This is a genomic window from Niveispirillum sp. GW835-FHT14G11 (assembly GCF_058793615.1).
On sequence record NZ_JBXAFZ010000004.1, the window covers coordinates 1 to 55,966 of the forward strand.

Sequence of the window (55,966 nt, forward strand, 5' to 3'; positions counted from 1 at the left end):
TCCTTGCGTCGTGCCATCGTGAAGCTCCTTTCGCATCTCACTATGGCCCAGCCGAGCACGGAATTCCCGATAGTCCCATGTGCTGGTGGCTTCCCTGTCCCTTTCCTTCAGCACCTGGACATTCGTCTCATCCCCATGAATGAGCGGCTGCGATCTGAGCCGTTGCTTCAACGCGTGATAAAGGCGGGACAGATGCCGTTCGCTGGAGCCGATCACCCAATGCCCCAGCGCGCCACGGCTGACCGGAACGCCTGCACGCTCAAAACTTTGCGCTAACCGGTAGAGCGGCGTGCCATCGACATATTTATGAACCAGGGCGAATGCCAGCGTCGAGGCCGTGGCAATACTGCCCGGCAACGGCTGTGCGGGCATCGGTGCCATCACCACCGGCGTGCTGATCCCGGTGCGCTCGCAATGGCGGCAGGCATATTTGAACCGGACATTTTCCAGGACCTTGGCCTTCACCTCGATATGGAGCTGTTCGGTGATAGTCTCGCCCAGCGGCGCATCGCAGGTCTCCTCTTAGGGTCGAAACCGACACAGAGCGTTGAAATTGCGTTAGAAATGTGATTCCAAGGCGTCGCTGATGTGTTGGAGGCTTGATTGCGGGACGTTTTCTGGCTGTCGGATGAGGCATGGGCGGCGATTGAGCCGCACCTCCCCGAGCACAAGTATGGTGCGCCGCGTGTTGACGACCGGCGCATCATCAGCGGGATTATTCATGTACTCAAGAGTGGCTGCCGCTGGAAGGACTGTCCGCCCGAATATGGCCCGCCGACCACGGTTTACAATCGTTTCAACCGCTGGTCTGGCCGCAAGCACTGGCACCGGATATTGCAGGCGCTTGCCGCCGGGCAATGGATTACGACCAGCGTGGCCATGGATGGCAGCTACGTGAAGGCCCATCGCTGTGCCCACGGCGGAAAAGGGGGGCCAAAGCGCAAGCCATTGGTATTTCCAGAGGCGGTCAGACCACAAAAGTCCACGCCCTGACGGATACACTGGGCCGCCCGGTGGCCCTGCATGTGACGGCGGGCAACGTTTCCGACATCACCATGGCTGAAACCTTGTTGGCCGAGGTCGAAGATTGCCGCTATGTCCTGGCCGATAAAGGCTATGACAGCGACAAACTGCGCGCCAAAATCCGGGAAAAGGGTGCAAAGCCGGTCATTCCCGGCAGAAAATCACGAAAGAAACCGATCCGTTTCGACAAGGTCCGGTACAAATTCCGATGGATGGTCGAGGCCGTCTTCTGCCGCCTCAAAGACTTCCGCCGCGTCGCAACCCGATACGACAAGCTCGCCAGAAATTTCCTATCAACCCTCGCCATCGCAACCATCGTGGCATACTGGACCTGATTGAGTCTGGACCCTAGGGCAAGCGCCAAGGGCTATCGTTTCTTTGATGACGGTTCAACCTCAGCAGCATGACGCGTTTGGGGCTGGTGATTGTTCCCTTTATGTTCCATCGTTGTGGCATATTGAAGGATCCCATGGAACCAGTGGACGCTCTTGCGCCGCCGCCTCACATTCCAACAGCGGACGAGTTCGTCGGCAGCCCGTTCAGATTGATCGGGCTGCCGCGCGGTCAAACCTCTCGCCAAGGACCAAACCTAGAGGCGATCGCCGAGCTTGGGGAGGAACAACGCCCGACAATTTGGGATTTGGGATGAGCCGGCAGGCGCGTGCCTCCCTGTCGATTTTCGTCGATCCGCGCCCCAGAATGCAGCATAGAAGGGGTAGCCCCGGCCCAAATCAGAGGTTCAGCCCGATGACCGATATCAGGGCCAAGTCCGAAGATGCCCTGCGCATCGAGCGCATAATTGCCGAAACCGGCAAGCTCAACGAAGAAACCCGTAAGTTCGTCGCGGAGCAGCACAGGCTTATGGCTGAGGCTGTCAAGCTGCATCGCGACCACGGCTTTGCTCATTGGGCTCTCGCGGTCGGTGCGGTCGGCGGCACCGCCGGTCTTGTCGTGGCTATCACCGCCGCGTTGAAAAATCTGGGGGTCTTTTGACCCCCACCCAATTCCGCGCTGCTCTTAAGACGATGGGATGGACCCAGTGTCGGTTTGTAGACTTTATCCAATTTGATGAGCGTATCCGATAGAGCGGAATCCAGTCGGCCATTTGGTGGTACCCTGCCAGCAAAGCCGGCGTTGAAATCGGCAGAGGGCCACGTCAAAGACCACAAGGCGAGCGAACGTCCTGACCTACGAGCGGGCGGCGGACGGGCACTGGAACCACTACTGCGAATGGCCTGGATGCGAGGAATGGGGGACCTTTCTCTCATCCAGTCATTGGTACCTCATTCCTTTCCCCTCTCTTGGTTAGGCTGCTCAGGCCAGGTCCACACCGCATCTAGTAGCCCTTGAGCCACTTGCTAAGTTCAGTAGCGGTGTTCTTCTTTTCGTCGAGCACCATCCAAACTTCTTTCTGATAGTTCTCGAGCTTTCCCCAAACGATACGGTCATAGAGTCCGAGATACTCCCATGATGCCCACGTTTGGTCGTATTGGGAGTCGGACGCTGGAAAGATTGCGATTCTAGAAGTGCCCTTCATGCTATCGGCGATGCCAAGCTCCCACGGTACCCACTTACTTTCCTTGCTGTTCTCGCTGGTGAGGAGAACAAAGCGGCTGGTATCGCGAATTCTGGCTTTCAGAAGTGCGGCTGTCTTCTCGCTCGTATAGGGTGGCATCTCCGGGTCGATCTCATCGATATAGACTTTCGCGCCGTGATTCTCGAGCACGCGGATCGCACCCACTACCAGATCGTTGTCTTTGCTCGAATGGGAAAGGAAGGTGGAACCGTCGAGCGACCTCGAAGCAGCGGCCTTCCTGATCCTCGCAGTTTCGACAGCTCCCAACTCCGTCGCGACGCTGCGCAGCGCATCGCGCGTAATGTATAGCGCCATCTGGCTTTAATCCCTCTTGTCGATGCGCGTAAGAATGTTGGAGACCAGCTGTACGATTTCGTCCGCCGTGATGTCAGCCCGCGCGAACTCCTTCAGTTCATCGTCCGTCGGCCGCATGGCGTTGTGCCCCGATGTTTCGATGGCGGAACCTATCAGACTGTTGGAAATCTGAGCTGCTGCGCCACCGGTTGAGCCGATTGGGATGACAAAGCACTTAGCTGCTTTGGCGGCTTCGAACTCTTCGAGGACGCCGCCCGCGATCATCAGCGAACCGTTAGCCGGATTGATCTTCTTGCCACCGATGAAGATCACGATACCGGCGATCCTGGCTAGCTCGGCTCGCAGTGCCCTCCACTGCGCCTTGTCAGGCGCTTCTCCGGGTATCGGCTGAGGAAAGGGACGGGCGATGAGGCGCCGTTCCAGGTCCCAGCCGCCACTCGAACGCAGCGCATCGAGGAAGCCGGCGATGGAGGCCGATCCGACGACGAGTCCTGCACCACTGACGAGATCGCGACCGCGGTCTCCCACAAGCTGGCCAATGGCCTGTGCGATGTTGTAGATCCTCGCGATCTCGCCGCCGGCTTGGGGCGGCCAACTGCCGCTCACCCACACCCGCCGCACCGCAACACGACGTTCGACCTGCCGCAGAAGCGCTGGCACTTCGGCATAGTCGTCGATCTCTACCACGACGAGGCCGTAGCGCTTCAGATCGCGGCTCCAGAGCTTGTGCTGGGTGCTGCGTGCCTCGAATTCGGCCTCAGTCTTGTAATCGTTCCGCTGCGGGGGGCGGACGATGGCAAAGTGCTCCGGCGGAGCTGACGTGAAGCTTTCGCGGATCAGCGATAAGACGTGTCGGATGTTCGGATCCGTGAAGCTGATCCCGAGGAACAGCATCGACATACTCGAGAGGTGCGCCTGCAGTAGAGGTAGGAAGGCGCCGCGCTTCGATCGATAGAGTTCGTAGTCGTCGGTAGAAATGACAACATCGTCCAGCCGCTCGACCGACCCGTGCATCTTAAACAGCCGGGTCGCACCGGGCGTCGCGCGAAGGGCAAGGTCCGCGGCTCCGGAGACAGTGTCTAACGGCCGGTTGACACCGCCGAAGGCGCGTTCGACCAGCCTGTCGTAGTTTGTGGTCCAGATAAACTTGGTCGGCAGTCGGGCGATGATTTCCAGCGTCTCGGGAACGGCGTGTTCCACACCGATCTGCTCCTTGATGACGTTCCTGACCCGCGTCGCGGAACCGTTCTCCTGAATGCTCCATTGGGCGAGTGCGGCTAGGTCGTGAAGTTCGCCGGACGATACCCCAAGCTCTTCACCAACCTCCGTTAGAAGCGCCGCCCATGATGGGTAGCCAGCCCCCATGGAGACGCCGGCGCCCACGAACACTGCGCCGCCCCCGCCGATAAGAGCCTCGGGATAGTCCTTCAGAAACCGCTTCGTCGTTGCAGCCGCCGCCATCGTATCGCCCCTCAGGTATGGTTAATTGCGGCCGCGGATGGCGATTGCATCCTCGATCCACTTCTCGATTCCGTTCGAGATCGAGGCGTAGACGGCCTTGCTGTCGCTGCCCGTGGGAGTAACTAGCGGCACCAACGACGAAAGCTTGCTGCTCGTGCCACCAATGGTGATCGAATCAAACGGATTGGCTCCCGCGATTGAGGGTTGGCTATTGTGATCGAGAAGCCTGTCGACGCGGATGCCGAGAACACCCCTCCTGTCGTCCCAGGCCTTGATGATCTCACGTATTACCCAAGGGCGGCTTGCGGTTTGAGAGCCGACTAACACTACAACGCAACTCTTGCCATGCATGTTGTCGGCGATCCATTTCTCGATGGAGGCTTTTCCTTTGCGCTTTACCTCTTCCCACGCGTTGGGAGTGCAAAGCGCTTGTCCTTCGAGCGTCCCCATGTTTCTGATCTGCTGTGTCCGCCAGTAATCATTATCGAAATGGAAGCTGAAGAAAACACGACGTCCCACGTTATTCCCCCTGGCTTATGGTCAATCTGATTTTCCGAACCTATACTGCAAGCGTAACAATTACCAATCTTAAGATAACGGAAGCGACATCGAAGCGCCGCCACCATGCGGTTAGATCGGAAACACCACTGGGCTCCAATTCACTGCCTACCAGCTGTAGTCGGCCCGATTGGGCGATTTCGATTGCTCCGCTCCATTACCCCTGTATCGCGCGATATTGGGCGACGCGACCTAATTTTGCTCGTATAGGTTTGTTGGTGCGCTCATCGTGGCCGATCTGACGCGCTGGCGCTTGCTTGCTTTGAAGAAGGTGGGCTGAAAGTTGGAGCCCGCGCCCTATGATTCTCACGGTTGGTTACAAAAGAGAATTCGTCGACAATCCTCCAGGAGAAACGTAAAGCACAGCGATAACTACAAAACATTTTCTCAACAGGATATTAGAAGCTTTGACCAGGAACCGAATAGGCACCTTCTGTGGGGACCGCAACGCTGGCCATCGACCCTGAGCCCATTTTCCGCCTGAAGCGTCCATCCCGTTCAACAAACCCTGAGGTCTAAGATGTATCGAGGATTCAATCTCATAGTGCCGGACAATTTTTTCGTTGATTATTCAGATGCAGGAGCACACCTACACCAGGAAAATCAGAGAACTGTCCGCGATAGACTGGAGGAATTCAAGGACACTTCGGGGAATTTGATTTCCTCAAGGATGAACGCGGCGTGGTTTCCGGACGTGGATGCTCAGGTGTTCATTTCGCACGCTCACAAGGACAGTGCCCTAGCCCTTGGTCTAGCCGGGCACCTGCATCAGGAACTTGGCGTGACCTCCTTCGTGGATTCCGCCGTGTGGGGATATTCGAACAAGCTTTTATGGCTATTGGACAATGAATACTGTTATAATCGACATACGAAGACCTATAATTATCAGAAGCGCAATCGCTCAACTTCGCACGTTCACATGATGCTGTGCGTCGCGCTCAGTTATATGATAAAAAGATGTGAATGCATCATTTTTCTCAATACACCGCATTCGATTTCATCAGACGACTACATAAGCGGCACGACCACGAACTCGCCGTGGATATATTATGAGATCGCAATGACCAGCTTGATCGAGAAGCGGTCGCCTATGGATCACAGGATGGCGACGTCGGTGACCGCGATGGAGGGAATGGCAGCAGAAACTGATTTGACCATCAACTATGACGTCGACTTAGATCATTTAAGAGATTTAACTGCCGAAGATTATAATAACTGGGTTGATTCGATCCCTGTTATTAATGGAAATAGTATTGATAGCAACGAGGCCCTTGATATATTATACCAAATGACTAGCTGAACTAGGAAGGTTTGGCGCTTTGTGTAGCATCAGAACGGTCGTGCGGCTATGGTCTCGCGTCCCGCGATTATGAGCGAGTAAACAATGATGTGACCGTTCCCTCCCACCCCCGGGCGCTGTCCGCAGGTTCCGGAAGTCTGGCAACATGGTGCGCGACCGCCGAGCCTGCACCGATCAATGTTATGCTGGTTTGCTTGAAGTGGAGCGGACTGAAAGCGGGACGGCGATGCTAATCTCGCCGGTGGCATTCATAATTGAAGCAGATATAGTTGATGATGACAAAGCCAACAAACTGGCCACAAGGTGAGCATTTGTGTCCGAGGGGAGCCGCGGTGGCAGGTAGAAATGTCTGGAATCCTATTGCGAGAGCGAAAATCCGTCCGTCTGCTTCCGTTGAGAGTTTCGGATGCCGGCAGGCGTCCGAAAGTCCCCGGAGAACGAACCCGCGGTCAGCAGGGCATTGGTATGGGAATTTGTCGTCCGGTGCCGTTCCGTGGGTGGCGCATTTGCCGGCTTGAGGGCCGGAATGGGGGACATGCCCGGGCCTCATTTGCCCGATTATAGATGTCTTGGCCGGTCGGCCAAGGCGGTTGACGTCTCGGGCATGACGGTCACGCCGTTGGAATCAGCCCGGTCCGGTCGCCGGGCACATGAGGGGCCGATGGCCGGAGCGAATGTGCTGCGACTGCTGGCGTTACGGGCCGTGCCGGGTCACGGCGACATGTTTCCGGTTGGGGCTGTGTGCTGTGGGCGCGCGCGCGGCTGCATCCAGCGCCCGAGGGTTTCCACGATGACCATGCGCCCACCACAGCATGGACAGGGCGGACGGGGCTCGGCCTGATCGGCTGGCACAGGCGGCATAGGCGTTGCCACCCCCAGCAGTTCGCGCGCGCGGGCGATGTCGACCTTGCGAGTGCTGCCGGCGAGCAGACCGTAGTGTCTGATGCGGTGGAACCCTGTGGGGAGGACGTGGAGCAGAAAGCGCCGGATGAGTTCCGGTGTTTCCAGCGTCATGACCTGGTGGATCTCCGGGCCGCTGCGGCGATAGTCCTTGTACCGGAGGGTCACGCCGGCGGCGTCGAACGCGATCAGCCGCCGGTTGGAGATGGCGACGCGGTGGGTGTAGCGGGAAAGATAGGCCAGCACAGCCTCAGGTCCGGCAAAGGGTGCCTTGGCGTAGACCACCCATCGCCGTTTCCTGAGGGGTGCCAGATGGCGCAGAAAGGCCCTGTGGTCGGTCAGGCCGGCCAGGGCACCGAACAGGGCGAGGCGGCCTGATCGGTGCAGTTCGACCAGCCTGGTCAGGAACAGCCGGCGAAACAGTGCCCCCAGCACCCGGACAGGCATCAGGAACGCTAGCCACGCGGCGATCCAGCGCCCACCGTCGGGTGAGAGGCCGCCGCCGGGCACGATCATATGGACATGGGGATGATGGGTCAGGGCCGAACCCCAGGTATGGAGCACGGCGGTGATGCCGATGCGGGCGCCGAGGTGTTTGGGATCGGCGGCGATCACCATCATCGTGCGCGCGGCCGCCTGGAACAGCAGGTCATAGACCAGGGCCTTGTTCTGCCAGGCGATGGGGCCGATCTCGGCCGGCAAGGTAAAGACAACGTGGAAATAGCCGACCGGCAGCAGGTCGGCCTCCCGCGCCGCCAGCCAGGCACGCGCGGCGGCCGACTGGCATTTGGGGCAATGACGGTTGCGGCAGCTGTTGCAGGCGATGCGCAGATGGCCGCAAGCTTCGCAGCCTTCGACATGGCCGCCCAGCGCCGCGGTCCGGCAATTCTCGACCGCCGACATCACCTTCAACTGGTCCAGGCTCAGATGGCCGGCCTGGGCAGTGCGGAACCCGGCTCCCGCCGCCCGGAAGATGTCGGCGACCTCCAGCGTGTCGCGCACGGCCCGTCAGCCGCCGTCCGGCTCCTTGCCGTTGAGCAGGGTGCTGATCTTGTCCAGCGGGCTGGTGACGGCCCGCACGACCCGTGTCGCCACCCGGGTGTAGAGCGCGGTGTTGTTCAGCTTGGCATGGCCCAGCAGGACCTGGATCACGCGGATATCGACGCCGTCCTCCAGCAGATGTGTCGCGAAACTGTGGCGCAGGGTATGAGGGCTGACGCGTTTTGTGAGGCCGCCCTTTCGGGCCGCCTCCTCGACGATCCGGCTCAACTGCCGGGTGGTGATAGGGTTCGCCGGATCCTGGCCGGGAAGCAGCCAGCCGCCGGCCCGCATCACCCCCTGGCGCCGTCCTTCCGCCCACCAGGCGCGCAACAGGGCCAGCAGATCGGGCGACAGCATGGCGTTGCGGTACCGCCCGCCCTTGCCACGCTCGACACGGATCAACATGCGCTGGCTGTCGATATCCCCGACCTTCAGGGCCGCCACCTCGGCCACCCGCAGGCCGGCGCCATAGGCCACGCTCAGGGCCGCCCGGTGCTTCAGGCAGGTGGTCGCCGCCAGCAGCCGCGCCACTTCCTCCGGACTCAGCACCAGAGGCAGCTTGCGGGGATAGGAGACGCGGATCAGCTTGCGCGACAGGTCCGGGCGGTCGAGCGTCGTGGTGAAGAAGAAGCGCAGCGCCGAGACATCGCTGTTCATCGCCGGGGCATGCATCCCCGCCTCGTGCTGTGCCACCTGGAACCGGCGGATATCCTCCGCCGTGGCCGTCGCCGGTGGCCGCCCGAGAAAGGCCGCAAAGCGGGAGACGCTGCGCAGGTAATCGTGCTGGGTGTTGGCACCAAACCGCCGCACATTCATGTCGTCGATCAGACGCTGGCGCAACGGGCTTACCGTAGGGGATGAAAAGTGGCTGGTCATCGCCGGCTCCTCTGGCTGGAAGGAGCCTCAATGCTCAGTCCGTCGCCAAAACCCGGCAATCCACACGCTCAACCCAACGGATGAAGTATCAACCTATAAACCGGCACCTTTCCCGCGCAGCGGGTTCGTTCTACGGCCCCTAACAAGAAATGGGCTGATAGGGGTTCCTCTTGCCCAACCTGACAAGGCAGCGGCGCCTGCGTCGTCACCACTTCAGTGTTCATCCTTCCTGTTACCGTTCGCCTTCGCCATAGTACCGTATGTCGGCCGTGTTCCAGACCGCGCCGGCTGCGCGGCGCCTTGTCCGTTCCCCTCCTTGCACCGGGCGTTCGGTCTCGGCATCAGCCTCCCGCGCTTTGGCCTTTCCGGGCGGCCGCCCACGGCGTCGCGGGGCTCCCGCCTGCGCCTCCTCGACGACGGGAACCGATTCCGGCGACGCAGCCGACGACAGAATATCCGGAAGCGAGGGTCGCGCCACCTCAATCTCGGGCGCGATCGAGCGGAGCAGCCCAGCGACGGTGTCCGCGACCTCCGGCGGCGCCTGGCGCCAGGCGCGGAGCAGGTCCAACTCGCGGCGGGACAGGATACCCGCAGGCTCCGGCATCTCCCCCGCAGCCGGCCTGGCCATGCCAGCACCCTCCAGGCCGTCGAAGAAGAACACCAGCGGCACGTCCAGGATGTCCGCCAGCCGGTACAGCTTGCCCACCGAGATCCTGTTCGACCCGCGCTCGTACTTCTGCACCTGCTGGAAGGTGATACCCAGGGCCTTCGCCAGATCCGATTGGCTGAGGCCGAGCAGCCCCCGGCGCAGGCGAACGCGCCCCGCGACGTGGTTCTCCACCGCCGTGTCCATGGCGTTGGCAGCGTCATTTTTAGAGCGGCGGGGCATCGGGTCTCCGTTGGGCGTTGAGGATAAACGAGCGTACATCCCGGCACCCAGGCCGCGCCATATACCTTTTCGCCTGGATACTTATGGCCGACAACGCCGCTTCGCCCATAGAGTGCTGGGTTAATTCCCACCGGACCCGCGAACCCGCAATTGGCCACCCTGATCCTGATCGATGCCGAGAACATGCCCGTGGCCAGTTGGATGCTGGTTGACCGGGTGATCGGGATGCTGGACGGCCCATACTCCGTCCGTCTCTACGGCAACAAGGCCAGGATCGACGCCCGGTGGCTGAAGGTCGCCGGGATGAGGGAGCACGTGCATATCGTGCAGACGCGGCAGGGAAAGAACCAGGCCGACCTGCGCATGACCGCCGAGGGCCTGGTGCAAGCGGCGACAACGGGCTGCCGGCGCGTCGTCGTCTGCTCGTCCGACGGGGACTTTATCCACCTGCTCGAGGGCTCCAGGGCCATCGGCTGCCAAACTGTCCTCATCTCCTACGAGAGGCCCTCCACTGGCCGTATCCGCGCCGCGGCCGACCTCTTCATCCCGTACCGCGAGAACGTCGGTTGGCCTGGATGGGCTGAACGCATCGCACCGGCGGTCCAGTCGGTCCTGTCCGGCCTGGAGCCCGACCCTGACGGCAGCTACCTTGTCGCGCTCGGCGACCTGGGCACCGGGCTCCGCCTCTACGCCCCGTGGTTCCAACCGAAGCTCCTCGGCTTCCGGTCGCTCTCCCGGATGATGGCGGCCTTCCCACATGCGCGGCTGGCGTCGGCCGACGGCGGCGAGCCCGGTGAAAACGGGGCGTTCCACGTCCGCATCGCCTCCGAGGTGCTGTCGGCCGACCACGCGGTAGTGCCCGATGCCTTCCGCGTCCGGATCCGCACCGCCGGGAATCGGCGGTAGCCAGCCCTCATCGTCTGGCCTTGTGCCCGAACCGCGCTCCTGCGCGGTGAACCTCTTCACATCCATAGTTCTTCTAATATGATATATATCTAGTACTGCAATCAATCTATGTGACTCACATGCCGCCGATCCGAAGCACGAAGTCGATCCCGACCGAGGATCAACCCGCACTGGATGCAATGGAACTGGACCAGCCATCCGTCGTGAGGAACGTCACCGTCCATGGCCGGCGGACTTGCCTGCGCCTCAGGTTGTGCGAGTGGGACGCACTGAACGACATTGCCAAGCGGGAGGGGCGGACGCTGTCCGAGATCGCCGGCGTGATCGACCTCCGGCGGGGAGACGCCTCGCTCGCCGCAGCGCTGCGTCTCTTTGCGATCGCCTATTTCAAAGCCCTGGGCTTGCCCCTGGAAGAAGACGCCAACCCGCCTCCGCCGGCCCAGGTCCTGCGCCCCCCGGCATCAGTCGTCAGGGCTTAGCCTTCCTCCAAGGTCTGGCTTTCCCTCCCGCGTTCCCGCTGGTGCAGCCGCCTCACGTAGGCGCCGTCCACAGGGTTGTCCGAATGCCATTGCCGCGCCCGAGCCTGTTCGCTGGTGCTGTCAAGGCTTGCCGAGTTGATCAGCGGTGTAGGTGCGTGTTCCAACGACCGAACCAGGGGCGCCATCGACGTTATACTTGACGGCGATGCTGTATGTCGTCTTCCGCTGCTTTGCCTGTGCCAGCGTGGTTGCGCCCATTCTAACTGGATGGGCCATAGCATTGAGTTCGGATTCTACGCTAATTGTTTGGGCCGCCATGGGAGGCAGAGTGAGGGGCCGGGCCAGCGTCGTCGTGCGAATTTCCTTGTTCACGTATACGGATACAGCTTCGACCACCAGGTAGCCCGTGCTCTGGTTCTGGACCTCCAGGATGGTTCCGTTCAACACACCGTGAATCTGCGCGTTGCCGAAATCCAGGGTGGCCGGGCCCGTCCACCTTAGGTACACCGCAGCAATCTGCATGTCGGCCTGGATCACCAGTTTCCGACCGTCTGAGGTTATGGCTCCACCGCAAGCAGCACTTCCCTTGATGTCAGTATATCGGGCTAGGCTGCACTCGGCTTTCAGTTGGGGAAGCTGCTCCGCATTGCTGACAGCCTTTTCGAGGTCGGCCATCATCGACTTGGCCGCCTCGTTGGTCCGGACCGACTCCAGTCCAGGGATGGAAAGGCGGAATTCCATATTCGACTTCAGTTGCTGCTCACCCAAAGCGAAGCCCGAGGCGTCCTGTGCAGACAGCTTCAGGACCGCTTCCATCCTCAGTTTGGCAACGTAGTTGCGGATTTCTTGCTTGGTGGCGACGAGGTTGCGCTGTTCGCGAACGGCTTCGATCACCTTGGCTTCAGCGATGATGCGGGCAACCAGTTCCCGATCGACGATCTTATTGGTTCCAATGCCGGCACCAAGCGTCAGTGGTATCGCGGTCAGGTTCCGACCGATGGTGCCTGCGGTGTCGGCGACCATCAAGCGGCTGCGGCAAGGGTGATATCCATTGTATTCCAGAAGTGGAGAGCAGCCGATATAGGATGATGAGGTTAGAATTTCTCGACCGGTCTGATAGCCCGGTTCCACCATCAACATGTCCTTGGAAACCCACAGAACTTCCGCTCCCTCATTAGGCGGGAGGAATCGATCGGAGACCTGGGTGACATGCCAGGCGCCGCCGGCATCGCTCACATGGACGTACATGCCGCCCGATTCCAGCTTCGGGGAAAGACCGATCAACACGCTGTTCTGATCGCCAGCCGTGGGCCTGCTGATAGCGACTTTCTGGGCGTTGTTGCTTGCACATCCAGAGAGGAGCCAAAGCGAAAGGGCGGCAGCGGTAGCAGCTTGGCTTTTCATATGACGACCATGGTTGGAAACGGTGACGTCCAGCGAACCAACAGAATAGGAACGCAACATAGTGCGTCCATTCATCTAGTTATCTGCAACTCGGATCGTGGTCAATCGACGTCGCGCGCAGCAGGGTGCGTGTCATGGACGCGAACTGGAAACGAAGTATCGGTGCTCGGGTGAGGGCCGCGCGGGATGCTCGGGGGATGACCCAAGAGCAGCTCGCCTCCGCCATTGACCAAGCGACCAGGACCGTCAGCTATCTGGAGACGGGGACCAAAGCACCCACCCTGCTCACGCTGATGCGAATCGCCGGCGTTCTGAACCGGCCGATGTCGTTCTTCCTGCCCGAACCATCTGCCGGCGATCCTGATCCGGATCGGTTGCGGTCGGAGACGAGATTGGTGGAAATTCTGCGGCGCCTTGCGCCTGAGGACGTGGCCCTCGTGCTTGGCCACGCCGAACTTCTCCTAAGCACTAGGGTCAGAACCAGAACAGAGCATTGAAGTTACGGCTGAAATATGATTCCAAGGCGTCGTTGATGCGTTGGAGGTCGGATTGCGAGAAATTTTCTGGCTTTCGGATGATGCTTGGTCAGCGATTGAGCCACACCTACCCCGCCATACCGTTGGTGCGCTGCGTGTTGATGACCGCCGGATCATCAGCGGGATTATTCATGTATTCAAGAGCGGCTGCCGTTGGAAGGACTGTCCGCCCGAATATGGCCCGCCGACCACGGTTTACAATCGTTTCAACCGCTGGTCTGGCCGCAAGTACTGGCACCGGATATTGCAGGCGCTGGCCGCCGGGCAATGACTTACCCAACCGGATACGCAGAGCCTAAGCGCCTCGACGAGAGGTTCTCATCTTGGAAGCACTGATTCCTCTTCACCAGATCTAGATACACCAGCGCGATATCACGCCAGTAGGCCAGGAGGAAAAGCCGGATCAGCCGGCCGAACCAACCAACACGGCATCTCGTCCCCAAATCCCTATGAACAGCGGATAGGTGAACCATAAGATTTACACTAAATAAAAGAACGCAAGAATCATTATCCCCCATAATTGATGGTGGCGCCACGTTTGCGATCGGCCGAATCATCAATCCGTGGGGGCATTAGGCATTGCATAAAACACTTGTGCCGAGCAGAACTCGACCATGTGCTGGTTCATTATCAGCGGCTTCCAGAGCAAAGTGACGTAATATCCGTCGTAAATTGTGACGAAAAATGCTAACAATTCGCGATGTCAATAAAAATAAGTTAGACAAGGATGCCATCCGATCTATAAGAATCTAAATCTGCCTTCCTATCCGGCAATTTTTTCTTGAAATTATGGGGTGATCGCGATTGGAATGGTCTCGACCGGCCCGTCAGGCCGGTCGAGACCAAACCTTTGTGGAGCGAAAATAGAAAAACGGCGACCGGATTGCCGTCCGATCGCCGTTTCCAACTTACATTCCCTCTAGGAGAACTTGCTGACTTAGCACCGGCAGATTCTCCTACATCGCGATTCTTGTCAAGCGCCGACTATGTCGGCGGATGGGAGACTCATGTCTACTAGGAAACCTCCAACTCAAATAACATCATGTCGTGTGGGCTTAGTCAGAGACGCCGCATGGGTGTTGCAGAGGTCAAACCAAAAAATCGAACGAAACACCAATGCCGATCATGTTCTAGTCGTTCGGATCGTGGATCCGGCGAGCCAGAATTACCCTGACCGCTTTCCCACCGAGCTCGCACCGGCCGTTCCTCTAATGCTTTTATATGCATCAGGGGAGATCGCTCGAAAGTTGCTGAAGAGTGTCCGCCGATGAGGACGCTCTCACATTCGATCACCGAACAGATAATCGCCCAAGATCCACTGAATCTGAACAAAGCAGAAGCTTACATTGCTAAAAGACCACCGAGCTTCCGTGAGCTGAATGGTCCCGGGTGGATGTTGATGTCTTGTACAGAATTTTTTCCGAATCCGAAGGATTCTTTCGATCCAAAGCTTCGTGTCATTTTCGGCAGATTATCTGCCGGCGGAAGGACTACAATCCAGTTCTCTACCACGGTTGGAGCGACTCCTTGGTTGTTGATTGGATCTATTTGGGCAGACGGACAACTCGAGGAATCGACTTTCGCTGGCCTGGATTACTTTGATCGGCGGCTTATAATCAATGGCGGCACCGTACGCGAACTTCTGCTGGGATCCCCGGCTCTCGCTAAGTGTGTGAACGGCAGCACAGTCAAAATCGGGAACAACATCATCCCGTACGGCGTCCACGCATTCGGCCCGGGCACTGCCTACACCCGGCTCGTCGCAGTCGAGGTGGACGGCGACCCGTATGGCCTCTTGATACCGGCTTATGCCTTAATTCAATTTTACGGCTGTCCGTCGACCGACCTTGCGCAGGCGGTTTTCGGCGGAGGGTTGACTGCCAAGGGCGGCAATTTCTTCGACCCCGGCGAGAGTCGTTGGCTGGATAAGAGGAGAGGAGTTTTCTGCGTCCGACTCCGCCGGCCTCTCTGTGATGGGGATGCGGCCGTCGTCGCGCGGTTCGCTGCTTCTGAGCCTAACGACGCGTGTCGGCGCATGTTTGCCAGAGTCCATGGATCATTGAAGTTGGCATGGCATAACGGGACACCGCCCGAGCCCAGCTTTGAATTTCCGTTTGCGGGGGGGACGCGGCTAACGGCGTTCGGCCGACGTTTTGGTGTGCAGACGCCGGATGGTCCGCGCTGCCGGTTCTTGGCGCTTCAGATATCGACATGCTCCGCGCCGTTCCCGTTTCGCGCGTTGAATATTGAAATCGAACAGACCATCAAAGGGGCGGGCGGCGGGACGCAAGAGGGTGTAGTCCCGCACAGACATGCGCAGCCTACCGACGACGCGTCGCTGACTTCATCTGAGCGACCGGACCCCTTGGCGGGTACCTGGACAGTGCGCGGAGGATCGTTGGCGAGACGGTTTTCCTATCTGGCGCGGGTGAAAATCAAGCGCAAACCAGTGGAAAGACCAGCTTTTTCTTCTCCTACTCATCGCACAGATGAAGGAGTCCCTGCTGACCGGTTTGCAACTGGCCCACTGTCTCAGGCTGGAACGGGGGTGGGCAGAGTGAAGCAGGTCGCACCACTGAACGACCCGTGCGCACCTGCCCAAGCACTGCCTGCACAGGACTTCCTGAGCGCCGGCGGAGAGACCTTCGCCCTGATCTTGGACGCGCTCAACGCCCGTAGTGTCGTGGTAAAGGCATTAGAGATCGGACAACACGTCGTCAACGTCAACGGTCACAGTTACGGCGGTATGCCCGACGGTAGGTCCTGGCACCTGCTGAAGTCGGGTCGCCGCCGGGCTTTTTTTGCGGCTGAACTCGTTTACAGGGGTCGATACGCCTATCTGTTCGATATAGAACGGGAGGAAGGCGAGACGGGAACCAGCGCCATGATGGTACTAATGCATGAACGGGGACGCCCGATCAGCGAGCAGCAGGCCGAGGATGTCCTTAATATCGCTCGGCGCAGATATTCGCTGTGGAACAACGCCTCTAAAGTATCAGCGATCCCCGTCTCCGTCAGAGACAGCTTGGGCGATCTCTCATGCTATGCCATCGCGCACAGTGCGACCACGGCGGCAGCTTATGCAGAAGCGGTGCTTTCTTCTCTAGGATGGCATGTCGGCGTTCAAGGTCAAGATGGGGTAACCTCGACTGAAGAAGGGTCGCCGGTCCAAAAGGAAGACGCAGATCCGTGAACACGTGACCGGTCGCCATCAGTGCCTTGAGATGTTCCCAGACAGTTCTCTCGGGAACTCCGTATACCGCTACGCGGCGCAGCAGAATGCCTGCCGTTATGTATGAGCCCTCCGGTTTCAGGGCCGCGTCGATAATCCGCTGGACCGGACGTTCTGCCAGAACCGTCCCGGCGGCCATGCAACTCCGCATATTCGCGACCATTTGACCGGGCAGACAGATTTCGGTCGCGATTGCGTATCGGGCACTGCGGTCCCTAGCTTCGCTGGCCGTTCTCCTGGCAGCATCCTGTATTTCGACCGCGGCTCGAAGGTCCATCCGCGAAACAACGTCAATGACGTAATCTAAGGCGCTCCAGGCACCTCCCAGTTGGCGACGAAGCAACAAGCGGATCGATCTTTCAGGGATAAGTGCCCCGTCGATCCGCTTGATTTTGTAGGTCCATTGGAGGAACTGGCAGGCGGTTTCGATCCCCGTCACGATGGAATGCCCTTGCCAAAGAGGGGAGGCGCATGGCCGATCCTTTACGGGATAAATCATTCCATTCCTCGCTTGACCAATTTCAGGACGGCAGCAGCCACTTCCAATGTTCGGATGATCAACTCCTCGTCGCCCTGCGCTGCTTCAGCCAGATTGCGGAGTGCCTTCTCAATGGCGCTGTCGGGAGAAGCCGACAGCGCCTTCTTGGCATGCTATGGGAAGTTGGCCTGGAGGTCGTTATGGTGACTAGCGAACAATCGCTCGAGCCCCTCGCGGATGCCCTTCGATGGTCGCCGACCATGCAGAAAGTTGGAATACGTGGGCTGCGCATATTTCCCAATCCGCCAAGCAAAATCCGTTTCCATCAGGCCAAGAACCCTCCGGAGGTCTTCGGCACGCGCCCGCAGGGCGTCATCCGCCTCCGGTCCATCGTTTCGAGAGCCGACATCTTTCCAGCAGCTCCCGGTTCTTCGCATTCCGTTCTCTATGGAATTGCGGAATAATTCATTCCATACATGTTGGCAATCGACGAAGGAGGACCATCATGCCGGGAGCCTCGACTCACCATCCGGAAGCCGGCACGCATGGCGCCTACCGCGCCAAGGTCCTTGAGGTGCTTAAGGCAGCATATTCAGAGCGGTTGACGGCAGCGGAGTTCGCAGCCCAGGTGTCGCAACTCCTGCCCGCAGGTGTTCACCCGAAGAGGCCGGGGATGACGCTGACCCGTCTCAAGCGTGAGAATCTCGTCGGACGGGACTGTCGCACCTGGTATTGGTTACCATCGCAGGGGGCATGATGCCGATAGTATGTTCCACCGCAAGCAGCTTGCTGGCGATCTGGGTGTACCCAATGTACGGCCTGAGCCGCTGCTGGGACGGGTCGATCCCCTGTCGACGCAAGAACGCCATGGCCGCCAGAACTTCGCCCTCGGCTGGGACGTAGGAGGCGCGACAGAGATGTCTGCGGATTGGCTCTGCCAGTGCGTAGGGCGCGTGTTTCACATCGCATAAGGCATAGGCTTCCCAGACCCCCGCCTCCGCGCACGCACCGACGAAGCGATACGGCCACCCCTCCAAGAGCCGGGCAGCAAGCGCGAGCAGCCTGTGCCTGTGCGATGGCGAGAACGCCTCCAACTCCCGCCGGGGGAACGGGAGGGTAGGATCGTCACCGCCCCATTGGTCGGCGATAACGGCGCGTAGGCGGCCGCATCGCTTGCCTGTGTAGAGCATGCGCAGGATCTGGTGGAGCAGGTCGAAGTAAAGATGGGAGCGCAGGAAGTCTGTCTCGCAGAGCGTTGTCCAACCGCGTTCAAGAGCAACGGCATTCCGCCGATGCAGGACGAGGGCCGGAAAATCGGCCGGTTGGGCTGCTGGCGCCCTGAGATCGCTGCCACATGATCCGCAAAGATGAAGTTGCTCAGACCTATAGGACATGAGCGGCGCTTGGCAATCCGGGCAGCGGTCGAGCAGCACGACGGAGTGATGTGGGCAAGCGGCGTAGAGCGCTAGCCGCCATGATCTGCGGAAGTAAGGGCGCTCGTCTTCGGCTAAGCAACGGGGACAGAATTGTGGTCCTGCCAACCGCCTCAGCCGGTGACGGGCGCCGGCATATAGCAGCCACCGCATCCGACCGTGGGCTGCCCATCCTTCGACCAGCTCACCTTGCAGGGATCTGAGTACTGTTTGTTCCGCGCTATCCTGAGCAGTCCCGGTCTTCTCGGCCATTCGGGTGATCACATGGGCCCGCTCGGTGCGGTCTATATCCAGAGCAAGCAGCCGGGGATCATTGAACTCTATCTGGCAGAAGGTGGAAGGGAGTAGACCGTTTCCCAGGGCCGTCCGCACGATCCAGGAAGACAGTATCTCGTCGGGTAGGGGCTTGGGGTGGTAAGGCCAGTACTTCCCCGAAAGCATGGCATTCACATCGGCTGTACGTCGAAAACCGGATTTCGCCGCTGGCTGAGCGACATGTAGTCGATGCGATCCAGCACCTTGCGGGTGATGTGTTCCTCGCCCCCTTCGATGGCGGCGACCGCGGCACGGCTGACGATCTTGAACATCTCGGCGATGATCCGGTCACTACGCTGGAGGATGATATGGGCCAAGTCATCGTTGTCCCAGAGGTCAGACGGGAGCTTCAGGGGCAGTAGGGCCTCGAATCCAGCCAACAAGGAGCGATAACTCTCACCATCCTGCCACAGTGGAAGCTGATGGATGTCGAAACGGTTGAGGAGTTGCACGTCGCTCTGGAGTTCGGCTTTCGCCTCGCTGGTGCCAGCGCAGACGATGCTCAGCATCAGCCGATCGTTGTTCATGAAGGCCCGCAGCGCGGCCAGAATCTTCATCTTCATGGTGAATGTAGCAAGGCCGAGATTGTGGGCTTCGTCTATCAGCAAGATGCGGGTCTGCGCAGCCTCCAGCACCTCTATAGCCTGCTTCCGCTTTTCGGCTGGCTTACTTCTAGGGTTGTAAGGGCTGAACAGAGCATTAAGAATTGCCTCGTAAAACGTCACAAGGCTGGGATCCTCCGGCATCTCGATGAAGAGCACTGGTACCACCACATGGTCGCCCTTGGGGTTGTCCGTGGCCGGGTGCCGATGGCGAAACCTCTCCAAAATGTAGGATTTCCCGTTGCCGGTCGGCGCCTCGATGATCAGACCCTCGGGCCGCTGCTGTCTGGGAATCTGCACGAGGCGCTCCATCCTGGTGAGGCCCGTCTCGGCACCGTAGTAGCTGACGTAGCGCTTCGTCTGGCAACGCGTGATCCGCTCGGCGGCGGGGAGGTCCAGCAGCGGAACGGTTGAGGGATGGAGATGGGGGTACTGTGTCATGTCCAGCCATCCACTGTCGGCTTGGGCCTGGTCCGTCGAGGGGCGTCGGTAGATGTCGGGTCGTCGTTGGCTGGGGCGGTAGCCACGGGCTTGTCCGACGCCTCGGCGGGTGGGGGCAAGGCCGCAACGGGCTTCGTAGGAGGAAGATAGATGGAAGTATGTTTCGCTTCATTGCGTCGGGCGATGGCGAGCCGGGCCTTCTTGACCTTCGCCGCTGCTTGATCGTCCTCCTGCCGTAGTTGCTCGAGCTTGCGAAAGATGAAGTTCTCATTCTCGCTGTCCCATCCCTCGGTTCGCAAGGCTGCAATGGCGCGGTCGATCTCCCATAGAGGTGCCGGGGCCGAACGTCCGGACGCCAGGGGAATAGCGTAGTATTCGAATTGTTCCGCATCCCAGACCCAGATGCGCGTGACGTCGTCAGGGTTAAAGCGGACGATGAACTTTTCCCGGGCATGGCGCATCCGCAGCCCCTTTAGGACTGGCCAGTTGTAAAACAGCCCATTGATGGTGATACCGTAATCCTGGATCGTGCGGCGCTTGGCTGGTAAGAAATCAAGCAGGAAGCGGTCGGAGTTGGTCGGAAAAGCGGGAAGTTGCCCGCGACCAGGCGCCTCGTCACTCCCGAACAGACCGAACTCCCAGAGCTTGCGAGGTGCGATCTTCAGGGTTTGGTGGTTTTCGCGGTGGTAGATGTCCGCGATCATGATGGCGATACGCCGTTCCGCCTCCTCGATCGTGTAGGCGGCATGCTTCTCCGGGTCATAATCCTCGCCCCGTTCCTCGATGTTCCGCATTGTTGCACCGGGTATGAGGCGCAGCCGTCCCATCAATGTGCCGATGAGCCGCTCCACCCGGCCTCCGAAATGCGGCGCGTGCAGTGGGCGAAAGATATGGTGGATGTTATGTTGCTCGCAGCCAAGCCTCAGACCATCACTGTCGAATTCTGCAGCGTTGTCCGTGAACAGCCAGTCAGGCTTGCCGTACATCTCCCAGCCGCTCTCGATGCCCAGCCGGCTGCAATACGTGGTCTTGGGAAACACTGCATGATGAAGGGCAAGTGCCACGGATAGTGTCGATGGCTTGGCGAGGCGAAGCCTAAATCCGACAACGCACCTGGAGAATTCGTCGACTGCCACGGTCAGGATCGGCCGCGCAACCGAGCCATGGTGTTCGGGGTCTATGACGAACAGATCCGCTACCGTGTGGTCGATCTGAATCCTCTGGAGCGGGAAGACCGGTTCCTCTCCCGGGCCTTCCACATAGCGGCCCGCTTTGCGGGCAGCGGCAGGCCCCTCCCGAGCGCGTATCACTTCACCAGGGGGGCGTTCAAGCATGCGGGCGCGGATAGTCGTCGGCGAGGGGGGCTTCAGGTTTTGGGAGCGGCAGATCACCCTTACGGCGTGAACGATTTCCTTCAAAGGCTCGCCCCTGCCTAGGTAGAGCTCATCGATTTGCGTTTCCACGATTGACGATATGGTTCGGTCGAGGCGCTTCGCCCGCTTTTTGCGCTTGCCGGCGTGCGGGATCAGGGCGATCAGTCCATACCCCCTCCGCCATTTTGAATAGAGCGCATAGAGGTGCCCGGTGCTGATACCGAGTTGCTCCGCAAACTCTGCCACGACGGGCCGGGACCGATCTTTAAGTCCGTCTAACTCGATCATGACTGCGAGCCGACGCCGTCCCTCAGCTAGGCGCATGGGATCGAGTGAGGTCAGGTCTGGAGGAATTAGAGCCGGTTCGGGTCTTTCGCCCTGCCACGGCATGAGCTCGTGTACCGATCGGGTGAACCGCGCCTTCGTTTCGGTATCCTCGACCAGAACTGTCGTTAGGGACGAGATCAGAACAATGATGCCGGGCCTGCCGCCCAGGTCCACTACCGCGTTCGGCTCTGGCTGGAACCACCCAGCCACCTCTGGGACTCGCTGGTCGTCCGCCACGGTCAGCCTCCTATCCAGATCACAAATTCCATGCCGATCGGCCGGTCGAAATCGCCTCGTATCTGGCCGTTTGCTAGCAGGCGCCAGAAGGTCTGCCAGAACAAGCCGCGGTCCCGTGGCTCTGGGTGGATGGCCTTCGTGAGTTCGCCGACTGTCCAGGCACCGTTGCGCAGTTCGGCAAGGATGACTGCTGCCTCGCCAGGGTCTGCGGGGTGATCGAGATGGGCCTCGAGCAATCGGAAGTTCTCTAAGCGAATTCCGCGGATGACCCGATCAGTCATAATCCGGAACCTATAGCCGTTCGCCTTCGCCCAGCATCGGGCGTATTGATACGGCTCCTGGTACCGCGCCCAGTTCTGGCGCAACTCATCCCGAAATTTGACTTCGTAGATCGACACCTTGTGCTCGAATCGGACTAGGAAGTCGGGCGTGTAGGATCGCTGGCGACCCCGGCTGTCCTGGAAGGTCAGGGTAAACGGCTGCTCGGTGACTTCGACCACGTCCCGCCTAAAACGGAGCAAAATAAGAAAGTCACGCTCAAGCTTGGATTCAAAGCGGACAGTTCCACCGTCAGCTCCAATATGTCGGCCGGTGTAACTTCTAGCGTTTGGACCGACTTTTCTACGTCGAACCACGGCAGACTCCTTTTACCTCCTGGGTCGATGATAGAGAAACAGAAGCAAATGGGAAGCGATACCATGGAGCAATTCTGATTAAATGCCAGCAACTTGATGTGTAAGGGAGGCCCTGGTACCTGCCATTTGGAGGCCCTTTATCTGGGGCACGAACAAAAATGATCCAGCGCCGCTGGCTTACCTACACCGGACGGCTAGGTATGGATTGTATCCAACGATGCACCGGCAGGCATCGGAAGGAGGTTGGCAATGAATCTGATTATTTTGTGAAATAAACAAACTAGTCTGATAAATTAGCGATCTAGTCTGCTATTTAGGTGATAGAAAATAACCCTTTTATGCCATTGTGAGTCAGAAAAAATGATGAACTTGACAGCGGCACCCGCGCCCGGCCGGGGGAGATCAGCCTGGCCCATCACGGCGTGCTGTTCCTGGACGAGTTGCCCGAATTCGCCCGCGGCAGCCTGGAGGCGCTGCGCCAGCCGCTGGAGACGGGCCGCGCCACGGTCAGCCGCGCCAACCATCATGTCACCTATCCGGCGCGGTTCCAGCTGGTGGCGGCGATGAATCCCTGCCGCTGTGGCCATCTGGACGATGCCGCCCTGGCCTGCGGCCGCGCGCCGAAATGCGCGTCGGACTATCAGTCGAAGATCAGCGGGCCGCTGTTCGACCGTATCGACCTGCATGTCGACGTGCCGGCGGTCAGCGCCGCCGACCTGTCGCTGCCACCCCCGCGTGAGGGCACGGCGGAAGTGGCAGCCCGGGTGGCCGATGCCCGCGACCGGCAGCGGGCCCGCTATGCCGGCCTGCTGCCCCCCGGCCACCCGCCCATTCGCACCAATGCCGAGGCCGATGGCGAGATATTGGAGAAGGTGGCAGGCCCGGACGCCCCAGGGCGGCAATTGCTGACCGAGGCGGCGGAGCGGCTGAAACTGTCGGCCCGCGGCTATCACCGCGTCCTGCGCGTGGCCCGTACCTTGGCCGATATGGAAGGGGCGGACGGCGTGCGCCGCCTGCATGTGGCCGAAGCGCTGTCCTATCGCCGGGTGGCGCCGGGGCGGTAGCGGGCTTTCCTTCTCCCGGCAAATCAGTTATGACAAGGTTGTCACAAAGACGCCAACCGGGCATCCCAATCAAGCCCGGACCTAAGTTGTTCGGGAGGATCCACGATGGCGAAGCCCCTTTCCCGGCGCGCATCCCTGGCCCTGCTGGCCGGTGCCGCCGCCTTGCCGCTCACGCCCGGTGCCCGTGCGTCCAGCCCGCCGCCCTGGCGGTCGCTGATCCCGGCGGCACCGTCTCCGGACGGGTCCATCCCCGGCTGGCGGCGGCTGGGCGGGCATGCGCCCTACCGGCTGGTGAAGGGGGAGATCATCGGGACCTCGGTGGAGAAATCCCGCAACAGTTTCCTGGTCAGCGACGAACTGTTCGATGATTTCATCCTGGAATTCCAGGTGAAGACCGATCCGCGCCTGAATTCCGGCATCATGATCCGGTCGCAATCCAGGCCGGAATACCGCGATGGCGTCGTCCATGGTTATCAGGTGGAGATCGACCATGCCGCGCGGCGCTGGACCGGCGGGATTTATGATGAGCAGCGGCGGTTATGGCTGGCCACGCCCGCGCATCGGCCGGACACCCAGGCCAGCTTCAGGTCCGGCGACTGGAACCATATTAGGGTGGAGGCCATCGGCACCCGCATCCGCACCTGGCTGAACGGAATGCCCGCCGCCAATGTCGTGGACGACATGACGCCGCGCGGGTTTTTCGGGCTGCAGGTGCATGATATCGGGCCAGATCCGGCCAATGCCGGGCTGGAGGTGCGGTTCAAGGATCTGCGGGTCATCACCGACGATCCCGGCCGCTATCGCCGCCGCCCGCTGGATGCCAGCGACGAACAGGATTTCATCGCCAACCACCTGACGCCGGAGCGCGCGGCCCTGGGTTGGCGGCTGCTGTGGGATGGCAAGGGCACGGGCGGCTGGTCCGGCCTGTCGGGCAAGGGCTGGTCCATCGCCGATGGCGCGATCATCCGCGAGCACGCGGAGGGACCCGTCGTCAGCGCCGACCGGTTCGGCGATTTCGATCTGGAACTGGACGTGCAGGCCATGGAGGGGGCGGACGGGGCCGTCGGTTACCTGGGAAGCGCGCTCTATCGTCTGGCCCAGGGGCCGCAAGGGCAGGGGGAGATGGCCAGCGGCAGCCTGGATGGCAAGGCGCCGGCCCGCAACCTGACCGATCCCAATCCGGACAAGCCCAGCATGAAGCCGGCCGGCCATTGGAACCGCGTGCGCATCCTGGTCCAGGGTGACCGGGTCGAACATTGGCTGAACGGGTCGAAGCTGGTGGCGGGCAGCCGGGCCGGCTTCGGCCTGCCGGCATCGGGGCCGGTGCTGCTGCGCCCCGGTACGGGCCGCCTGTCGTTCCGGTCCATCCGCATCCGTCCGTTGTGAGCGCCCACATGATGAACCGGCGACAGGCCCTGCTGACCGCCATCGCCCTGGTCGGCGGGGCGGCGACCGCACTTCCCGCCTGGACCTATGTGGGCACGATGGGGCCTGTCGGCCGTTTCTTCACCGCAGCGGAGATGGCGCTGCTGGCGGAATTGGCGGAGATCATGATCCCCGCTACCGACACGCCCGGCGCCGGGGCAGCCAATGTTCATGGGGTCATCGATGCGCTGATGCTGGATTGGGCATCGGCGGAAACCCGGACCCGGTTTCGCGCCATCCTGGCCGGCATCGATGCCAAGGGTCCTAGGCCGTTCCTGGCCCTGGCACCGGCGGAGCGGGTGGCTTTGCTGACCGGCATCGACATCGCCGCCTTCAACGGCCAGCGGCCGGAGGATCAGGGCTGGCGCCGGCTGAAGCAATTGATCTGGTACGCCTATTTCACCAGCCAGGGGGCCGATCCCGATTATGTGGCGGTGCCGGGGGATTATCGCGGCGACCTGTCGAAGGCCAAATACCGGCGGCTGGTGGAGGAGCGGCGCTGATGGAATGGGATGCGATCGTCGTAGGCTCTGGCATCACCGGTGGCTGGGCGGCCAAGGAACTGTGCGAGAAGGGGTTGAAGACCCTGGTGATTGAGCGCGGGCGTCCTGTCGAGCATGCGGGGCCGGAATACACCGATTTCCAGGCACCGTGGGAGATCGAGTTCCGCAATCTGGTGCCGGAAAGCTATGCCGCCAATGGCTGGCAGTATCTGAAGGACAAGGGTGACTGGATCTACAAGATGCAGCATCTGCAATTCTTCGCCGATACCAAGACCTATCCTTTCTCCCATCCCGAGGATCGGCCCTTCATCTGGACGCGGGGCTATCAGTTGGGCGGGCGGTCGCTGACCTGGTACCGGCAATCCTATCGCTGGGGGGAGGCGGATTTCACCGCCAACCAGCGCGACGGGCACGGGGTGGACTGGCCCATTCGCTATGCCGATCTGGCGCCCTGGTACGACCATGTCGAACGGTTTGCCGGCATTTCCGGGTCGATGGAGGGGCTGGAGGAACTGCCCGACGGCATCTTCCAGCCGCCCTTCGAGATGAATTGCGCGGAAAAGCAGGTCGCCCGCACCCTGAAACGCACCATGCCCGGCGTGCATATGATCATCGGCCGCACCGCCAACATGACCCAACCAACGGCGCAGCAGGAGGCGCTGGGGCGCGGCCGTTGCCAGGCGCGGTCGCATTGCACCCGCGGCTGTTCCTATGGCGCCTATTTCAGCAGCCTGTCGGCCACCCTGCCGGCCGCGCGCAACACCGGCAACCTGACCATCCTGACCAACCGCATCTGCCACAGCCTGGAGCACGACCCGGCCACGGGCCGCGTCACCGGCGTGCGGGTGATCGATGCCAACAGCATGGAGACCAGCACCCACCGGGCGCGCATCGTCTTCCTGTGCGCATCCACCATTGCGTCCGCCCATATCCTGCTGAATTCAAGGAGCGAGGCGAATCCGCGGGGGCTGGCCAACGGGTCCGATGCGCTGGGCCGGTATGTCATGGACCATGTCGGCGGGGCCGGGGCATCCGGCCGGGTGCCGGGGCTGCTGGACCGGTACGAGTTCGGCCGGCGACCCAACGACATCTATGTCCCCAATTACCGCAGCCGGGCGCAGAAGCCGGGCGACGATTTCCTGCGCGGCTTCGGCTTCCAGGGCGGGGCAGGGCGCGGCCGGCCGCTGGCGGGGGCGGGGCAGGGACCGGGAATGGGGGTGGCGGCCAAGCAGGCAGCCCTGACGCATGGTGCGTGGCACATGCACCTGACCGTCTTCGGGGAGATGCTGCCCCACCCCGACAACCGCCTCACCCTGCATCCCAACAAGAAGGACCGCTGGGGCATCCCGCTGGCGCATCTGGACTGCACGCTCCGCGCCAACGAAAAGGCCATGATCGCCCGGGCGCGGGACGAGGCGGCGGAGATCCTGCGCGCCGGCGGGTGCGAGGATGTCACCCCCTATGCCCGCTTCGACACGCCCGTGGGTGCCAAGACCCACGAGATGGGCACCGCCCGCATGGGCCGCGACCCGGCCAGCTCCGTCCTCAACGGCTGGAACCAGGCGCATGAGGTGCCCAACCTGTTCGTCACCGATGGCGCCTGCATGGCGTCGACCGGCACCCAGAACCCGTCCTTGACCTACATGGCCCTGACGGCGCGGGCGGCGAACCATGCGGTGGAGTTGCTGAAGGAAGGGCTGATCTGAGGGGGCGGTTTCGGATTGGATGAGGGTGGGGCACTGAATGGGTGGAGCGGCACAACATTGTGAAACAGGTATTTGGCGCCTGTGTCGAGACTGTCCTGCAACTATTCCCTGAACGGGGCTGAGGGCTGGACTGCCGTCGGCTTTCAATCATTCTGGTGGTGAGGGATGTTTGTGACGATGCACCGCTTTATAGAGGATCTGGGGAATTTTGCCGACTGACCGCATCTGATCAGTTCGCTGAAGCGTATCGCATACACTGCAATCTTCCAGGAGAGCCCCAATGCTCCGCGCCTTCCATTACCTGACTGTTCTGGCTGTCGCCTTACCCTTGCTGATGCAGGGTGGTGACGTTTCAGCGCAAGCGACGCATCTGGTCACCCAGCAGAACAGGCAGTTCGGACCGACGACGTTGACTGTGAAGGCTGGTGATACTGTTATTTTCCGAAATGATGATGCCATCGCCCATCATGTCGTATCGCACACACCGCAATTTCCGTTCGATCTAGACCTTCAACCACCCGGCACCGAGAATATGATGACCTTTACCAAGGCAGGCACGGTGATTGTCAGTTGCGACATCCACCCGCGCATGGAAGTCGCGATAACGGTTCAGGAATAGATCAGGGCTGGTATTCAGGTGGTAGATGCTGTCGCAGGCTGATCAGGGCTCGGCGTATCCAGCTTTTCGCTGTGCCCAGCGGTACTCCCATCCGGGCAGCCACCGCCTGGTGTTCCAGCCCATCGAAAAAGGCGAGTTCCAGGGCCCGCCGGGGATTATCGGGAAGGGATAACAAGGCGGCGCGAACGGCCGCGCCCACTTTCAAATTGCTGACGACCTGATCGACCTGCGGGCTGGCCTCATCGGCTAGGTTGGGTTGATCGTCGATATCGAGCGCAGGTGGCGGCAGCAACCTCATCATGCTGATTGCACGGTTGCGACAGACCATCAGCATCCAAGGCAGGGCCGGCCCCAGGTCGGGATCATAATATCCGGCCTTACGCCAGATCTGGAGGAACCCCTCCTGCATGGCTTCCTCGGCCTGATGCTGAACACGCAAGAGGCGGAGGCACAGCGCATAGATATGCGGTGCCGTCAGCGCATGAAGCTGGCGGAATGCATCCCGGTCTGCCTCGCGCCCAACCTTCACCAGCAAGTCACGTACTAGCGCGGCTTTGTCCAATTCCGGCGCCCCTGCCATGCTTGTGCATTCGTCCGACCATACTGATTACTGTGCGCCAGCGGCGGGCCTTGAAGGCTGCGCCAACAGGTAGGCAATGATGTCGGCGCGGACTTTGGCATCGCGCGTCAACACATTCATGCGCTGTCCCGGTATCACAGCTTGCGGGTCAGCCAACCAGCGGTCAAGATTCACGGTATCCCATATGACATTGGCATCTCGCAAAGCGGGTGAATAGGCGAAGTTTGCAACCGAGCCGGCCTTGCGCCCTACGACGCCACGATGACGCGGGCCCACGCGGTCAGCGTCGAGCATATGGCAGGCAGCGCAGCGCTGCTGATAGGCGTGTGCCCCGGCAATCGGATCGCCCTCCGCTGCCATGGCTGGATGAACCTGAAAAAGCGCAGCCGCGGCGAACAACGGGGCGACCAAAGCCAAGCAAAAAAACATCGTCGATCCATTCGATCAGGGTGAAAGAACGTCCCCGGCCGCAACAGGGGACGAACCGGAAACATCATTGGAAAGGACCCAGCAGACCGGACGGTTAGGCAGCGATGGAAAGATCCAGGTAGCGAATATAGGCAAGCATTCCGCCCTGGGTTGTCATTTCAGCATGGATGCTGCCAGAGTCAGCAACCAGAAAATCGCCGGGCCGAAGGTCGGCCCCGGCGATCCGGACATCGCCTTGGATCAGCATGCATTCCTCACGACGACCATGTGGATGGGCCGGCACGCAGCCGCCCGGTTCCACCCGCATCAGAAACGCTAATGGGTCACCATCCGGTGCCCGCAGCAACACACGACGAGACACACCGGGTCCCGCAGGTTCCCATGGGCCATCCATGACACCCACCATAGTCTGCAATCCGGGTGGCGCCGAAGGTAACCTTGCCTCTAGACGTTCCCAGCTACCATCTGGCGGCGGCACAGGTGGCAGAGTCTCTGCCAGGGTGCCGAACACCATTCCCCATCCGTTAGCCGCAGAATCCAACTCTGCCGTAACCGGCTCAGTCGCCAGAACAGCCAAGCCAGCGAGTAGTGCACGCTGTTTCTTTACGTCATCCGTCACGGGTCCGGCACCTTATCGGCATGGTAGCTCCCACCATCGTAACAATTCTCACAATCTACGTCCCGTCCCTGTCTCACCGCCCATTGGCTAAATTGTGCGTCAACGGCAGCAAGTGGCAACAAACCAGGGTGGTCGCGGCGAATATCGAAAGAGGCATGCAACTCAGCCACCGCCAGACCGGCCAACCACCCCGGATCTGCTGCCGTCACCGGCCGGTGACCTTGTCACCATTGTCGGTGATGTCCCGGTACATCGGCGCGAGGCGAGCCAGCAACTTGCCCTGCGCCCAGAACGGAACATTCTGCCGGTTCATGGCAACCTGCAACTCTTCCACCAGAACATTGAAATGCTCGCGGCGAATATCAAAGCGGGCATGAACCTGTTTCATGTCCTGACCAGTATATTTGCAGGGGCCCGACAATTCGACACAGAACTGCTCGGCCAGCATTTTGCGCAGCCTTTCTGGGTTGCTGTCCTTAAAAAAGGGCCCAATATGCGGATTATTGAAGATCAGGGGAACAAAATCGGCAACGACCTTGTCGATACCTTCCTTGCCCCCGAATGCTTCGAACGCCGCAGTGTCCATCGTTTGCGCATATGCAGGCACAGTGAACGCAGTCGTGCCGACCAGACCGGTTCCCACCAGCGCCAGCATAAGAATCTTTGCGATCTTCATAGTATCAGAACCCCACCTGGAGAGAGAGATACAGGGCTTTCTGGTCATCCTTAATGGCGACAGTGCCCAGATCGGCATACGCGACCGTCACCGACACGTTCTTTGACGGCACCCAGGCCACAAAGACATCGAACCAGTCGCTTTCCTTGACGATGGCCAGATTGTCAGGCTTGGAACGGTATTCGGCGCCAATCACCAGATTGCGGTTGATCAGATAGCCGATCGATCCTTCGACCATCGGTTCATAGTCATGATCGTTTGTGGACCCGAAGCCCAGGATGCCGATCTCGTTCGCCTTGGTCAGGCGTACCGTGCCGTTCAGCAACAGGTTATAGTCCAGGATCAGTTTGGTCGCCGACAGGTAGAAGTCGGTGCCATTACCGCTGTTGGCGCCAATGGCCTTCAGCAGCGCGTCGCGCTCATTATCCTTGTACTGGATGCCGACTGAAACCTGCGGCATCCAGGTATCCTGGTCCAGCACCGCGTCCCCGAACAACCGAACCTTTGCCCCCAGCACCGTCTGGCGGAACTCAAACCCTGCGCCAAGGCCCAGGGCCGCCCCAACGGAACGGGTGTCGAAAACCTGCTTGGCTGCCGACAACTCGACCCTGTCAAACAGTCCGATAGCTCCGCCATAGCTTGTGAGGCGGTAATTGTCGGCATAGACCTTGGTGATGAAGGCATTCGCCCCCACTTGATCGGCGGTTCCATAACCACCAATGATAGCCCAGGGCGCCAGGCCGCCACCCGCTGCGCCTTCCAGCTGGCTGAGGCCTCCGGTCGCCAGCAGCTTGCCCCCCGTCATCTCACGCGGGCCGGTATCCAGTGCCTGTGTCGCCACCATGGCCGGCTTTGCCGGTGTTGCGCTTTGCACCTGTGCATCTGCTGGCAATGCCAGCGTTATCATTGTGATACCAGCGACCAGCGCCGGTGTGACTTGCCTGCGACCATCCAGCATCATCGTTCGTACTTTCGCCTTCCTGTTACCAAGGCTGGCGGCCATCAGTGACCGTCATCTTGATAACGCGAGGAGGGCTCAGGCCGGATGCAGCCCAGGCAAAAATAATGTTCCGTGACTATTTCGGGGTATTTCCGTCGCGGTCGCGACTATGGCCGGGACGTTCTTTCGTCATCCGGCCGCCTGTTGTAGCCAACTGCCCAAATCCACCAGTGCGCGCGACGTATAGGCCTTCTTCCGGTCCTTGCCGTGCAGTTCCTTGCCGTTGGGCTGGCGATCGGTGATGGGCGGGAACAGGCCGAAATTGACGTTCATAGGCTGAAACGTCTCGGCCTCCGCGCCGCCGGTGATGTGGGACAGCAGGGCGCCCAGGGCCGTGGTGCGGGGGGGCAGGGAGGGTTCATGGCCCAGGCGGTCGGAGGCGGCGAAGCGGCCGGCCAGCAGGCCGACGGCCGCACTTTCCACATAGCCTTCGCAGCCCGTGATCTGGCCGGCGAAGCGCAGGCGCGGCAGGGATTTCAGGCGCAGGGTGCCATCCAGCAGGCGCGGGGAATTGATGAAGGTGTTGCGGTGCAGACCGCCCAGCCTGGCGAACTCGGCATTTTCCAGGCCGGGGATCATGCGGAACACCCGCACCTGCTCGGCATATTTCAGCTTGGTCTGGAACCCGACCAGATTATAGAGCGTGCCCAGCGCATTATCCTGGCGCAGCTGCACCACGGCGTGGGAGCGGGTGCCGGTATGCGGGTTGGTCAGGCCCACGGGCTTCATAGGGCCATAGCGCAAGGTGTCGACGCCGCGTTCGGCCATCACCTCGATCGGCAGGCAGCCTTCAAAATAGGGGGTGTTCTTCTCCCACTCCTTGAAGTCGCCCTTCTCCCCGTCGATCAGCGCCTGGATGAAGGAATGGTACTGCTCCTTGTCCATGGCGCAGTTGATATAGTCCTTACCGGTGCCGCCCGGCCCGACCTTGTCATAGCGCGACTGGAACCAAGCCTTGGACAGGTCGATGCTGTCGGTATGGATGATGGGGGCGATGGCGTCGAAGAAGCTCAGCTGCTCCTCGCCCGTGAAGGCCCGGATGGCCTCGCCCAGCTTCATGCTGGTCAGGGGGCCGGTGGCGATGATGGTGCTGTCCCAGTCTTCCGGCGGGATACCGTCGATCTCGCCCCGTTCCACGGTGACCAGCGGGTGGCTGGTCAGGGTGGCGGTGACATGTTCGGCGAAATGGTCGCGGTCCACGGCCAGCGCCCCGCCGGCCGGCACCTTGTGCGTGTCCGCCGCCGTCAGGATCAGCGAGCCGCAGCGGCGCATCTCCTCATGCAGCAGGCCGACAGCGTTGTATTCGGCATCGTCGGAGCGGAAGGAGTTGGAACAGACCAGCTCCGCGAAATGCTCCGTCTGATGCGCATCCGTTTTCTGGACGGGGCGCATCTCGTGCAGGATGACGGGGATGCCGGCCCGGGCGATCTGCCAGGCAGCTTCACTGCCGGCCATGCCGGCGCCGATGACGTGGATGGGTTTGTGCTGGGTCATGGGCGAGGGTTTGGCGCGGCGGAGCGGCGGCGTCAAGTCCCCGTGGTGCGATGTTTGTCATTCGGGTGAAAACGCACTGGCGTCAGCTTGATCCACCGTCACCCCGGCGAAAGCCGGGGCCCAGCGTAAGGCGCGGTCAGCGCCGACATGACTCATATCGCGGCAGACGCCGCTTAGCGCCTGGGCCCCGGCTTTCGCCGGGGTGACGGTTGGAGAGTGGGGAAGCGGCCTCACCCCAACCGCTGCGGTTCCGGCTCATGCGGCGGGTCGCTGGGGGGCAGTTCGCGGTCGGGCGGGCCACCGGGCTGTGGCGTCGGCACCTCGTCGGGCGGCGGCACCTCCGTCTGGTCGGGCGGGGTGGAACCGGGAAGCGGGGGGACGATGCCCATGGTGGCTCTCCTTCGTTGCTGTCCCTTTCAGAACCGTCGGGCGGGGGGATTTGTTCCGCCCGCATTCGCTGGCTGGACATTTCCGATATCGGATGTATTGTGCCGGGCCCTGACGAACCGAAATGTCCGCCGCCATCATGACCGCCCTTGCTGACGCCCCCGTTGAAGAGAGAATGCCCCGCCGCGTGAAGCGCCATGTGCGCGAGCTGGTGCGGCTGGCCGTGCCGGTGATCGTGGCGCAGGCGGGGGTGATCACCATGGCGCTGGTCGATACGCTGATGGTGGGGCAGTACAGCGCGCAGGAACTGGCCTATTTCGGGCTGGCCAACATGCCGGTCGGCGTGATGATCGCGGTGATGATCGGCCTGCTGATGGGGGTGCTGATCCTGTCGGCCCAGGCCGTGGGCAGGGGAGAGACGCATCTGACGGGCACCATCTGGCGCCGGTCGCTGCCCTATGCCCTGCTGATCGGCGGGACCATCGGCGTGGGCAGCCTGTGGGGGGAGGAATTCCTGCTGGCCATGGGCCAGACGCCGGAACTGGCGGCCGGCGGCGGGCGGGTGATGTTCATCGTGGCGGCGGGATTGCCGGCCGCCGGCCTGCACCTGGCCACCAGCCTGTATCTGGAGGGCATGAAGCGGCCGATCCCCGGCATGGTGGCCATGTTGATCGGCAATGTGCTGAATGTCGGCCTGTGCTGGCTGCTGGTCTGGGGGCATTGGGGGTTTCCGGCGATGGGGGCGGCCGGGGCGGCCTGGGCCACCACCATCCTGCGCTGGCTGGGCGCCATCGGCCTGATCACCTATGTCTGGTGGCATCCGATGCGCGAGGCGTGGGGCATCCGCGGCGGGTTCGGCGGCTGGTGGCGCAATGCGGGGGAGCAGCGCCGGGTGGGCTATGCTGCCGGCCTGTCCAATGGGCTGGAGGGATCGGCCTTCGCGGCCCTGGGCCTTTTCGCGGGCTGGTTGGGGGCGGCGGCGATGGGGGCGTACACGATCGCGCTCTATCTGACGGCACTGCCTTTCATGTGCGCGCTGGGGCTGGCATCGGCGACGTCGGTGCGGGTGGGCAACGCGTTCGGGGCGGGCGACAGCCGCGAGACGCGCTTCGCCGGCTGGACGGGGCTGGGCGTGGCGGCGGCGGGGCTGTCATTCGTGGGGCTGTTCCTGCTGTCATTCTCCGGTTTCATTGCCGGGCAGTTCAGCCATGATCCGGCCGTGGTCGCCCTGGCGGCGCCGCTGCTGGTCATCGCGGCCTGGCTGCTGGTGGCCGATGGCGGGCAGGTGGTGATGGCCCATGCGTTGCGGGCCCGCAACGATACCTGGGTGCCCACGGTGCTGCATTTCTTCAGCTATTACATGGTGATGATCCCCGCGGCCTATCTGTTGGCCTTTACCATGGGCCATGGGGTGACCGGGCTTTACGGCGGCATCTTCATCGCCAGCTTCGTGTCGGTCAGCTTCCTGACCACCCGCTTCTGGTGGCTGTCGCGCAAGCTGTGAAGCGACGAGGGGCATCCAAGCCCCTTTCATTGTTCGCACCCGCGAATGGTGCTACAAGAGGCGTCCGATGGCCGGTCCCGCCGGCCCTTCGCTTGTAGACCCGTAATGACGAGTTCCGCTCGGTGACTTCCACGCCCGCTCTGCCGTCCGATATCACGCCCATCACCATCGAAGATGAGATGCGGCGATCCTATCTCGATTACGCGATGAGCGTGATCGTCAGCCGGGCCCTGCCGGATGTGCGCGACGGGTTGAAACCTGTGCATCGCCGCATCCTGTTCGCCATGAAGGAAGGCGGATACGACAGTACCAAGCCCTATAAGAAGTCGGCGCGTATCGTCGGCGACGTGATGGGTAAGTACCATCCGCATGGCGACAGCGCGATTTATGACGCCATGGTCCGCATGGCGCAGGATTTCTCCATGCGCCTGCCCCTGATCGATGGTCAGGGCAATTACGGCTCCATGGATGGCGACGCGGCGGCGGCCATGCGCTACACCGAGGCCCGTCTGGCCAAGGTGGCCGAATTCATGCTGGACGATATCGACAAGGAAACCGTCGATTTCCAGCCGAACTATGACGAATCGGAAGAAGAACCAACGGTCCTGCCGGCCAAGTTCCCCAATCTGCTGGTCAATGGTGCCGGCGGCATCGCCGTGGGCATGGCCACCAACATCCCGCCCCATAATCTGGGCGAGGTGATCGACGCCTGCCTGGCCTATATCGACAATCCCGACATCTCCATCGATGAGCTGATCGAGATCGTTCCGGGTCCGGATTTTCCCACAGGCGCCCTGATCCTGGGCCGGTCTGGCATCCGCTCGGCCTTCCACACGGGCCGTGGCAGCGTGATCATGCGCGCCAAGACCGAGGTGGAGGAGATCCGCAAGGATCGCTGGGCCATCGTCGCCACCGAAATCCCGTTCCAGGTCAATAAGTCCAAGCTGCTGGAACGCATCGCCGAGTGCGTGAACGAGAAGCTGGTCGAGGGCATCAGCGACGTCCGCGACGAGTCGGACCGCGACGGCGTGCGTGTGGTGGTCGAGCTGAAGCGCGATGCCGTGCCCGACGTGGTGCTGGCCCAGCTGTTCCGCCATACGGCGCTGCAGACCAGTTTCGGCGTCAATACCCTGGCGCTGAATGGCGGCCGGCCGGAGCTGATGGATCTGAAGACCATCATCGCCGCCTTCGTTCGCTTCCGCGAACAGGTGGTGACGCGGCGCACGGAGTTCGAACTGGGCAAGGCGCGCGAACGCGCCCACATCCTGGTTGGTCTGGCCGTGGCGGTCGCCAATCTGGATGAGATGATCGCCCTGATCCGTAACGCGCCCGACCCGCAGACGGCGCGTGAGCAGATGATGGCCCATGATTGGCCCGCCGCCGACGTGGCCCCGCTGATCGCCCTGATCGACGAGCCGGGCCGCGGCCTGTCGGAAGCCGGGACCTACCGCGTGTCGGAAGCCCAGGCCCGCGCCATCCTGGACCTGCGCCTGCACCGCCTGACCGGGCTGGAGCGCGACAAGATCGGCGACGAGCTGACCGGCGTCACCGACCAGATCCGGTATTTCCTGTCGGTGCTGGCCGACCGCGCCCTGTTGCTGGAGATCATCCGCAACGAGCTGGGTGACATGAAGGCCCGCTTCGCCACCCCGCGCCGGACCACCATCGAGGAGTCGGAGTTCGAGTCCGATATCGAGGACCTGATCCAGCGCGAGGACATGGTCGTCATCGTCACCCAGGGCGGCTATATCAAGCGTGTGCCGGTCTCCACCTACCGGGCGCAGGCGCGTGGCGGCAAGGGACGGTCGGGCATGAGCCTGAAGGCGGAGGACAATGTCTCCGACCTGTTCGTGGCCAATACCCACACGCCTATGCTGTTCTTCACCAGCCGCGGCATCGTGCACAAGCTGAAGGTCTGGCGCCTGCCGCAGGGCACGCCGCAGACCCGCGGCAAGGCCCTGGTCAATCTGCTGCCGCTGGAGGAGGGGGAAACCATCTCCACCGTCATGCCGATGCCGGAGGATGAGGGCACCTGGGGCGATCTGGAAATCGTGTTCGCCACATCCAAGGGCGGCATCCGCCGCAACAAGCTGTCGGACTTCCAGAATATCCGCGCCAATGGCCTGATCGCCATGAAGCTGGAGGAAGAGGGCGAGACGCTGATCGCGGTGCGCACCTGCACCGACCAGGATGACGTGCTGCTGGCCACCCATCTGGGCCGCTGCATCCGCTTCCCCGTGACCGAGGTCCGCGTGTTCAGTGGCCGCACCTCCACCGGTGTGCGCGGCATCAGGCTGGCGAATGGCGACGCGGTGATCGGCATGTCGATCCTGCACCATACCGATTACAGCATGGAAGAACGCGCCGCCTATCTGAAGCAGGCCCGCGAGCTGCGCCGCGCCGAGGGTGAAGACACGGATGATGCGGTCGATGTCGATGCCGAGCCTGTGGGCGAGGCGACCCTGTCGCCGGAGCAGTATGCCGAGATGAAGGCGCGCGAGGAGATGATCCTCACCGTATCGGAACAGGGCTTCGGCAAGCGCACGTCGGCCTATGAGTATCGGCTGACCGGCCGGGGCGGCCAGGGCATCTGGAACATGGATATGGGTGACCGCAACAAGGCCATCGCGGCCGTGTTCCCCATCCACGAGACGGACCAGCTGATGATGGTCAGCGATGGCGGCCAGGTCATCCGCATGCCCGTCCACGATATCCGCCTGACGGGCCGCAAGAGCAAGGGCGTCACCCTGTTCCGCCTTGCTGGCGACGAGACGGTGGTCTCCGTCGCCCGGCTGGAGGATGACGGGTCGGACGCCGAAGGCGCCGCAGCCGGCGAGGCCGTGAGCGAGTAACGATGCAGGTTGGCCGCCCGGGGCGACAATCCCTGGGGCGGTTCCGGTACAAGTGCCCGGACCATGGATCCGGGACGGCCGGTTTAAGTCGAAAGAGGGGAAGAGAGGATCATGGCGGGATCGCGTATCGGCGTGTATCCGGGGACGTTCGACCCCGTGACCAATGGCCATTTTGACATTATCCAGCGTGCCGCCCGCCTGGTGGATCATCTGATCGTCGGCGTGGCCAGTAATGCCGGCAAGGGGCCGCTCTACAGCACCGACGAACGCGTGGCCCTGGTGGTGGGCGAGCTGGCAACGCTGAGCGTACCCGGCTGCAGCGTGGAGGTGCGGCCCTTCGACAAGCTGCTGATGAAGTTCGCCATGGATTGCGGGGCCGGCGTCATCATCCGCGGCCTGCGCGCCGTCTCCGACTTCGAGTACGAATTCCAGATGGCGGGCATGAATGCCCGGCTGAACCCGGCCATTGACACCGTCTTCCTGATGGCGTCGGACAAGCACCAGTTCATCTCCTCGCGCTTCGTGAAGGAGATCGGGCGGTTGGGCGGCGACATCAGCCAGTTCGTCAGCCCGCGCGTGGCGGCCAGCCTGCAGGCACGGTTCGACGCCGAAAAGGCCGCGAACCCATCTTAAAGCCGTGCAATTGTTGGGGGTGCGGTGCCGCATTCGCGCTGTTGACGGGGGCGGCCCGCTTGCCTATGGTGCGCGCCACTTCGCGGGGATTGATTCCGTAGCTCAGTCGGTAGAGCACGTGACTTTTAATCATGGGGTCGTGGGTTCGAATCCCACCGGAATCACCATTCTCCTGCGAAATCAGGTATTTGCAAAAGGCCCGGACATCGTTCCGGGCCTTTTCGCTTGCAGCGTCGCGGCATGGCAGAATCCGTCCTGGATTTCAAATCACCTTCAGCCCACCACGTCATCTGCGGCGGCGGGGGGCTGAAGACCGGAACTTCTTGATCATATACGCTTGGACCCATGGCGGCGATTGCGTTCCCCCGTCGCTCCCGAACATAATCGCGGCACGGAAGGCCTTCCGCCGGTGACAGGCAGGAGGGGCAGGTTCCGGTTATTTTTGGTGGACGGACGCACCCTTGCTGAGCCCTTGGTACCGCATCCAGGAAGATGAGACGATCAGGGCGGCGCAGTCGGCGGCCTTTGTGCGGCAGTTGCCGATGATCATCCTGGGCAACCTGTTCGGTGCCTGGATCGGTGCGGTGGTGCTGAAGGACCATTTCACGCTGATTGAACTGCTGCCGCTTCTGGCCGGCGTGCCGCTTCTGATGCTGCCCGCCATCCGGGGCCTGCTGCGCAGTCGCGGCCGTCGGCCCAAGCACGGGGCGTCGCGCCGGCGAATCCGGGCGATCATCATGAGTTCCGCCATCATGGGCCTCTATTGGGCCGGCATGATGCTGTTCTATCTGTTCGAGGCGCCCTCGGCGGCCAGGGCGTTGCTGCTGGGCGGCTGCGCCTTCCTGGCGGTGGGGGCCAATGCCGCCCTGTCGGTGATTCCCCAGGCCTGTCTGGCCTATGCCGGGCCGATGATGGCGGCGGCCCTGGTTCTCAGTGTTGCTGACCGCCAGGACCCGGTCTGGCTGGGCATGGCGCTGCTGATGGCGCTGATGACCTTGGGGCAGATCCTGTTTCTGCGCGGCAACTGGGAAGGGTTTCGCACCCTGCGCTGGGGGGAGGATCGGATGGCCGCCGCCCAGCGCGTGGCCAATCTGGCCTGGCTGGTGGAGGATATCGATGGCGGCGGCTGCGAGATATCGGGCAACCTGCCCCGGCTGATGGGCTTGTCGGTGCTGGAGACCCTGCGGTCCGACAAGCTGCCGCGTCTGATCGCCGACCGGTTGCAAGCCGGAGCCGAGGGGGAGCCGCTTTATACGGCCGATGGCGTGGTCAACCGGCTTTGCCGCCTGGTCCTGCCCGACGGGACGCGGCGCTGGATTCGCGAGGAAAGCGCACCGGTTCCGGGGGATAATGGCCGGGTGGTGCAATGGGTCCGCACCTTCCAGGACGTCACCCAGCTGGAGGAGGCGCGGGAGACCGCGCGCTCACGCGAGGCGATGTTATCGACCGTGCTGGACACGGTTGACCAGGGGATCATCGCGTTCGACGCCAACCTGCGCATCCTGGCCTTCAATACCCGCTTCGTTTCCATGCATGGCTTGCCGCCCGGCCTGTGCCGACAGGGGGTGGACGTGCGCGATCTGGTCCGATGGAAGGCCCTGCGCAATGAATATGGCCCTGTACCGCCCGAGGGCGTGGAGGCCATTGTGGATCAGAGGCTGGCTGTCACCGACCAGAATGTGCCGCACCGGTTCGAGATGAAGCGGCCCGACGGGGCGGTGCTGGAGGTGCATGGCAATCCCATGCCTGGCGGCGGCTTCGTGACCTCCTATGCCGATGTGACCGAGGCGCGGCAGCGCGAGGAGGAGCAGAAGCGGCTGGCCGATGCGCTGGGCGAGGCCAAGCTGGCCGCCGAGGCGGCGAGCCGCGCCAAGTCGGAATTCCTGGCCAATATGAGCCACGAAATCCGCACGCCGATGAATGCCGTGATCGGCATGAGCTATCTGGCGCTGCGCACCGAACTGCCGCCCAAGGCGCGCGAATATCTGTTGCGGATCGAGGAGGCGGGCAAATCACTCTTGGGCATCATCAACAGCGTCCTGGACCTGTCGAAGATCGAGGCGGGCCGCGTCAATATCGAATGCGTGGATTTCCTGCTGGACGAGTTGCTGGACGGCGTCGCCTCCCTGCATGGTGACGAGGCGCGGCGCAAGGGGCTGCAATTCATCCTGCGCCGGCCCACGGGCACGCCGCGCGTGCTGCTGGGCGATCCGCTGCGCCTGACCCAGGTGATCAGCAACCTGGTGGCCAACGCCCTGAAATTCACCCATGAAGGGCGGGTCACCCTTTCCGTCGGGTTCGAGGCGGTGGAGAGCGAGGCGCTGCGCCTGTCGGTGCAGGTCGAGGATACCGGCATCGGCATGAGCGCCGACCAGATCGAGCGGCTGTTCGTCAGCTTCTCCCAGGCTGACAGTTCCACCACCCGCCGCTATGGCGGCACCGGTCTGGGCCTGGCCATCAGCCGGCAGCTGGTGGATATGATGGGCGGATTGATCGGCGTCGAGAGCCGGGTGGGAGAGGGGAGCCGCTTCTATTTCAGCCTGCCACTGCGCTGGCGGCCCGCGACGGCTGATGAACAGCCGCATGGCGATGTCGATCTGACCGGCCGGCGTGCCCTGCTGGTCGATGACAGTGCCCTGGCCATCGATGTGCTGTCCACGATGCTGGACCAGTACGGATTGCGGGTGGATGGCGTGCGCACGGTGGAGGAAGCGCTGACCTGTCTGCGCCAGGCGGAGGCAGCGGGCGCGAATTACGATCTGGTGATCACCGACTGGCGCATGCCAGGCGCCGATGGTCTGGACCTGTGCCGCGCCATCATGGCCGCCGCCGCCCCGCCCCCGCCTTTGCTGATGGTGTCCGCCTATGACGTGGACGAGCTGGCTGCCCTGACGGCGGGGACGCCGGTGCGCCAGATATTGGCCAAGCCGGTGACACCGACGGCCCTGCGCGAGGCCTTGCGCCAGGCTTTCGGCCATGCGCGCGGCCCCAGCGGCTGCGGCGCCACGCCGGAGGAACGGCTGGCGCCCGTGGCGGGGGCGGAGATATTGCTGGCGGAGGATAACCCACTGAACCAGCAGGTGGCGCTTGACATGCTGAACCGCTGGGGCATGAACGTTACCCTGGCGGAGGATGGCAGCCAGGCCGCCGACAAGGTGCGGGCCAAGCGCTTCGATCTGGTGCTGATGGATATCCAGATGCCGGTGATGGACGGGTACCAGGCGACCCGCGCCATCCGGGAGGAGGAGGTGACCATCCCCGGTTCGCGGCGCGTACCCATCCTGGCCATGACGGCGCATGCCCTGCAAAGCGACCGGCTGCGTTGCCGCGAGGCCGGCATGGACGGCCATGTCACCAAGCCTGTCGTGGTGGAGGAACTGGTCGACGCGCTGCTGGCCTGGCTGCCGCGCCGCAACGCACCGGAGACGGGGCAGAAGAAGCACACCGCGCCGGAGCCCAGGCCGCTGCCGCCCTTCCTGCATGAATTGACGCCGCTGCTGGATGTGGGCAACGCGCTGAAGCAAGCTGGGGGCAATCCCGAGTTGCTGCTGCAACTGATGGACGGGTTCGCCCGTCAGCAGGGCAGGGACTTCCTGCATTTGCGCGCAGCGATCCATGGCGGAGATGTCGCCAGGGCGTTGCCGATCCTGCATGCCCTGGCCGGGACCGCGGCCAGCATTGGTGCCGCCGATCTGGGCGAGGCGGCCAGGGATGTGGAAAACCGGGCGCGGGAAGGGGAAGCGGGGTGGTCCGATGCGGCCGATATCCTGCTGGACAGGCTTTCCGCGATCCTGGCCAGGCTGGCACAGCGGCCGTCCCCGGCACCCGCAATATCGCCACCCGCCGCCCCCCTGGCACCCGCCGCGGGCCCGCATCTGCTGATCGTGGATGACAGCGATCTGAACCTGACACTGGTTTCCAGTCTGCTGAAACGCGCCGGTTACCGCATCAGCCAGGCGGCATCCGGGCAGGCGGCGATTGATGCCGTCGCGGCCACCGCGTTCGACGGGGTGCTGATGGATGTGCAGATGCCGGGCATGGACGGGATGGAGGCGACGCGCCGCATCCGGGCCTTGCCGGAACCTGGGTGTGATGTCCGCATCATCGCCATGACGGCGGAAGACCGGACCCGCGTCTGGCCGGCGCTGGCGGCCGCGGGCATGGATGGGTTCATCGGCAAGCCCTTCACCGCCGCATCGCTGGTGGCGGATGTGAAAGCCGTGCTGTCGGCGGCAGAGGAGCGGGTCTGACCTACGGCCGGACCAACCCCGACAGTGGCACCCGCGTCACCTGAACATCCTCCTTGTTGGTGGTGTAGGCGACGTAGAGATGGCCGTTCCAGATGATGCTCTTGGGATAATGATATCCCGGCCGCTTGTACCGGCCGGCGAAACGCAGGGGTTGCAGGTCGCCCGCCCCGCGCAGCAGGAAGGCGCGGTCAAATAGTTTTCCATCCGCCGACAGGGTCAGGGCGAGTGGAATGCGCGACCGGTCATGGCTGACGGCCGTGGCCAGGAAGGCGGTGCCGTCGGGCAGGTTGCCGGCACTCTGCTTGGCGCGGGCATCGGGCATGCCGGTCAGGGCGGGGCGTGACCAGCTTTCCCCGCCATCGCAGCTTTCCGATGCCAGGGTGCGGAAACTTTCATCCTGGTCGCGGAACACCATCACCGCGCAGCCTTGCCGCAGGAACAGGCTGGGTTCCAACTCCCGGCTGACCCTTCCCTGATGGGGCAGGTTCTCCAACCGCCCCCGCACCCAGCCGGACACGGCCAGCGGATCATCGGTGTAGAAAGGGGCCACGATCATGCCCGGCCGCTGATGGAAGGCGGTGATGATGCGTCCGCCGGGCAGCCTATGGGGGTCCTGCTCGATAATGCCCTCCACCGGTTTGCCATCCTTGCCCATCACGCGGCGGGGCGGTGACCAGTTCACCCCATCCTGGCTGATCCGGTATTCGGCATAACCGCCGTCGCCCGATTGGAAGCCGGTGGGCCAGACATTGGCGAAGGCGACCAGTTTCCGGCCATCGGTCCACCAGCCGCCATTGGAGCGCATCTGTCCCGGCACGGTGGCGGACGGTGACAGGATGGCAAGGGGTGTCCAGCTCTGGCCGCCATCATCGCTGTGGCTATGGGCGATCCAGGTGTCCAGCGTATCCTCATCCCGCTGCGACACCTGCCATTGCGCATGCAGGCGGCCTTTGAACGCCACCAGCACGACGCCGTTATGGAAAAGGTCGCTGCCGGCGGTGGGCGCATGGATGGTGAAGGTTTGCGTGCCCGGTGCCGGCTTCAGGCCCAGATCGCCCGGCCGGGCCGCGTCGAACAGGCCAGTCGCCACGGTGAAGGGGGTATCCTCCGCCATGGCCACCGGTGTCATCAGGCAGATGGCGAGCAGAAGGGACGGAAGGCGGTTGTGCATCAGGCATCATCCTGCGGGTTGCCGCCATCCCCGACGCGGCGCCGGAGGTTGCCCACGGTCTGGGGGGAAACGCCGACGCGGCGCGCGATCTCACGGTCGGGCAGGGCGGCCATGGCGGGGTCGGCCAGGATGCGGATCACTTCCTCCCGCCGTTCCGACGCGGTGCGGAAATGGGTGGGCTGGCCGCCATCCCCCTCATTGCCGTCCTGGCCGCGGGCAGCGCGGTCCAGCCCGGCCAAGTGGCGCAGGTCGGCCAGGATCGCTGCCTCCACCCAACTGCCGCGCCCGCTATGCGCCCGCCAATATTCAGCCCGGGCTAGCGCGTCTTGGATAGTGGCGGCGCGCAGCCCATGTTCGACCAGCCGCCGGATGGCGATGGCCCGCGCATAAGCCGGCAGGTCCAGATGCAGGGTTGGGTCGACATCGTCGGCCACCACCTGTCCGTCCATGCCGCGCATGGACGCGATCTCCGCCCCCCGCCGCTCCCAATATTCCAGTTCCGCCATGGCGCCGGCGACGCTGATCGGCAGGGAATAGGCGGTTTCCACCGCCCGGCGGATCTCCGGCGGCATGTGGCGGGGCAGGCTGGCGCTGGTCCAGCCGGAGAGGCTGCGCGTCCAGCGCTCGTTGGGGGCGTCCTGGGCCACCGACCAGCGGGCCACGGCGACGCGCAGCAGCTTTTCGCGCGAACAGGGCGCCAGCACCGCGTCGCGCCCGCCATGACGGTCCAGCACCGTCTTTGGATCGGGAATACCCATGCGCGCCCGCCGTCCCTTGAAATCGGGCCGGGGCGGGGGGGCGGATGCGGGGGCCGGCGCGGGCGGCGGCGGCGGTGGGGCCGGGGGCGGGGGCGACGGGGCCGGCGTACCCGTCTCCATCAGCATGGCGGCAAGGTCGGCGAAGCGCTTGCCGTCGCGGGCCAGGAGGCGCCGGGCACTTTCAATGGCGGCGGCAGCCTCCCCCTCGTTCGAGCTGTCGACCAGGGCCAGCACCTTGCCCAGCTTTACCAAATCCAGCATGTGCCAACCGTCCATATTGGACGGCCAGCATAGCAGCCCGCCGGCCGCTGTCCAGTTCGGCAGCACATCCATAGGGTCAGGAGGTAAATAGCATGACCGCCGCCGCAAACACCCTGACATACGCACGTAATCAAACCGGTGTATTGATGGGAAACCAGTGGAAATCCGGGCTGGCATTGCCCATCGGTTGCATGGGTGGTGAGGTTGGAACGATAAGGGCGGGGCGGGTCTGCTTCCGGCCCCGACTTATCCATGATTTGCCGGCGGCGACGAAAAACCGCCACTTGTATAGGTGCAATCAATTGCTGCGCTTGCCCCGATGGTGGTAGCAATAAGGCGGGCCGGGCATGCCTGCCGCGTGGGGCGGACGGACCGGTAGCGGCTCGACAAGGGAATGGTGCGGCATCTTGCACGAAATGGGAAACATTCCGGGTCTGTCCGAGGGGGATTACGCCGCCCTTTACGACCGAATCGCACAGTCGCCGCAAGGTCTTGCCTTCCTGCGTGAGCATGCGCGCCGTGCGGGCGAGGCGGGCCAGACGCGGGTCGAGGTGGCAATACGCGACCTGCGCAGCCTGTTCGAAAGCCAGACAGGTCTTTTGCAGACCTCCGGTCGGGCCGAGGTGCTGCGCAGCGAACTGATGGAGATGGCGGCATCGATCGAGCAGGCGCGGCGCGAGATCGCGGCGCTGCGGCCCAAGGATTCCTCCAACAACCGCCTGGACATCGCCACGAACGAACTGGACGCCATCGTCTCCACCACGGAGCGCGCGTCGATCGAGATCCTGCAATCGGCCGAACGGCTGATGGAGGTGGCGGGAAGGCTGAAGCGCCTGGGGGCCGATGCCGACCTGGTTGCCGATATCGAAAACGAGGTCACGAACATCTTCACCGCCTGTTCCTTCCAGGACCTGACCGGTCAGCGGACGAGCAAGGTGGTGAATGCGCTGCGCTATGTCGAACAGCGCGTCAATGCCATGATTTCCATCTGGAATATCGACAGCGTCAAGGCCACACCGCCGGCCGGTCCGGTTGATGCCCGCCCCGACGCCCACCTGCTGGGCGGTCCGCGCGACGATGGTGTCGACCAGAGCGAGGTGGATGCGCTGCTGTCGGGGGCCGCACCCGCACCCCGTGCCCCGTCACCGCCACCACCACCGCCCCAGCGGGCGGCGCCGGCCGCGGCGGATGTGGAACCGCCGAATCCGCTGGACCAATCCGAAATCGACAATCTGTTCGACTGATTAAACGGAGACTCGCGATGGACTACACCGTCCACACCGCCGCTGATGGTTTGCGCGTCACCCTGTCGGGCCGTATGACGCTGATCGACCATGAAAAGTTCCGCAACGTCGTCGATGCGATCGAAAAGGCGGAAGGCACGGTCTGCATCTTCGACCTGACGCGCCTGGAATTCGTCGACAGTTCGGGGCTGGGCATGTTCCTGATCGCCCGCGACGTTGCCCTGCCCAAGAAGATGGAGATCGAGCTGTTCGGCGCGCAGGAATCGGTGAAGCGCATCCTGCAGATCGCCAAGTTCCAGACCCTGTTCCGCGTCACGCCCTGATCCAGGGGCCGCCGTCATGGTGTCCTCCCCCCCGCAATCCGCTGCCGGCCTGCCCCCGTCCATCGGCGGGGAGGTGGCGTCCAGCCTGCTGCGCCGGCTGGCGATGGCGCATGGTCTGGTTCAGACCGATTGGGCGGTGGAGGCAGCGGAAGCGGGGGGCTTGACCGCCGCCCCCGCCATTCTGATCACGCTGCGCGGCAGCACGCGGGAACTGGAGGTCGCCCTGGCCCTGGGGACCCGCGCCTATGTCGAAATGGGCGATGACGGGGAGTTGCCGCTCGGCCTGCTGCCGCTGCTGGCGGGGCCGCCGGGCCTGCATCTGTCGCTGTCCACGGTCACCAGCTTCAGCCTGGATATCGCCCCCCTGCTCTGCAATACCCTGGTGGCGCGGGGCTGGCTGCACCCGCATCGACGGCCGGATGTGGAGATATGCCTGCACGAGGCGGTCAGCAACGCCATCGTTCATGGCAATCTGGACATCCATCACGGCCCTTCGGCCGATGCCGGTGCCTTCGACGGGTTCTTCCGCGCCGTGCAGGACCGGCTGGCGGACCGCACCCATGCCAGCCGCCGGGTGACGGTGGAGGCGGTGGTCGGGGCGGAGGACCTGTGCCTGCGGATCAAGGATGAGGGGCGGGGACATCCCGGCCATGTGCCAGCCAGCATCGACAAGCTGGAGGCCAAGTCCGGGCGTGGCATCCGTATCATGGGGGAGTTGGCTGACCGTGTATCCTTCGCCGATGCCGGCCGCACCGCCAACCTGCATTTCCGCCGATGAACGAGGTTGGCACGATCCCGCCCGGCCAGGGCCCCAGCCGCATCAGCTTCGCCGATTGCCGCGTCTTGATCGTCGATGACAGCCGGTTCAACCGGGAGATCCTGTCGCGCTTCATGCACTGGGTCGGCATCGGCCGGGTCGATTTCGCCGCTGACGGGGGGGAGGGGCTGGCCCGGCTGCGATCCACCAACTATGACCTTGTCGTGCTGGATATCGGCATGCCAGTGCTGGACGGGCTCAGCCTGTGCCGGCGCATCCGGGATGAGCCGGCCTGGGCCGACCTGCCGGTACTGATGCAGACATCGGCCGCCAATGACCCGGCCGGGGTGAAATGTTTCGAGGCCGGGGCCAGCGACATCATCACCAAGCCGATCAATCCCGGCGAATGCATGGCCCGCGTCCGCCTGCATCTGGAAAAGCAGTTCTTTTTCCGAAACGTGACGGATTTCCACCGCCGTTTGCAGAGCGATCTGAAGCTGGCCCGGTCGATGCAGACCTCGCTGATCCCGGCGGCGCGGACCATCGCGGCGGCCGGCGCCCGTCACAAGCTGGCGATCGAAGGACATTTCGAACCGTCGGACGAGCTGGGGGGCGATTTCTGGACCCTGTTCGACCTGGGCGACGATCAGTTGGGCCTGCTGTCGGCGGATTTCTCCGGCCATGGCATATCGGCGGCCATCAACACCTTCCGCTTCCACACCCTGATCGAGCGTATTCCACCCCTGGGGCTGGAGCCGGCGGAATGGCTGAGCATGCTGAACCGTCCGCTGAAGGATTTGCTGCCCGTGGGGCAATTCGCCACCTGCTTCTACGGTATCATCGACAGTCGTCTGGGGACCTTGTCCTATGCCGCCGCCGGCGCGCCCAGCCCCATGCTGTTCCATAACGGCCAGGTGACGATGCTGGACGCCAGCGGTCTGATGCTGGGCGTCACCAACAACCCGTCCTTGACCGCCGACACCGTGCCGTTTCCGCGCGGCGCCTCTCTGCTGGTCTATTCCGACGCGATGACGGAGGCTGACGACAAGGCCGGACATCTGATCGGGGAGGATGGATTGCTGCGTCTGGTCCGGCAATGTTTCCCTGGTGGCGAGAACAGGCTTGCGCGATTGCTCGCCGCCTTCGACACTATGGCGGCGCGGCCGCTGGCCGACGACCTGACAGCCATTTGCATCAGCAGGGTGTGACCATGCCTGTGATGTCGCTTTTCGAGTGGATAAAGGGCCTGTTCAAGCCCAACCGCCGGCGTTTTGACCGGCATGCGGTGCAGTTCAGCATCCGTCTGCTGGCGGGTGGTCAGACCTATGACTGCCATATGCGCGACGTGTCGCCATCGGGTGCCCTGCTGGTGGAGGCCCCGAACCTGCCCATCGGTACCATGACGGTGCTGGAGATACCGCAGATCGCCCTGTCCACCGACGCCCGCGTGGTGCGGCGGACCGAGCTGGGGATCGGGATCGAGTTCTCCCGCGATGGGGTTGGCGCCATCGTGGCCGGTTGGGCCAAGGGATTGAGCCCCCTCACGGAATAGGGATGGGTATGGGAGGGTTTCGCCGGCAAGCCTTGCGTCGGCGTGCCCGGCGGTCCATGTCCTATGGTCTTTGTCCCGCTTGTTCACGGAAACCGATCTTGGTCCTGCCCATTGACGCCGCGCGAAAGAAGGCCACCCCCACCCGCGCCCTGCTGGGCCGGCTGTCGGCGGCCTATCTGGGGCCCTACAAGCCCAAGCTGGCCCTGGCCCTGCTGCTGATGGCGCTGGAGGCGACGGGGACGGGGGCCGTGGCCTGGGGGTTCCAGCCGCTGCTGGACCGGGCGTTCCAGCCCGACAATCACGGTTTCCTGCTGCCCTTTGCCGCCCTGATCATGGCAGCCTTTGTGGTGCGCGGCACGGCCTCATATGGCCATTCGGTGCTGGTCAACCATGTCGGCCAGCGCATCGTGGCCCGCATCCAGGCCCAGGTCTATGGCCACCTGATCCGCTCCGACCTGGCCTATCTGCACGGGCGCGCGTCGGGCCAGTGGATATCGCATCTGGTCAATGACGTGAACCAGATGCGGCTGGCCGTGTCGGAATGCCTGACGGGGGCCGTCAATCACGGGCTGACGCTGGTGGTGCTGGTCTGCCTGATGTTCTATCAGGATTGGCGGCTGGGCCTGATCGCCTTCACGGTATTTCCCGTATCGGGCTGGTTCCTGGGGCGGCTTGGCAAGCGGCTGCGCCGCATCGCCGCCAGCCAGCAGACGGAACTGGGCAATTTTTCCGCGGTGCTGGGCCAGACCTTCCAGGGGGCCCGGCATGTGAAGGCCTATGGCATGGAGGTGTATGAGGAGGCGCGCGTCGGTGGCACCATCGACCGGCTGCGCAAGCTGACGGCGAAAAGCTATCGCACCGGTGCCTCCATGCTGCCCATCAACGAGATTTTCAGCGGCATGGCGGTGGTGGGCGTCATCGTCTATGGCGGCCTGGCCATTGCCGAAGGCACGCGGACCGCGGGCCAGCTGGTCAGCTTCATCGGGGCCTTCATGCTGGCCTATCAGCCGATGAAGGCCCTGACCAAGCTGAATGCGCAGTTGCAGGTGGGGCTGGCGGCAGCGGAACGGGTGATGGCCGTCCTGGACACGCCATCCAGCATCACCGACCGGCCGGGGGCCAAGGCCCTGCCGCCGGAAAGCCGTCATGATATCCGCTTCACCGGCGTCCGCTTCTCCTATGACGGGGAGAGGGAGGCGCTGGACGGCGTCGATATCACGGTGCCGGCCGGGCGCACCGTGGCGCTGGTGGGGGCGTCCGGGTCCGGCAAGACCACGGCGCTGAACCTGATCCCGCGTTTCTATGAGGTGACGGAAGGGTCCGTCACCGTGGCCGGACAGGATGTGCGCGACCTGACATTGTCATCCTTGCGCGCCTCCATCGCGCTGGTCAGCCAGGAGACGGCCCTGTTTGACGACACGATCCTTGCCAATATCGCCTATGGCCGGCCCAGCGCGTCCCGTGCGGAGGTGGAAGCGGCGGCCCGCGACGCCGCCGCGCATGATTTCATCATGGATCTGCCCGATGGATATGACACCCTTGTGGGGGAGATGGGGCTGAAACTATCGGGCGGGCAGCGCCAGCGGGTGGCCATCGCCCGCGCCATGCTGAAGAACGCCCCCATCCTGCTGCTGGACGAGGCGACGTCGGCGCTGGACAGTGCGTCGGAGCGGGCCGTGCAGGAGGCCTTGCGCCGCCTGCAGGCCGGCCGCACCACCCTGGTCATCGCCCACCGCCTGTCCACCATCGCCGATGCCGACCATATCTATGTGATGGAGGCCGGCCACGTGGTGGAGCAGGGCACGCATGAGCAGCTGCTGGCCCAGGGCGGAGCCTATGCCCGGTATCAGATGCTGCAGGGTGGCGTTTAGTGTCCTCTTCGCCGGGGGACGAAGAAAGATAATTACGCGGCCACCGCCTGCAATCTTCCATTCACCAGATCGCCATAATCCGCGATCATCGCCCGACAGACCTCTCCGGGCGTGAACGACCAGTCACCAATGCGGTTGACCGGCGTCACTTCGGCGGCCGATCCGGTCAGGAATATCTCTGTCGCGTGCTGAACCTCATCCAGGGTGAAGTGGCGTTCCACCACGCGGTAGCCGCGGCGGCGGGCCAGGTCGATCACCGTGCGGCGGGTCAGGCCATTCAGGAAACAGTCGGGGATGGGGGTGTGGATCGCGCCATCCTTGACCATGAAGAAATTGGCGCCCGTGGCTTCGGCCACATAGCCGCGATAATCCAGCATCAGCGCATCTTGCTGCCCATTGCGCTCCGCCTCATGCTTGGACAGGGTGCAGATCATATAGAGGCCGGCGGCCTTGGCCTCCGTAGGGGCGGTGTCGGGGGCGGGGCGGCGCCAACGGGCGATCTCCAGCGCGATGCCCTTCATCCGGGCTTCCGGGGTGAAGTAGTTGGGCCATTCCCAGCAGGCAACGGCCAGGTGGATCTTGTTGGCTTGTGCGGCCACGCCCATCATCTCGCTGCCGCGCCAGGCCACGGGGCGCAGATAGCCGTCGCGCAGGCCGGCTTCCTTGCACACCTCCTGCTTGGCGGCGTCGATCTCCTCGGCGCTGTAGGGGATATCGAAGCCCATCAGTTCCGCCGAGCGGCGCAGGCGCTGCGAATGTTCGTGGGACTTGAAGATCACGCCATTGTAAATGCGCTCCCCCTCAAATACACAGCTTGCATAGTGCAGGCCGTGGGTGAGGACATGCACTTTCGCCTGGCGCCAGGGGACAAGGGCCCCGTCGAACCAGATATGGCCATCGCGGTCATGGAAGGGGATGAGCGTCATTCGGGGCTTCCTTGTTGTTTTATGTCGTGTACAACCCCATCCACGATACGGAATTGCGGAAATAAGTCAACATGGCTGACATAAAATCAGGACCGAACCCGCTCTTCCTGCGCGAGGAGGACCTTCGCCAGGGCATTGAACTGCTGTTCTATGCCTATCGCGACTTCACGGCCGAACCTGACGCCATGCTGGCGAAGATCGGGCTGGGCAGGGCGCATCACCGTGTCGTTTATTTTGTCGGCCGCTATCCGTCGATCACGGTGACGGAGTTGCTGGGCATCCTGCAGATCACCAAGCAGAGCCTGAGCCGCGTGCTGTCCGACCTGGTGGAGCAGGAATATATCGCCCAGCGTCCGGGCACCAAGGACCGGCGCCAGCGCCTGCTGACCCTGACGGAAAAGGGCGTGGAGCTGGAACGCGGCCTGTCGGACGCCCAGCGCGCCCGCATCGCCCAGGCCTATCGCGCCGCCGGCGCCGCGTCGGTGGAGGGGTTCCGCACCGTCATGCTGGGCATCATCGACGCAGAAGACCGCGCCAAGTTCCCGCCGCCGGGCAAGCGGTGACCAAAGGCCCCGTCCATGCTATGTGAGGGGCCATGATGAGCGTCGATTCCGCCGAACAGCCCCATATTCTGGTCGTTGACGACGACACGCGCCTGCGTGAGGCGTTGCGCCGCTATCTGGGCCAGAACGGGTTCCTGGTGACGGGGGCGGCCGACGCGGCGGAGGCACGGGCCAAGCTGGCGGGGCTGGAATTCGACCTGATCGTGCTGGATGTGATGATGCCGGGGGAAAATGGTCTGTCGCTGTGCCGCGACCTGTCGGGCAAGGGGGGCGCGCCCATCCTAATGCTGACGGCGCGCAGCGAGGCCGATGACCGTATCCATGGGCTGGAAGCCGGGGCCGACGATTACCTGTCCAAGCCGTTCGAGCCGCGCGAGCTGGTGCTGCGCCTGAACGCCATCCTGCGCCGCACGTCGCGCATGGTGGCCCGCGCCACCCTGGCCGCCTTGCCCGTCCGGCTGGGCCGATACCTGTTCGATGCGGAGCGGGAGGAGTTGCGAGCCGGCGAGGAGATCATCCGCCTGACCGCCATGGAATCCAGCCTGCTGCGCGCCCTGGCGGCGGAGCCCGGCGTGGTGCTGAGCCGCGAGGCGCTGGTGGAGAAGGCTGGCGTCGATGCCGGCAACGAGCGCACGATCGACGTGCAGGTCACGCGCCTGCGCCGTAAATTGGAAGATGATCCGCGTGAACCGCGTTATCTTCAGACGGTGCGCGGCGAAGGCTATGTGTTGAGGCCCGATTGAACGGCTGGTTTCAGGATTTGTGGCGACGGCGTCCCCGGCCGATGCGCATGTTGAAGCGCTACGTGCCGGCGACCCTGTTCGCGCGGTCGCTGTTGATCATGATGACGCCCGTGGTGCTGGCCCAGGCCATCGCCACTTTCGTCTTCTATGATCGGCATTGGGACACGATGACCAACCGGCTGGCCAATTCCGTGGCGGGTGAGATCGCCCTGGTCATCGAGCAGCTGGCCCGTGACGGGGATGATGGTGCGCGGGAAGAGACGCTGTCCATGGCGGCCCGCAATACCGACATCCTGTTCTCCTGGACACCCGAAGAGATATTGCCCGACCCGCCGGCCCGCCTGCGCGGGGCGCTGGAGGAGACATTGGGAAAGGCGCTGGATGACCGGGTGCGCCGGCCCTGGCGCATCAACAGCAATGTCGCCCATAAATGGATCGAGATAAGGGTACAGTTGTCCGACGGGGTGCTGTCGGTGCTGTCGCCGGAACGCCGTCTCTATAGTTTCACCAGCTATCTGTTCATCATCTGGATGCTGGGCAGTTCGCTGGTGCTGTTCTCCATCGCCACCTTGTTCATGCGCAACCAGATCCGGCCCATCCGCCGCCTGGCGGTGGCGGCCGATGCGTTCGGCAAGGGCCGCGACATGGCGGATTTCCGCCCCGAGGGGGCGGTGGAGGTGCGTCAGGCGGCCCACGCCTTCCTGCTGATGCGCGACCGCATCCGCCGGCAGATCGCGCAGCGCACGGAAATGCTGGCCGGGGTCAGCCACGATCTGCGCACGCCCTTGACCCGCATGAAGCTGCAATTGGCCATGATGCCGGACATGGCGGAGGTGGAGGAGCTGAAGGCCGACGTGGCCGAGATGCAGGTGATGATCGACGGCTACCTCTCCTTTGCCAGGGGGGATGGCGAGGAGGAGGAGCGGCAGGTGGACCTGTCGCTGCTGCTGGCCGAGATCGCGGGCAATGCAAGGCGGGAGGGGGCGCGGCTGACGCTGGACCCGATGGTGACGCAGGGCGAAGCGGTGGTGCTGCCGCTGCGTCTGTTGTCGCTGCGCCGCTGCCTGACCAACCTGATCGGCAATGCCGCGCGCTATGGGCGGCATGTCTGGATCAGCCTGGAGCGGCGGGGCAATTTCGTGGAAATCCTGATCGACGATGACGGGCCGGGCATTCCCGATGATCAGCGCGATGCGGTGTTCCGCCCCTTCTTCCGGCTGGAGCCGTCGCGCAACCAGAAGACCGGCGGCGTGGGCCTGGGCCTGACCATCGCCCGCGACATCGCCCGGCGCCATGGCGGCGACGTCATCCTGCGCGACAGCCCGCAGAAGGGCTTGCGGGCTGTCGTGCGGCTGCCGCTGTGATCACTTCACTTCCACGGCATATGTCGCCACGTCCGGCGTGGTCTTGATCAGGCTGCGGGCCTTCAGAAACTGGGCGAAACGCGCGTACCGGGCGTTGTCCAGCGCGCGGGGGCTGTGGGCGAAGCGGGCCACGCTGTCCTTCCAGGCGCGCTTGTTCAGCTCCGTATCCAGATCCTTGCGGCCCTTGATGAACAGGGCCCAGGCGGCGTCCGGATGGTTGATCAGGTATTGGGTGCCGCGTTCCACCGCGTTCAGGAAGCGGCCGATGCGCGGGTCGTTCACTTTGTTCCTGGCGGTGATGAACACCAGCTCGTCATAGGCGGGCACGCCCTCTTCCTCGGGGAAAAAGGCGCGGCCTTGCTTGTTCTCGATCGCCATCTGGTTCAGTTCGAAATTGCGGTAGCCCCCGACAATGGCATCCACCTGGCCCGCGAACAGGGCCGGAGACAGGGAGAAATTGACGTTGACCAGGGTGACATCCTTCAGGGACAGGCCGTGTTTTTCCAGCATGGCGCCCAGCAGCGCATCCTCGAACCCGCCGACGGAGAAGCCGATCTTCTTGCCCTTCAGATCCTTGATGGACCTGATAGGGCCATCCTTCAGGACAATGACGGTGTTGAGCGGCGTGGCCACCAGGGTGCCGACGCGCACCACGGGCAAGCCGGCATCGACCTGCAGGTGCAATTGCGGCTGATAGGAGATGGCGATGTCGCCCTGGCCGGCGGCCACCAGGCGCGGCGGATCGTTGGGGTCGGCCGGGGCGATCATCTCCACCGCCAGCCCTTCATCCTTGAAATAGCCCTGTTCCTGCGCCACGTAGAGCGGCCCATGGTCGGGGTTCACGAACCAGTCCAGCAGCACCGTCATCTTGTCCTGGGCCATGGCGGGCAGGGCGGCACCCGCCATGGTGGCGGCCACGGCCATCGCCCGCATCCAACGCATCTTCATTATGTGTCTTCCTTGCTCATCACGCTGTCGGGAAGCCAGGGCATGGCCCGGCGTAACATCACATCCACCAGCAGCCACAGGCCGACGGCCAGCAGCGCCAGGATGAAAAGAGCGGCGAAGGCCAAATCGGTCTGTACCCGCGCCGTGGCATGCAACATCAGATAGCCCAGCCCCGCCGACGCCCCCACCCATTCGCCCACTACAGCCCCGATGGGTGCCACGGCGGCGGCCATGCGCAGGCCGGAACCCAGGGCGGGCAATGCTGCCGGCACCCGGATATGGCGCAGCAGGGTCCAGGGCGTGGCCCCCATGGTCCGCGCCAGATCCAGCCAGCCGGGATCGGTGCGCCGCAAGCCATCATAGAAGCTGGCGGTGACGGGGAAGAAGATGATCAGGGTAGCCATCGCCACCTTGGACGCCATGCCATAGCCCAGCCACAGTACCAGCAGGGGTGCGATGGCGAAGACCGGCACCGCCTGGCTGGCCAGCAGCAGCGGCAGCAGCCAGCGCCGTGCTGCCTGCAACGCCGTCAGGGCCAGGGCCGCCAGCCCGCCGCAGAGCGTGCCCAACATCAGGCCCAGCACGATCTCCAGGCCCGTATAACCCGCATGCCGGGCCAGCAGCGCGTAATCTTCCCACAGACGCACGGCCACTCGTTCCGGACCCGGAAGGATATAGTGCGGCAGTTCTGCAAGCCGGACCAGCAGCGTCCAGGCCAGCAGCAAACCGGCCAGGGTGGTCAATCCCCGCAGGATACGCCCGGTCATGCGGTACCCCCGCGCAGGCGGGACAGCAGCTGACCCTGCAGGGACAGCAGGGCCGGCAGATCGGGCGGGCGGGGCGTGGCGCCGGATGGGATGATGGCATCGGACAAGCGCACCGGATTGCCGGACAGGACCAGCACCTGATGGCCCAGGCGCAGCGCCTCCATCGGGTCATGGGTGACCATGATCACGGTGCGCCCGGTCAGCAGGCCGGCCGCCAGATCCTGCATATCCAGCCTGTTGATGGCATCCAGGGCCGAGAAGGGCTCGTCCATCAGCACGATGGGCCGATCCTCGAACAGGGTGCGGGCCAATGCTGTGCGCTGGCGCATGCCGCCGGACAGGGCGTCGGGCCGCTGCCTTTCCCAGCCGTCCAGCCCCACCGCCGCCAGCAGGGCCATGGCCCGGTCGCGGATGATGGCGTCCAGCCGGACCCCGCGCAGCTTTGCCCCCAGCATGACATTGTCCAGGACGGGGGCCCAGGGCAGCAGCAGGTCCTGCTGCCCCATCCAGGCGATGCGGCCGGCGACGGGCATTCCGTCATCGGCGGTGACGGTGCCTTCCCCCGGCAGCAGCCCGGCGATGCGGCGCAGCAGGCTGGACTTGCCCACGCCGCTGGGGCCCAGAAGGCAGGTGGTCTGTC

General features: G+C 63.1%; 50 protein-coding genes, 1 tRNA gene and 3 pseudogenes (1 of these 54 cut by a window edge). 29 read left to right on the top strand and 25 right to left on the bottom strand.

Annotated features, from left to right (window positions below):
• Positions 1–66 precede the first annotated feature (66 nt).
• Positions 67–501: pseudogene (locus AC1Q7F_RS08520) on the bottom strand (transposase); the annotation flags it as partial.
• 102 nt (positions 502–603) lie between these two features.
• Here AC1Q7F_RS08520 and AC1Q7F_RS08525 point away from each other — a divergent pair.
• Together AC1Q7F_RS08525 and AC1Q7F_RS08530 are read left to right on the top strand one after the other, a co-directional pair.
• Positions 604–1,358 (top strand): IS5 family transposase gene (locus AC1Q7F_RS08525; RefSeq protein WP_492505729.1). Its coding sequence is split into 2 segments (ribosomal slippage): positions 604–934 and positions 934–1,358, totalling 756 coding nucleotides; the frame shifts between segments, so codons are not numbered across the junction.
• Between the two features lie 412 nt (positions 1,359–1,770).
• Positions 1,771–2,016 (top strand): hypothetical protein, encoded by a 246-nt coding sequence (locus tag AC1Q7F_RS08530; protein ID WP_492505731.1) that lies wholly within the window; start codon positions 1,771–1,773, stop codon positions 2,014–2,016.
• A 343-nt stretch (positions 2,017–2,359) separates the two neighbouring features.
• Here AC1Q7F_RS08530 and AC1Q7F_RS08535 read toward each other — a convergent pair whose 3' ends face one another.
• Genes AC1Q7F_RS08535 through AC1Q7F_RS08545 form a run of 3 tightly spaced genes read right to left on the bottom strand, consistent with a single transcriptional unit; the run spans position 2,360 to position 4,894 of the window.
• Positions 2,360–2,914 (bottom strand): toll/interleukin-1 receptor domain-containing protein, encoded by a 555-nt coding sequence (locus AC1Q7F_RS08535; RefSeq protein WP_492505733.1) that lies wholly within the window; start codon positions 2,912–2,914, stop codon positions 2,360–2,362.
• Positions 2,915–2,920: 6 nt separating this feature from the next.
• The gene (locus AC1Q7F_RS08540; RefSeq protein WP_492505735.1) at positions 2,921–4,375 is read right to left on the bottom strand and encodes an SIR2 family protein; all 1,455 of its coding nucleotides are present in this window, start codon (positions 4,373–4,375) and stop codon (positions 2,921–2,923) included.
• 21 nt (positions 4,376–4,396) lie between these two features.
• On the bottom strand, positions 4,397–4,894 hold the full coding sequence (locus tag AC1Q7F_RS08545; protein ID WP_492505737.1) for a TIR domain-containing protein: 498 nt from the start codon (positions 4,892–4,894) through the stop codon (positions 4,397–4,399).
• 559 nt (positions 4,895–5,453) lie between these two features.
• Between AC1Q7F_RS08545 and AC1Q7F_RS08550 the strand changes: the two genes are divergently transcribed.
• Positions 5,454–6,233, top strand: coding sequence for a hypothetical protein (locus AC1Q7F_RS08550; RefSeq protein ID WP_492505738.1), 780 nt, complete (start codon positions 5,454–5,456; stop codon positions 6,231–6,233).
• A gap of 145 nt (positions 6,234–6,378) precedes the next feature.
• The gene (locus tag AC1Q7F_RS08555; RefSeq protein ID WP_492505740.1) at positions 6,379–6,540 is read left to right on the top strand and encodes a hypothetical protein; all 162 of its coding nucleotides are present in this window, start codon (positions 6,379–6,381) and stop codon (positions 6,538–6,540) included.
• A gap of 404 nt (positions 6,541–6,944) precedes the next feature.
• Here AC1Q7F_RS08555 and AC1Q7F_RS08560 read toward each other — a convergent pair whose 3' ends face one another.
• From AC1Q7F_RS08560 to AC1Q7F_RS08570, 3 genes are all read right to left on the bottom strand, one after another.
• Positions 6,945–8,135 (bottom strand): IS91 family transposase, encoded by a 1,191-nt coding sequence (locus AC1Q7F_RS08560; RefSeq protein WP_492505742.1) that lies wholly within the window; start codon positions 8,133–8,135, stop codon positions 6,945–6,947.
• Between the two features lie 6 nt (positions 8,136–8,141).
• A complete protein-coding gene (locus AC1Q7F_RS08565; protein WP_492505744.1) occupies positions 8,142–9,050 on the bottom strand; it encodes a tyrosine-type recombinase/integrase in 909 nt (302 codons plus the stop codon).
• Between the two features lie 232 nt (positions 9,051–9,282).
• On the bottom strand, positions 9,283–9,939 hold the full coding sequence (locus AC1Q7F_RS08570; RefSeq protein ID WP_492505746.1) for a helix-turn-helix domain-containing protein: 657 nt from the start codon (positions 9,937–9,939) through the stop codon (positions 9,283–9,285).
• Positions 9,940–10,089: 150 nt separating this feature from the next.
• On the opposite strand from AC1Q7F_RS08570, the gene AC1Q7F_RS08575 reads away from it, so the two are divergent.
• Complete coding sequence (locus AC1Q7F_RS08575) at positions 10,090–10,845, top strand: NYN domain-containing protein (protein ID WP_492505747.1); 756 nt, start codon at positions 10,090–10,092, stop codon at positions 10,843–10,845.
• 119 nt (positions 10,846–10,964) lie between these two features.
• Positions 10,965–11,324 carry a ribbon-helix-helix domain-containing protein gene (locus tag AC1Q7F_RS08580; protein WP_492505749.1) on the top strand — a complete coding sequence of 120 codons (360 nt, stop codon included), beginning with the start codon at positions 10,965–10,967 and terminating at the stop codon, positions 11,322–11,324.
• Between the two features lie 120 nt (positions 11,325–11,444).
• Here AC1Q7F_RS08580 and AC1Q7F_RS08585 read toward each other — a convergent pair whose 3' ends face one another.
• Positions 11,445–12,788, bottom strand: coding sequence for a hypothetical protein (locus AC1Q7F_RS08585; protein ID WP_492505751.1), 1,344 nt, complete (start codon positions 12,786–12,788; stop codon positions 11,445–11,447).
• A gap of 74 nt (positions 12,789–12,862) precedes the next feature.
• Here AC1Q7F_RS08585 and AC1Q7F_RS08590 point away from each other — a divergent pair, with 74 nt between their 5' ends.
• The 4 genes and pseudogenes from AC1Q7F_RS08590 (at position 12,863) to AC1Q7F_RS08605 (ending at position 17,438) form a co-directional block, all read left to right on the top strand.
• Positions 12,863–13,225, top strand: a complete 363-nt coding sequence (locus tag AC1Q7F_RS08590; protein WP_492505753.1) for a helix-turn-helix transcriptional regulator — start codon at positions 12,863–12,865, stop codon at positions 13,223–13,225.
• A gap of 52 nt (positions 13,226–13,277) precedes the next feature.
• A pseudogene (locus AC1Q7F_RS08595) lies at positions 13,278–13,523 on the top strand (transposase); the annotation flags it as partial.
• A 1,008-nt stretch (positions 13,524–14,531) separates the two neighbouring features.
• On the top strand, positions 14,532–16,457 hold the full coding sequence (locus AC1Q7F_RS08600) for a hypothetical protein (protein ID WP_492505755.1): 1,926 nt from the start codon (positions 14,532–14,534) through the stop codon (positions 16,455–16,457).
• A gap of 510 nt (positions 16,458–16,967) precedes the next feature.
• Positions 16,968–17,438 carry a hypothetical protein gene (locus AC1Q7F_RS08605; protein WP_492505757.1) on the top strand — a complete coding sequence of 157 codons (471 nt, stop codon included), beginning with the start codon at positions 16,968–16,970 and terminating at the stop codon, positions 17,436–17,438.
• Between the two features lie 225 nt (positions 17,439–17,663).
• Here the strand turns inward: AC1Q7F_RS08605 and AC1Q7F_RS08610 are convergent, their stop codons facing one another.
• The 4 genes from AC1Q7F_RS08610 to AC1Q7F_RS08625 are packed head-to-tail and all read right to left on the bottom strand — an operon-like array spanning position 17,664 to position 22,202.
• The gene (locus tag AC1Q7F_RS08610; RefSeq protein WP_492505759.1) at positions 17,664–18,848 is read right to left on the bottom strand and encodes a TniQ family protein; all 1,185 of its coding nucleotides are present in this window, start codon (positions 18,846–18,848) and stop codon (positions 17,664–17,666) included.
• Between the two features lie 5 nt (positions 18,849–18,853).
• Positions 18,854–19,765, bottom strand: coding sequence for a TniB family NTP-binding protein (locus AC1Q7F_RS08615; protein ID WP_492505761.1), 912 nt, complete (start codon positions 19,763–19,765; stop codon positions 18,854–18,856).
• Positions 19,762–21,702 (bottom strand): transposase, encoded by a 1,941-nt coding sequence (locus AC1Q7F_RS08620; RefSeq protein WP_492505763.1) that lies wholly within the window; start codon positions 21,700–21,702, stop codon positions 19,762–19,764. Before AC1Q7F_RS08620 ends, AC1Q7F_RS08615 begins: the two co-directional genes overlap by 4 nt.
• Positions 21,703–21,704: 2 nt before the next feature.
• A complete protein-coding gene (locus AC1Q7F_RS08625) occupies positions 21,705–22,202 on the bottom strand; it encodes a TnsA endonuclease N-terminal domain-containing protein (protein ID WP_492505765.1) in 498 nt (165 codons plus the stop codon).
• Between the two features lie 503 nt (positions 22,203–22,705).
• On the opposite strand from AC1Q7F_RS08625, the pseudogene AC1Q7F_RS08630 reads away from it, so the two are divergent.
• From AC1Q7F_RS08630 to AC1Q7F_RS08650, 5 genes and pseudogenes are all read left to right on the top strand, one after another.
• Positions 22,706–23,401 (top strand): annotated as a pseudogene (locus AC1Q7F_RS08630) (ATP-binding protein); the annotation flags it as partial.
• Positions 23,402–23,506: 105 nt separating this feature from the next.
• Positions 23,507–24,787 carry a 3-keto-disaccharide hydrolase gene (locus AC1Q7F_RS08635; RefSeq protein ID WP_492505767.1) on the top strand — a complete coding sequence of 427 codons (1,281 nt, stop codon included), beginning with the start codon at positions 23,507–23,509 and terminating at the stop codon, positions 24,785–24,787.
• Positions 24,788–24,795: 8 nt separating this feature from the next.
• Positions 24,796–25,329 carry a gluconate 2-dehydrogenase subunit 3 family protein gene (locus AC1Q7F_RS08640; RefSeq protein WP_492505769.1) on the top strand — a complete coding sequence of 178 codons (534 nt, stop codon included), beginning with the start codon at positions 24,796–24,798 and terminating at the stop codon, positions 25,327–25,329.
• Positions 25,329–27,035 (top strand): GMC oxidoreductase, encoded by a 1,707-nt coding sequence (locus AC1Q7F_RS08645; RefSeq protein ID WP_492505771.1) that lies wholly within the window; start codon positions 25,329–25,331, stop codon positions 27,033–27,035. Before AC1Q7F_RS08640 ends, AC1Q7F_RS08645 begins: the two co-directional genes overlap by 1 nt.
• Positions 27,036–27,315: 280 nt before the next feature.
• Positions 27,316–27,654: a cupredoxin domain-containing protein gene (locus tag AC1Q7F_RS08650; RefSeq protein ID WP_492505773.1), complete on the top strand. Its 339-nt coding sequence runs from the start codon at positions 27,316–27,318 to the stop codon at positions 27,652–27,654.
• 1 nt (position 27,655) lies between these two features.
• On the opposite strand, the gene AC1Q7F_RS08655 is transcribed toward AC1Q7F_RS08650, so the two are convergent.
• The 7 genes from AC1Q7F_RS08655 to AC1Q7F_RS08685 form a co-directional block, all read right to left on the bottom strand.
• On the bottom strand, positions 27,656–28,216 hold the full coding sequence (locus tag AC1Q7F_RS08655; protein WP_492505775.1) for an RNA polymerase sigma factor: 561 nt from the start codon (positions 28,214–28,216) through the stop codon (positions 27,656–27,658).
• 45 nt (positions 28,217–28,261) lie between these two features.
• On the bottom strand, positions 28,262–28,663 hold the full coding sequence (locus tag AC1Q7F_RS08660; protein WP_492505776.1) for a c-type cytochrome: 402 nt from the start codon (positions 28,661–28,663) through the stop codon (positions 28,262–28,264).
• Between the two features lie 94 nt (positions 28,664–28,757).
• Positions 28,758–29,177, bottom strand: coding sequence for a cupin domain-containing protein (locus tag AC1Q7F_RS08665; RefSeq protein ID WP_492505778.1), 420 nt, complete (start codon positions 29,175–29,177; stop codon positions 28,758–28,760).
• 310 nt (positions 29,178–29,487) lie between these two features.
• Entirely contained in the window at positions 29,488–29,958 is a 471-nt protein-coding gene (locus AC1Q7F_RS08670; RefSeq protein ID WP_492505780.1) for a group I truncated hemoglobin, read from the bottom strand.
• A 4-nt stretch (positions 29,959–29,962) separates the two neighbouring features.
• On the bottom strand, positions 29,963–30,961 hold the full coding sequence (locus AC1Q7F_RS08675) for a DUF3034 family protein (protein WP_492505782.1): 999 nt from the start codon (positions 30,959–30,961) through the stop codon (positions 29,963–29,965).
• A gap of 126 nt (positions 30,962–31,087) precedes the next feature.
• Positions 31,088–32,452, bottom strand: a complete 1,365-nt coding sequence (gene trmFO / locus AC1Q7F_RS08680) for a methylenetetrahydrofolate--tRNA-(uracil(54)-C(5))-methyltransferase (FADH(2)-oxidizing) TrmFO (protein WP_492505784.1) — start codon at positions 32,450–32,452, stop codon at positions 31,088–31,090.
• A 230-nt stretch (positions 32,453–32,682) separates the two neighbouring features.
• Positions 32,683–32,841, bottom strand: a complete 159-nt coding sequence (locus AC1Q7F_RS08685; RefSeq protein WP_492505785.1) for a hypothetical protein — start codon at positions 32,839–32,841, stop codon at positions 32,683–32,685.
• Between the two features lie 173 nt (positions 32,842–33,014).
• Here AC1Q7F_RS08685 and AC1Q7F_RS08690 point away from each other — a divergent pair, with 173 nt between their 5' ends.
• The 5 genes from AC1Q7F_RS08690 (at position 33,015) to AC1Q7F_RS08710 (ending at position 42,078) form a co-directional block, all read left to right on the top strand.
• Positions 33,015–34,343, top strand: a complete 1,329-nt coding sequence (locus tag AC1Q7F_RS08690) for an MATE family efflux transporter (RefSeq protein ID WP_492505786.1) — start codon at positions 33,015–33,017, stop codon at positions 34,341–34,343.
• Positions 34,344–34,465: 122 nt separating this feature from the next.
• Positions 34,466–37,195, top strand: a complete 2,730-nt coding sequence (gene gyrA / locus AC1Q7F_RS08695; protein WP_492505788.1) for a DNA gyrase subunit A — start codon at positions 34,466–34,468, stop codon at positions 37,193–37,195.
• Between the two features lie 111 nt (positions 37,196–37,306).
• Positions 37,307–37,828, top strand: coding sequence for a pantetheine-phosphate adenylyltransferase (gene coaD, locus AC1Q7F_RS08700; protein WP_492505790.1), 522 nt, complete (start codon positions 37,307–37,309; stop codon positions 37,826–37,828).
• 91 nt (positions 37,829–37,919) lie between these two features.
• Positions 37,920–37,995, top strand: a tRNA-Lys gene (locus AC1Q7F_RS08705).
• A gap of 294 nt (positions 37,996–38,289) precedes the next feature.
• Positions 38,290–42,078, top strand: a complete 3,789-nt coding sequence (locus AC1Q7F_RS08710; RefSeq protein WP_492505791.1) for a response regulator — start codon at positions 38,290–38,292, stop codon at positions 42,076–42,078.
• A gap of 1 nt (position 42,079) precedes the next feature.
• Here the strand turns inward: AC1Q7F_RS08710 and AC1Q7F_RS08715 are convergent, their stop codons facing one another.
• Together AC1Q7F_RS08715 and AC1Q7F_RS08720 are read right to left on the bottom strand one after the other, a co-directional pair.
• Positions 42,080–43,249 carry a sialidase family protein gene (locus AC1Q7F_RS08715; protein WP_492505793.1) on the bottom strand — a complete coding sequence of 390 codons (1,170 nt, stop codon included), beginning with the start codon at positions 43,247–43,249 and terminating at the stop codon, positions 42,080–42,082.
• Entirely contained in the window at positions 43,249–44,268 is a 1,020-nt protein-coding gene (locus AC1Q7F_RS08720; protein ID WP_492505795.1) for a DUF2786 domain-containing protein, read from the bottom strand. Before AC1Q7F_RS08720 ends, AC1Q7F_RS08715 begins: the two co-directional genes overlap by 1 nt.
• Before the next feature lie 416 nt (positions 44,269–44,684).
• Here AC1Q7F_RS08720 and AC1Q7F_RS08725 point away from each other — a divergent pair, with 416 nt between their 5' ends.
• The 6 genes from AC1Q7F_RS08725 (at position 44,685) to AC1Q7F_RS08750 (ending at position 50,015) form a co-directional block, all read left to right on the top strand.
• Positions 44,685–45,512 carry a protein phosphatase CheZ gene (locus AC1Q7F_RS08725; protein WP_492505797.1) on the top strand — a complete coding sequence of 276 codons (828 nt, stop codon included), beginning with the start codon at positions 44,685–44,687 and terminating at the stop codon, positions 45,510–45,512.
• Between the two features lie 17 nt (positions 45,513–45,529).
• Entirely contained in the window at positions 45,530–45,835 is a 306-nt protein-coding gene (locus AC1Q7F_RS08730) for an STAS domain-containing protein (protein ID WP_492505799.1), read from the top strand.
• A 16-nt stretch (positions 45,836–45,851) separates the two neighbouring features.
• Entirely contained in the window at positions 45,852–46,613 is a 762-nt protein-coding gene (locus AC1Q7F_RS08735; RefSeq protein ID WP_492505801.1) for an ATP-binding protein, read from the top strand.
• Positions 46,610–47,800 carry a PP2C family protein-serine/threonine phosphatase gene (locus AC1Q7F_RS08740; RefSeq protein ID WP_492505803.1) on the top strand — a complete coding sequence of 397 codons (1,191 nt, stop codon included), beginning with the start codon at positions 46,610–46,612 and terminating at the stop codon, positions 47,798–47,800. Before AC1Q7F_RS08735 ends, AC1Q7F_RS08740 begins: the two co-directional genes overlap by 4 nt.
• A gap of 11 nt (positions 47,801–47,811) precedes the next feature.
• The gene (locus AC1Q7F_RS08745; RefSeq protein WP_492505805.1) at positions 47,812–48,144 is read left to right on the top strand and encodes a PilZ domain-containing protein; all 333 of its coding nucleotides are present in this window, start codon (positions 47,812–47,814) and stop codon (positions 48,142–48,144) included.
• A gap of 98 nt (positions 48,145–48,242) precedes the next feature.
• Positions 48,243–50,015 carry an ABC transporter ATP-binding protein gene (locus AC1Q7F_RS08750; protein WP_492505807.1) on the top strand — a complete coding sequence of 591 codons (1,773 nt, stop codon included), beginning with the start codon at positions 48,243–48,245 and terminating at the stop codon, positions 50,013–50,015.
• Between the two features lie 32 nt (positions 50,016–50,047).
• On the opposite strand, the gene AC1Q7F_RS08755 is transcribed toward AC1Q7F_RS08750, so the two are convergent.
• Positions 50,048–50,941, bottom strand: coding sequence for a branched-chain amino acid aminotransferase (locus AC1Q7F_RS08755; protein ID WP_492505809.1), 894 nt, complete (start codon positions 50,939–50,941; stop codon positions 50,048–50,050).
• Between the two features lie 71 nt (positions 50,942–51,012).
• Here AC1Q7F_RS08755 and AC1Q7F_RS08760 point away from each other — a divergent pair, with 71 nt between their 5' ends.
• Genes AC1Q7F_RS08760 through AC1Q7F_RS08770 form a run of 3 tightly spaced genes read left to right on the top strand, consistent with a single transcriptional unit; the run spans position 51,013 to position 53,611 of the window.
• Entirely contained in the window at positions 51,013–51,504 is a 492-nt protein-coding gene (locus AC1Q7F_RS08760) for a MarR family winged helix-turn-helix transcriptional regulator (RefSeq protein ID WP_492505811.1), read from the top strand.
• Positions 51,505–51,536: 32 nt separating this feature from the next.
• A complete protein-coding gene (locus tag AC1Q7F_RS08765) occupies positions 51,537–52,247 on the top strand; it encodes a response regulator (protein ID WP_492505813.1) in 711 nt (236 codons plus the stop codon).
• A 47-nt stretch (positions 52,248–52,294) separates the two neighbouring features.
• Entirely contained in the window at positions 52,295–53,611 is a 1,317-nt protein-coding gene (locus tag AC1Q7F_RS08770) for an ATP-binding protein (protein ID WP_492505815.1), read from the top strand.
• Here the strand turns inward: AC1Q7F_RS08770 and AC1Q7F_RS08775 are convergent, their stop codons facing one another.
• The 3 genes in view from AC1Q7F_RS08775 to AC1Q7F_RS08785 are tightly spaced (at most 5 nt apart) and all read right to left on the bottom strand, a layout consistent with a single transcriptional unit that may run on beyond the window.
• A complete protein-coding gene (locus AC1Q7F_RS08775; protein WP_492506487.1) occupies positions 53,612–54,553 on the bottom strand; it encodes an ABC transporter substrate-binding protein in 942 nt (313 codons plus the stop codon).
• 5 nt (positions 54,554–54,558) lie between these two features.
• A complete protein-coding gene (locus AC1Q7F_RS08780) occupies positions 54,559–55,326 on the bottom strand; it encodes an ABC transporter permease (protein WP_492505817.1) in 768 nt (255 codons plus the stop codon).
• On the bottom strand, positions 55,323–55,966 hold the 3' portion of the coding sequence (locus tag AC1Q7F_RS08785; RefSeq protein ID WP_492505819.1) for an ABC transporter ATP-binding protein. 121 nt of this gene lie beyond the right edge of the window; 644 of the gene's 765 nt are visible here — the last part of the coding sequence; the start codon falls outside the window, past its right edge; it ends in the stop codon at positions 55,323–55,325. Before AC1Q7F_RS08785 ends, AC1Q7F_RS08780 begins: the two co-directional genes overlap by 4 nt.

Bases quoted from the DNA above. Each gene is read 5' to 3' on its own strand.
- AC1Q7F_RS08665 (WP_492505778.1), bottom strand. From the start codon at position 29,177: ATGGTGTTCGGCACCCTGGCAGAGACTCTGCCACCTGTGCCGCCGCCA.
- AC1Q7F_RS08550 (WP_492505738.1), top strand. From the start codon at position 5,454: ATGTATCGAGGATTCAATCTCATAGTGCCGGACAATTTTTTCGTTGAT.
- AC1Q7F_RS08735 (WP_492505801.1), top strand. From the start codon at position 45,852: ATGGTGTCCTCCCCCCCGCAATCCGCTGCCGGCCTGCCCCCGTCCATC.
- AC1Q7F_RS08645 (WP_492505771.1), top strand. From the start codon at position 25,329: ATGGAATGGGATGCGATCGTCGTAGGCTCTGGCATCACCGGTGGCTGG.
- AC1Q7F_RS08740 (WP_492505803.1), top strand. From the start codon at position 46,610: ATGAACGAGGTTGGCACGATCCCGCCCGGCCAGGGCCCCAGCCGCATC.
- trmFO (WP_492505784.1), bottom strand. From the start codon at position 32,452: ATGACCCAGCACAAACCCATCCACGTCATCGGCGCCGGCATGGCCGGC.
- AC1Q7F_RS08610 (WP_492505759.1), bottom strand. From the start codon at position 18,848: ATGCTTTCGGGGAAGTACTGGCCTTACCACCCCAAGCCCCTACCCGAC.
- AC1Q7F_RS08780 (WP_492505817.1), bottom strand. From the start codon at position 55,326: ATGACCGGGCGTATCCTGCGGGGATTGACCACCCTGGCCGGTTTGCTG.
- AC1Q7F_RS08675 (WP_492505782.1), bottom strand. From the start codon at position 30,961: ATGGCCGCCAGCCTTGGTAACAGGAAGGCGAAAGTACGAACGATGATG.
- AC1Q7F_RS08540 (WP_492505735.1), bottom strand. From the start codon at position 4,375: ATGGCGGCGGCTGCAACGACGAAGCGGTTTCTGAAGGACTATCCCGAG.
- AC1Q7F_RS08565 (WP_492505744.1), bottom strand. From the start codon at position 9,050: ATGACCAGCCACTTTTCATCCCCTACGGTAAGCCCGTTGCGCCAGCGT.
- AC1Q7F_RS08605 (WP_492505757.1), top strand. From the start codon at position 16,968: ATGGCCGATCCTTTACGGGATAAATCATTCCATTCCTCGCTTGACCAA.
- AC1Q7F_RS08535 (WP_492505733.1), bottom strand. From the start codon at position 2,914: ATGGCGCTATACATTACGCGCGATGCGCTGCGCAGCGTCGCGACGGAG.
- AC1Q7F_RS08770 (WP_492505815.1), top strand. From the start codon at position 52,295: ATGTTGAAGCGCTACGTGCCGGCGACCCTGTTCGCGCGGTCGCTGTTG.
- AC1Q7F_RS08580 (WP_492505749.1), top strand. From the start codon at position 10,965: ATGCCGCCGATCCGAAGCACGAAGTCGATCCCGACCGAGGATCAACCC.
- AC1Q7F_RS08765 (WP_492505813.1), top strand. From the start codon at position 51,537: ATGATGAGCGTCGATTCCGCCGAACAGCCCCATATTCTGGTCGTTGAC.
- AC1Q7F_RS08530 (WP_492505731.1), top strand. From the start codon at position 1,771: ATGACCGATATCAGGGCCAAGTCCGAAGATGCCCTGCGCATCGAGCGC.
- AC1Q7F_RS08720 (WP_492505795.1), bottom strand. From the start codon at position 44,268: ATGCTGGATTTGGTAAAGCTGGGCAAGGTGCTGGCCCTGGTCGACAGC.
- AC1Q7F_RS08730 (WP_492505799.1), top strand. From the start codon at position 45,530: ATGGACTACACCGTCCACACCGCCGCTGATGGTTTGCGCGTCACCCTG.
- AC1Q7F_RS08760 (WP_492505811.1), top strand. From the start codon at position 51,013: ATGGCTGACATAAAATCAGGACCGAACCCGCTCTTCCTGCGCGAGGAG.
- AC1Q7F_RS08745 (WP_492505805.1), top strand. From the start codon at position 47,812: ATGTCGCTTTTCGAGTGGATAAAGGGCCTGTTCAAGCCCAACCGCCGG.
- AC1Q7F_RS08615 (WP_492505761.1), bottom strand. From the start codon at position 19,765: ATGACACAGTACCCCCATCTCCATCCCTCAACCGTTCCGCTGCTGGAC.
- AC1Q7F_RS08590 (WP_492505753.1), top strand. From the start codon at position 12,863: ATGGACGCGAACTGGAAACGAAGTATCGGTGCTCGGGTGAGGGCCGCG.
- AC1Q7F_RS08555 (WP_492505740.1), top strand. From the start codon at position 6,379: ATGGTGCGCGACCGCCGAGCCTGCACCGATCAATGTTATGCTGGTTTG.
- AC1Q7F_RS08600 (WP_492505755.1), top strand. From the start codon at position 14,532: ATGAGGACGCTCTCACATTCGATCACCGAACAGATAATCGCCCAAGAT.
- AC1Q7F_RS08690 (WP_492505786.1), top strand. From the start codon at position 33,015: ATGCCCCGCCGCGTGAAGCGCCATGTGCGCGAGCTGGTGCGGCTGGCC.
- AC1Q7F_RS08570 (WP_492505746.1), bottom strand. From the start codon at position 9,939: ATGCCCCGCCGCTCTAAAAATGACGCTGCCAACGCCATGGACACGGCG.
- AC1Q7F_RS08650 (WP_492505773.1), top strand. From the start codon at position 27,316: ATGCTCCGCGCCTTCCATTACCTGACTGTTCTGGCTGTCGCCTTACCC.
- AC1Q7F_RS08635 (WP_492505767.1), top strand. From the start codon at position 23,507: ATGGCGAAGCCCCTTTCCCGGCGCGCATCCCTGGCCCTGCTGGCCGGT.
- AC1Q7F_RS08775 (WP_492506487.1), bottom strand. From the start codon at position 54,553: ATGCGTTGGATGCGGGCGATGGCCGTGGCCGCCACCATGGCGGGTGCC.
- AC1Q7F_RS08585 (WP_492505751.1), bottom strand. From the start codon at position 12,788: ATGTTGCGTTCCTATTCTGTTGGTTCGCTGGACGTCACCGTTTCCAAC.
- AC1Q7F_RS08640 (WP_492505769.1), top strand. From the start codon at position 24,796: ATGATGAACCGGCGACAGGCCCTGCTGACCGCCATCGCCCTGGTCGGC.
- coaD (WP_492505790.1), top strand. From the start codon at position 37,307: ATGGCGGGATCGCGTATCGGCGTGTATCCGGGGACGTTCGACCCCGTG.
- AC1Q7F_RS08685 (WP_492505785.1), bottom strand. From the start codon at position 32,841: ATGGGCATCGTCCCCCCGCTTCCCGGTTCCACCCCGCCCGACCAGACG.
- AC1Q7F_RS08715 (WP_492505793.1), bottom strand. From the start codon at position 43,249: ATGCACAACCGCCTTCCGTCCCTTCTGCTCGCCATCTGCCTGATGACA.
- AC1Q7F_RS08670 (WP_492505780.1), bottom strand. From the start codon at position 29,958: ATGAAGATCGCAAAGATTCTTATGCTGGCGCTGGTGGGAACCGGTCTG.
- AC1Q7F_RS08755 (WP_492505809.1), bottom strand. From the start codon at position 50,941: ATGACGCTCATCCCCTTCCATGACCGCGATGGCCATATCTGGTTCGAC.
- AC1Q7F_RS08660 (WP_492505776.1), bottom strand. From the start codon at position 28,663: ATGTTTTTTTGCTTGGCTTTGGTCGCCCCGTTGTTCGCCGCGGCTGCG.
- AC1Q7F_RS08725 (WP_492505797.1), top strand. From the start codon at position 44,685: ATGGGAAACATTCCGGGTCTGTCCGAGGGGGATTACGCCGCCCTTTAC.